Source organism: Bacillus sp. RCC_6_1 (assembly GCF_041360755.1).
GTDB classification, from domain to species: Bacteria; Bacillota; Bacilli; order Bacillales; family Bacillaceae_G; genus Bacillus_A; species Bacillus_A cereus.
Genome location: NZ_JBFUPV010000001.1, coordinates 1,052,352 through 1,108,684, shown reverse-complemented (window position 1 = coordinate 1,108,684; position 56,333 = coordinate 1,052,352). Strand labels below are relative to the sequence as shown.

Sequence of the window (56,333 nt, the reverse complement as noted above, 5' to 3'; positions counted from 1 at the left end):
AGGGGCGGTAGAACAGTTAGAGTCTTCAAACGTCAGCTACATGAAGAGGATGTACTGAAAGCATCTGTCGTTATGACGATGGGGATTTTGTTATGTGCTACTGCGCTATTCATTTTATCTATTACGGAAAATGTACCGCTTATGAGCTTAATTGTTGAAGTTTGTTCTGCTTTCGGAACGACGGGACTATCAACAGGTGTCACGCCTGATTTAACAACTGTTGGGAAACTTGTACTTATTGTGCTTATGTTTATCGGACGCGTTGGTATTTTAACATTTATTTTAGCTAGTGGTGGAAGGGAACAACCACCTCGCTATAAATACCCGAAAGAGCGGATTATTATTGGATAGTATGAAACCATTCTACCTACGTTAGGTAGAATGGTTTTTTAGTCGTTAATTCCAAATTGTGGATGCATGAAAGCTTCATCTTTATTATCCGCTTCGTTTTTTAGCAACTCTTGATTTTCTTCTGAAATCCACCCAATATCATTTGTAGGATGGATCCACTCATCGCCAGCCATAATGGCAGGATCTACTTCATCACTCCAATTGTTAAGCGGACTGTTCTCGGAATTATATTTACTGTCTCCAATTACAACATTATATTGATTCACAAAAGGTTGTTGCATCGTTTTTCCTGTTCCTTTAAAAGATGGAAAATTCATTTGATGCGGGAGCGTTTCGTCTAAAATGGGTGATTGAATCTTTTCTTTTTTCTTCAAAATTATCGCTCCTTTTTATAATGATTTCTTCATATGTAGTATTTCCATCTAACGCCTCTTATGTACTTGTTAACACTTGCCAGTAATAATTATTTTAAGTTGTTTCAAACTAGAGTAGAAAGTGATTTCTTGAGAGCAGGTGAATGTATTGGTAAAAAGAAAAGTGAAACAAAATGCGGCAATCAATAATAATAAAACTCCGAAAGAAAGCTTACCAGATGCAGAATTTGCATTAGAGTATGAAGGAGAAAATAGCGCAAAGTATGCGAATCGTAATTCAAAAAAAGGGAAACAAAAATGAGGCGTTTTTTACAAACGCCTCATTTTTTTGTGGGATTATAAAGGTTTTTTTAATTATTTGTAAATTTAGTGTTTTCTATGAGCAGAAAAATGCGAAAAAACATAGAAGTAGCAACGTATTACACAAAAACAAACAACAAACAAAAGATTAATGTTGGTTTAATACTGCTTTTACACTAGTTGTTTATATTTGAGTTGTACATAAGATTTGTAAAAGGAGAGAGAAACAGTGAAAAAAACAATCTTTAAAGCTGTAGCGACTGGAATGGTATTTTCGTTATTAATGGGGTGTGGTGCAAAGAAGGAAGAAAGTGCTGGAGCGAAAGTGAAAGATGACAAATTATCTGGATCATTAACTGTTTACACAGCAATTGAAGAAGAGCTTGTACCAATTTATCTTGATTCCTTTAAAAAGAAATATCCTGATGTGAAATTGAACATTGTACGTGATTCAACAGGAGTTATTACTGCGAAATTGCTAGCTGAAGGGAAAAATACACAAGCAGATGTTGTATGGGGAACTGCGGCATCAAGTCTATTAGCTTTAGATAAAAAAGATATGTTAAAAGGATACTCTCCAAAAGGAGCAGATCGTGTTCTTCCACAATTTAAAGATGATAAGCAACCTGAAAAATGGGTAGGAAATACTGCATTTATGACGGGGATTGCTGTAAATAAAGAAGAGTTAAAGAAGAAAAATTTACCGATGCCAGAATCATATGAAGATTTAACGAAACCAGAGTATAAAGGAACACTTGTTATGCCACATCCAGCATCATCTGGAACAGGATTTTTAACAGTTTCTGCATGGCTACAAATCATGGGTGAAGATAAAGGCTGGGATTACATGAAGAAACTTCATGATAATATGGCAAGTTATACGCATTCAGGATCAAAACCAGCGAAATTAGCAGGAGCGGGTGAATATCCAGTTGGCGTATCAATGGTTTATAGTGCTTTGAAAGAGAAACAAAAAGGTGCACCAGTTGAAGTTGTATTGCCGAAAGAAGGATTAGGTTGGGAAGTAGAAGCGAACGCACTTATTAAAAAAGATAATGCAAAAAATGAAAAATTAGCGCAAGCATTTTTAGATTGGGCGATTACTGATGATGTAATGAAGTTATACTTCGAGAAAAATGGATTTGCGACAATTAAAAATGATTATAAACTTCCAGATGGATTCCCTAAAGATGTAACAGAAAAGTTATACAAAAAGAATGACTTTAAGTGGGCAGCAGAAAATCGTGACAAAATTTTAGAAAAATGGGAAAAAGAGTTTGGACAAAAAGCAGAACCGAAAAAGTAAGTGAGTGGGAGAGAGAAAAAATGAGCGAATATTTATCAATTCAACACATTCAAAAACAGTTTGATGCATTTACAGCGTTAAAAGATATTTCTTTTACTGTGAACAAAAATGAGTTTGTATGTTTATTAGGCCCAAGTGGTTGTGGGAAAACGACATTGCTTCGAATTTTAGCAGGTCTAGAAGAGGCAACAACAGGTAGTATAGCTGTGAATGGAAAAGATATTACAGCATTACCTCCTGGAAAGAGAAACTTCGGAATGGTGTTTCAATCGTATGCATTATTTCCGAATTTAACAGCACTTGAAAATATTGAATACGGCTTAAAGACAAAAAAATATGGAAAAGCAGAAGTAAAAGAGAAAGCGCTAGAGGCGTTAAAACTTGTAGATTTACTGAATGTAAAAGATAAATATCCTGCTCAAATGTCTGGTGGACAACAGCAGCGAGTGGCACTTGCACGTGCGCTCGCTCTGTCTCCAGATATTTTGTTACTTGATGAGCCGTTATCTGCTTTAGATGCGAAAGTACGTGAAAAGTTACGTAGAGAAATGCGTGATTTGCAAGAGAAAGTAGGAGTAACAACTATTATGGTCACGCATGATCAAGAAGAGGCATTAACGATGGCTGATAAAATTGTTGTAATGAATCATGCGGAAATTATGCAGATTGGAACACCAGAGGAGATTTATCAAAGACCAGCCAATCCGTTTGTGGCAGATTTTATTGGTTCTATTAATTTCTTTTCGAAAAATAACGAAGAGCATGCAATTCGTCCTGAACATGTAACAATTGTACAAAAGGACGGTATTAAAACAGTTGTGGAAAGTATGGAGTTTCGTGGATCTGTATATCGGACGGAAGTGCGAGTCGTAGAAGAAAACACACACCTTTATAATGAGAAAATTGTAGTGGATATATTAGCATCAGAAGTAGAAGTAGCTGATATTAGAAAAGGAAAGCCGATTCAAATCTCTTTCTCAGAAAATCATATGTTGTCATATGGAAAGAAGGTCATTGTATAGATGGAGATGTTAGAAAACTACAAGGTAGAAAGTGCGAAAAAAAAGATTAAGAGAAGTATAGGGAAAGAGGAATGGATCCAAAGGCTTGTAATTATCGGTATGATTCTTTCCTTCCTTGTCATACTTGTATTACCACTATTACAACTATTTACACAAGCTTTTTATAATAAAGATGGAGTTTTCATTGGTTTAGCGAATTTTAGTAAATATTTTACAACACCAACTTTAGTTCAGTCTTTACAAAATACGGTATGGATTTCGGGCGCAACAACAATTATTTCAGTTTCAATTGCATTCGTTTACGCATATGCAATTGCCCGTACGAATGTTTTTGGAAAGCGTGTATTTCAGTATGTAGCGTTATTACCATTGTTTGCACCAACGATGATGCACGGTATAGCACTTACATATTTATTTGGTAATCAAGGGCTAGTAACGAAAGGAATGTTTGGGTTATTTGAAGGTATACAAATCCCTTTATATGGACCAGTAGGAATTGTAATAGCTGAAGTTATGTATACATTTCCGCAAGCTTTTCTCATATTACTAATTGCCTTTCAAGGATCCGATTATCGTTTATATGAAGCTTCTAATATGCTAGGGGCGAGTAAAACAAAACAATTTTTCACGGTTACTTTACCTAGTGTAAAGTACGGATTAATTAGTGCAATGTTTGTTGTGTTTACACTTAGTTTCACTGATTTTGGGGCACCAAAAATTGTTGGTGGACAATATAATGTGCTTGCTACTGACGTATACAAACAAGTAATTGGACAGCAAAATATGTCGATGGGTGCAACAGTTGGAATGATTTTATTAATCCCAGCTATATTCGCATTTGCAGTTGATCGTATTACGCAAAGAAAGCAGGCGAATTTCTTATCTTCAAAAGCAGTACCATACAGAATAATAGCTAATAAGAAAAGAGATGTCATCTCATTCATATACTGTAGTGTGATTACATTTATGATCATTCTGTTATTTGTGGCAGTTGGTATTGCTGCAAGTGTGAAAGTATGGCCATATAATATGAGTTTTACATTTGAGCATTTTAATTTTTCGAGTTTAACAGGAGATGGACTTGAAGCATTTAAAAATAGCGTAATTGTTTCAGCAGTTACAGCAGTTATTGGGGCGATTTTAACATTTGTATTTGCATATGCAATTGAGAAAATAGACCAGCTACAATTCTTCCGAAAAACAGGTTACTTTTTCTCTATCGTTCCTTTAGCCATACCAGGTTTAGTACTCGGATTAGGATATGTCTTTTTCTTTAGTCAACCAACGATTCAAATTTTGGGACTATCAGTAACGAACCCGTTTCATTCTTTATACGGAACAATCGCTGTGTTAGTACTAGTAAATATCATTCATTTTTATTCTGTAACATTTGTCACGGCAACGACTGCTTTAAAGAAATTAGATCGAGAGTTTGAGCTTGTTTCGCAGTCGATGGGTATTCCGTTTTATAAAACATTCTTTAGAGTAACGGTACCAATGTGTTTACCAGCAATTTTAGAAATGGTAATGTACTACTTCGTAAATTCAATGGTAACTGTATCGGCAGTTGTATTCCTATATGCAGCTGATTTTAAACTAGCTGCCGTATCAATCGTAAATATGGATGATGCAGGAAATGTGGCGCCAGCAGCTGCAATGAGTGTGCTTATTGTTGTTACAAATATTGTAGTAAGAGTTGTATATGAATGGGGAACGAAAGCACTTCGTAACCGAACTTCACAATGGCAAAAAAGATAAGTAAGAAAGGTGATGGACAGAATGAAAATTGAAGCAGTTATTTTTGATTGGGCAGGGACAACAGTTGATTACGGATGTTTTGCACCACTAGAAGTATTCATGGAGATTTTTCATAAACGGGGTGTAGCAATTACAGCAGAAGAAGCTCGTAAGCCAATGGGGTTATTAAAAATAGATCATGTAAGGGCACTTACTGAGATGCCTCGTATTGCGAGTGAGTGGAATCGTGTTTTCCGACAATTACCAACAGAAGCAGACATTCAGGAGATGTATGAAGAATTTGAAGAGATTCTCTTCGCTATTTTACCGCGCTATGCTTCGCCGATTAATGGAGTAAAAGAAGTGATTGCTTCTTTACGTGAAAGAGGAATTAAAATTGGTTCAACGACTGGTTATACGAGAGAAATGATGGATATTGTAGCAAAGGAAGCAGCGTTACAAGGATATAAACCTGATTTTCTTGTTACGCCAGATGATGTTCCAGCAGGCCGTCCATATCCATGGATGTGCTATAAAAATGCAATGGAACTTGGTGTGTATCCGATGAACCATATGATAAAAGTTGGGGACACAGTATCAGATATGAAAGAAGGTAGAAATGCTGGAATGTGGACAGTTGGTGTAATTCTTGGCAGTAGCGAGCTCGGTTTAACGGAAGAAGAAGTGGAGAAGATGGATTCGGTAGAACTTCGTGAAAAAATAGAAGTAGTTCGCAATCGTTTCGTTGAAAATGGGGCGCACTTTACGATAGAAACGATGCAGGAACTCGAAAGCGTAATGGAACATATCGAGAAACAAGAACTTATTATTTCATAAAAGGGGAATAGGATCATGACTGAAAATCACTACTTATTATTAACACCAGGACCATTAACGACAACAAAATCAGTAAAAGAAGTTATGCTATACGATTGGTGTACGTGGGATGATGAATATAATACGATGGTGCAAGAAGTAAGAGCTAAACTTGTATCGTTAGCGACGAAGGAAGAAGAGAAATATACAACAGTGTTAATGCAAGGAAGCGGTACGTTTTCAGTTGAAGCAGTAATTGGTTCTGTTATTCCGGCAAATGGGAAAATTCTCGTTTGTACAAATGGTGCGTACGGTAAGCGCATTGTGCAAATGGCAGAGATGTTACAGATTGATGTAGTGGTCAGTCAAACAGAAGAGTGGGAACCTACTAATATTGTAGAAGTAGAGAAGTTATTGCAAGAAGATAAAGAGATTACGCATATTGCAGTTGTTCATTGCGAAACGACGACAGGCATTATAAATCCAATTGTAGATGTATGTAAATTAGGAAAACAGTATGGAAAGGTTACAATTGTTGATGCGATGAGTAGTTTCGGCGGGATTGAAATAGACATTGCTGATTTACAAATTGATTTTTTAATTAGTAGTGCGAATAAGTGTATTCAAGGGGTTCCTGGATTCGGATTTGTAATCGCAAAACGTGATGAATTATTGAAGTGTAAAGGGCAAGGACGCTCTTTATCTCTTGATTTATATGATCAATGGGAAACGATGGAAAAACAAAATGGGAAATGGCGTTTTACTTCACCTACACATGTTGTACATGCTTTTTATCAAGCACTACTTGAACTAGAAAAAGAGGGAGGAGTAAGAGCGCGTTACAATCGATATTACAACAATCAAAAACTACTAGTAAATAGAATGGGAGAAATCGGATTTAAGCCACTAGTAGATGAGGAATACCAATCTCCTATTATTACATCTTTCATTTATCCAAAAGAGGGATTCGAGTTTCAACAGTTATATAACGAATTAAAGCGTTATGGATTTGTTATTTACCCTGGGAAAATTTCGAAAGTAGATACGTTCCGCATTGGAAATATCGGTGATGTACATGAACAAGATATTAATCGCTTAGTTGATAGTATTGCTAAAGGAGCTGTTATTGGGTGAAAGTGTTTTGCTTAGGTGGAGCAGGTAAAATTTGTCGCGAAGCTATTTTGGATTTAGTTCAATTTTCATCTTTTGAGACAATTACAGTAGCTGATTTTAACGAGGTAGAGGGCCGTAAAGTAGTAGAATGGCTCAACGACCCTCGTGTTGATTTTGTAAAAGTAGATGTAACGGATCACGAGGATACGGTTGCAAAAATGATTGGTTATGACATTGTAATGGACGGTACGACGATAAAGTTAAACAGATTGTCGACCCGCTGTATTGCAGAAGCAGGATGTCACGGTGTGAACTTAAATGGATTTGGTGAAGAAAATGAATCGCATGCTATATTTGTTGAAAATGAAAAGATATGTTTACCTGGATTTGGCATGACGCCGGGTGTAACGCAAATGATGGCAATGCATGCAGCAAATCAATTGGATACTGTAGAGTCTGTCCGTGTAAGTCACGGTTCGTATCGTCCGATTGCTTTTTCTGCATCAATTACAGAGACAACGACATATGAATATGATCCATATTTACCATCGCGTACAGTGTATGAAGATGGTGAATTTAAGCAAGTACCTCCGTTTGCGCGTCCGAGAGAAATAGAATTGCCAGAGCCTTATGGTAAGGCAACGCAGTATATCATTCCGCATTCTGAAACGATTACGCTAGCAAAGGCATTAGAAAATAAAGGTGTCAAACTGATAGAGACGAGAGGAACTTGGCCACAGCAAAATATGCAACTTGTACGTGCTTTATATGATTACGGCATATTGCGTAATGATCAGATTGAAATAAACGGGAAAGAAATAGGCATTATGGATTGTATTTCACAGTATTTATTGCAATCGAAAGAAGGGCAAGAAACAGAGCTTTATGGTTATGCACTTCATGTAGAAGTAATAGGTATGAAAAATAATGAGAAGCAAAGACATGTGTTATATCATACACATCCGTTATCTGATGGTTCTGTTGTAGGATGGGAAAAATTAAGAGCGTATACGAGAAACGTCGGTATTCCATTTGGGATTGCTGCAGAGTTAATTGCAAATGGAAATGTAAATAGGGTGGGTGTTGTTACGCCTGAAGAAGCCTTTGAAAATCCACAATTGATTTTTGATGAGCTAGCAAAGCGCGGTATTCATATTCATGAAGAAGTTTCTACTTATAAAGAAAATTATAGCTTTGTATAAGTAAGGACGTTTATAAGGGAGATATAAATGAGGTGAAGCTATGTCTGTAGTAGGAGAAGAAAGAAAGCGAACCATTCTTGAAAAGGTAGAATTTAAAGGGAAAGTAAAGGTTTCAGAATTAGCGAGAGAATTTGCTGTATCAACAGAAACGATTCGTCGATATTTAGAAGAATTAGATCGTGAAAAGAAGCTGAAAAAAGTGTATGGTGGAGCTGTTCAACTTCCAGGCGCTGGAGTAGAGGCACCAATGTTAGAAAGAGAAATGCTACATATAGAAGAGAAGAAAAGAATTGGTTATAAAGCAGCGACATTTGTAGAAGACGGTGATGTCATTGCAATTGATGATGGAAGTACACCGCTTCAAATGGTTCCATACCTTGTTCATCGTAAAAACTTAACGATTGTAACAAGTTCATTTCCAGTCGCAACACAATTAATTTCTTCTATTAATAAAAAGATGTTTCACGGTGAAGTTTTGTTTATAGGTGGAAAAGTATCTCCAAAGCATTCGCGTGTATCAGGGTCTATTTCTCAGCAAGTCATACAGCAATTTCATTTTCATAAAGCGTTCGTTTCGATTGATGGGTTATTACCTAGTTTTGGAGTTTCCAGCTTTGAATTAGAGAAAGCGAAATTGTCAGAGGCGATGATGAAATTAGCTGAGAAAACATATATTTTATGTGATCATACGAAGGTAGGCGTGAAAGGGAATTATCGTATAGCAGCAATTTCGCGTATTCAACACGTAATTTGTGATAAAAAAATGCCATATAGCTTTGAAGAAGAACTTAAGAAGCATAATATACAGTGGACAGTTTGTTAAATACAGTGAAAGCACATAAACTCCCGCCTAAGTTTTAGGAGGGAGTTTTATTATCTGTAAATCGTAAAATAAAAGATTTGCAGTTATGCAAAAAGTGGACACATTTTCTCACCTCTTTCATATAATTTACCAATACAAAAAAAGTTGGTCGAAGGAAAGAAGGGAGAACATGTCAGAACGAATATATAATAAACTTGTATTGTACGCGAATATTTTGCAAAAAATCGGTGTCATCAATGAGAAGGAAAAAAGTGAAATTCTTCATACGATAGGTAAAAAAGCCCTTTGAATAAAGGGCTTTTTTATTTTTTATCTTTAAAAATATAAATTTAATGTAATATTCTCATTGACAATGATAATGATATTCATTATCATTTATTTGTGGATAATTGATAATACTTATCAATTGTAAAGATTATATATGATAGGGGATATTATTTTGAAAAAAAATTACATGAAGGCGCTAGTAGTAGCGACAACATTAGCAATTCCATTTGCTACGTACTCTACTCCAGCATTAGCGGCATTAAAAGTTGAAGCAAATCAATCGGTAGCAGCAGCGAGTGATCGCACGTATGATACTGAGATTAAAATATATAAGGACCAAAAAGATGAGCCATCTATGGTTTCTCAATATATAAAAGATCCTAAAGTAACGATTGCAGCTGGCAAAAAAATTGTCACTGTAACAATGCAAGATAGTGATTATTTTCAATATCTTAGAATAGAAGATAGAAACCAGCCTGGTGTATTTCATGATGTGAAGGTTTTGTCAGAAGATAAGAGGAAGAATGGAACGAAAGTAGTTCAATTTGAAATTGGTGAGTTTGAGAAGAAGCACAATATGCAAATGCATATACTTATTCCAGCTATTGGATATGATCACAAATATCAAGTTCAATTTGAAATTAAAGATCCAACTGTAGGTAACAAAGAAACAGAGAAACCAGATGATAACTCTAATTCAGGCAATACGGAAACGGATAATCCAGTTGATAATCAAAATATGATAACAGATAACAAATTAAGAGAACTTGTGAATAAAAAAGTATTTAATAGAAAAGATTTAAATACACCAATTACGAAAGAAGAGTTATTACAAGTAAAGGATTTGTTTTTAAATACGAATGAGATACTTGATTATAGTGCATTAAAATATATGCCAAATTTAAAATCTTTAACAGTTGCGAATGCGAAGATAAAAGATCCGTCGTTCTTTGCGAACTTAAAGCAATTAAGTCATTTAGCTTTGCGTGGTAATGAATTTTCAGATGTAACGCCACTTGTTAAGATGGATAATTTAGAATCTCTTGATTTAAGTAATAATAAAATTACAAACGTTGCACCACTAACTGAAATGAAAAATGTAAAAAGTTTATTTCTATCAGGCAACCAAATAGAAGATGTAACAGCATTAGCGAAAATGGAACAACTAGATTACTTGAATTTAGCAAATAATAAAATTACGAACGTTGCTCCATTAAGCGCTTTGAAAAATGTAACATACTTAACTTTAGCAGGTAATCAAATTGAAGATATTAAAGCGTTATATTCATTACCTTTAACAGACTTAGTATTAACACGTAATAAAGTTAAAGATTTATCCGGCATTGAGCAAATGAAGCAATTAGAAGAATTGTGGATCGGGAAAAATGAAATAAAAGATGTTACTCCTCTAAGTAAGATGACACAGTTAAAACAATTACACTTACCTAACAATGAGTTAAAGGATATTACGCCATTATCAAGTTTAGTAAACTTACAAAAGCTTGATTTAGAAGCGAATTATATTTCAGACTTATCACCAGTTAGTAATTTGAAAAAATTAGTATTTCTAAGTTTTGTTGCAAATGAAATCCGTGATGTCCGACCAGTTATAGAACTAAGTAAGACGGCTTATATTAATGTCCAAAATCAAAAAGTATTTTTAGAGGAAACAGAAGTAAATAAAGAAGTAAAAGTACCTATATATGAAAAAGATGGTGAGGTTTCTACGAAAATCCGTCTGAAGAGCGATAACGGTACGTATAGTAATGGTGTAGTGAAATGGAGTACACCAGGTGAGAAAATATATGAATTTGGTGTGAAAGATCCATTCGCGGATACAGGAATTTTCTTTACAGGGTCTGTTATTCAAAATGTAGTAGAAAGTAAAGACGGTAATACGTCTAAAGAAGATGAGAAAACAGAAGTGGTAGAATTTAAAGATGTACCAAAGGGACATTGGTCAGAAGAAGCAATTAATTACTTAGCGAAAGAAAAATTATTTATAGGCTATGGAAATGGTGAATTTGGATTTGGTGATAACATTACTCGTGGACAAGTAGCTCTTCTAATACAAAGGTATTTAAAATTAGAAAATAATCTAGTACCAAAAACGGCATTTACAGATACGAAAGGAAATATGTATGAAACGGCTATTGATGCAGTGGTTCAAGCTGGAATTATGACAGGCTATGGAAATGGTATGTTCCGTCCAGATGGAGTATTAACTCGATATGAAATGTCAGTAGTAATACAAAGAGTATTTCAGTTAAAAGAAAATGAAAATAGTGCAGAGAATTTTAAAGATATACCAAATGACCATTGGGCGAAAGGATATGTGAAAGCTTTAGTGGATAATAAAATATCAAAAGGCGATGGGGAAGGGAATTTTTTAGGAGATAATTTCGTAACACGTGAACAATATGCACAGTTTTTATATAATGCAATAAAGAAATAAAGTGAAACTTTAATCAGTGGGGGTTTTGTTCATTCCCCACTGATTATTAGCCCTCACTAATCGGGCTGCCCGTTAATGCGGAATAAAAAATGAGGAAAATACGCTATTCTTTAATTAAAGAGTAGCGTATTTTTATGTACAAAATGAAATAGGAAATAGATAGGAGTATAGACATATGAATAGCCTATTTTAAAGAAGAACCACGAAACTATATTGACAAAAAAGCGTTCTCATGTGATAATTCAATTAATTTTTAGAATAATCAAAAAATATTCCTTTTACATAGAAAGGATTCGAACCTTATATGAATATTATGCCGGGGGTGACGAAATGTTATTTTTTCTGAAGAAATGGAATGAATTAAAAGATGTGAAATCTGAATTGGCACTTCGTGATTGGTTTTATGGTACCAAAATTAGCTTATCGCTATGTACGTCAAAAGAGCCGTTAACATTCTTAGTAAATGTTGAAGGAAGAGATAAAGGGCTATTTTCGGAAGAAGATTTTATTGTCGTAAATTGCATGTGCGAGTCAGTATTTGAAAATGAAGAAAAACCAGCTGCAGAGTCATTTATGCATGCGGATATTTATAAAAAAAGTAGTGCAGGATGTATTTTACAAGTGCAGACTGTAGATAGTCATTTAATATCAGAGTTATATGGGGAAGAAGGAGAAGTAACGTTCGATAAACGCAGTGTGGAGCGTGTTTTCGGAAAAGAAGGTATAACAGAAATGACAATTCCAATTGTAGAAGATGAAAAAAAATTCGCTGATTTATTAGAAAGGAATGTTCCGAATTTCATTGAAGGTGGAGGAGTAGTTCTTGTTCATAATTACGGCATGATTGTGTGGGGAAAAACGCCAGAAGAGGCGAAAAAATGGCTAGAGGGTATAGAATATTTAATGAACTATCATGTAAAGTTATTAATGATTAAGGGGGCAAGGAGCTCTGTTATATAAAAATGGATGTGATATAGCTACAAGTTAATAAATAAATGAAAGCGTTTTAAAAATAATTTCACTCATAAAATATAGGTCTCCTTATTATATATAGATTACATGTTGACATGTAAGGAGGAACATATTTTGCGAGTTAAATATCATTTTCTGCCAAAGCAGCAAGTAACATTTTGCAAGATAAATGATTCTGGTGAAGAGGCACTGCAAATGATGAACGAAACGGGATTTCGAGCCATCCCGGTATTAGCAGAAGATGAGAAGAAATTCACGGGGATTATTTATAAAGTAGATTTATTAGAAAAAAAATGCAATAGCGGATTAGAGCATGTAAGTGCAGGGGATATGCTCGACGATTCCAATGCATTTATTTTTGAAAAGGATTCCTTCTTCAGAGCCTTTTATGTAATTCGTCGGCTTCCGTTTTTAGCCGTGCTAAATGATTATAATGAATTTGTCGGTATGTTAACGCATTCGAATATATTTGATGTTATTGAAGATTCATTTGGTATGCGAACAGGTGGTTATATATTAACAATTGCAACACAAGATTGTAAGGGAACGATTAAAGAGCTTGGGACATTGTTAAAAGCATATAATATCGGTGGCCTATTTACGCTAGATAACGGTGATCAATATATCCGCCGCGTTATTGTAAATATATCAGATGAGTTAGATGAAACAAAATTAAAGCAATTAATCGGAAAAATAGAGAAAAAAGGATTCAGAGTGAGTCACGTAGATTATATTTAAGTTAAAAAGAAAAGTACCTATCTGTTATATATAGATAGGTACTTTTTTGTCCCACTATTTGTGGGTAGTAAAATCCACGCCTCAAAATTTGGTGAAAGCAAAGAAGTTAGGTGGGCGGGTGTTACCTGTAAAAGCCCAATTGCTGAGGGCTGATTATATGTGAGTAATGAACTTTATTTTGAAACAGGAGGCGGGGATAATGCTAGATCAGATAAGAAAATAAAGTCTGCATGCTCACGAATTTTAGGGATAGAAGTTTCAATAACGCGTGATGTAATTTCACCTGGGGGGCCCACATGCCCGATAGCTACCATAATAGGTTTTTCTTGAATTTTTTTGATGAGTAATTGGGCTTGTTTTGAAATATGTCCTGCTGTATACACATCATCAAAAAATAGTTGGTTTTCAATAATAGGAACTCCTAATTCTTTTCCGATTTTTGGGACGACACTATTAGGATTCGTTTTACTATCTAAGTAAAATAAACCGTGTTTTTTACAAGCAGCAAGTATAAGGCGAACAATTCTTTCATCCGCTGTTACTTTTGACCCCATATGATTGTTCATTCCAATTGCATGCGGTACTTCTTGAATGGCTTGTTCAAGTCGGTTGTTTATTTCTTCATCGCTTAAATCAGTTGTAATTGCTTTCGGCCCAAGCCATTCTTTTTTACCTTTTATAGGTTCCATTGGCATATGTATAATAACTTCATGGCCTTTCTTATGGGCAGCTATTGCGTCTTCTTTTGTGGAAGGAAGAAAAGGCATAACAGCAACAGTGAGTGGAATGGGAAGTGATAACATTTGATTAGTCCCCTTCATATTATTACCGAAATCATCAATGACAATAGCAACTTTATTCGTATGAGCATTTGCTTGAATAGGAAATAAGAAAGACGGTAAAAACAAAACAATGATGAATAATGCAATCGTATATTTTCGCATATAAATATTTCCTTTCTATTGTTATCCTGCTATTTGTGGGTAGTAAGACTCCCACCTCAACATTGGGCTGGATAGGTGGGAGATTCACTGCCTACCCGATTGGTGAATGCTAATTATCAGTGGGGGCTGAACAAAAAAACACTGATTAAAGTTTCACTTTATCAATCATCATTATGTTTTGCTTTTTTATATAAATTAAACAAAAAATGTCGAAGAAAAGTAGGTGGAAAATTAAGAATCCCCGGTTTACGTAGAATTTATAAAAAAAGAAGATGAAAAAAATGTCTATTATTGCGAATGTATTTACAAAGATAGAATAATTTGTAATAATTCTCAAAGTGAGGGTAAAGATTTGTAAATTACAGGGAGAAAATGTTAAATTTTCTGATTCTTCAAATTTGCATATGATTAAGTAGTTAAAAAAAGTCAATGGAGAAGTGAAGTTAAGAGCATGGAAGTATAATAAGGGGGATATGGATGTTTACTGTAAAAAGGAAGTACACATTAGAAAAGCTTTCACGTGATATTCATATGAAACGTGAAGAAATGATTCAACTAGGATTAACAAGTGGGCTAAATAGTAGGGAGACAATTCAAGTTAGTCAAGAATTGGACAAGCTTATTTTACAATATCAATGTTATAAAGAAAAACAAACACCGAAATGGTTTTCAATTATAAAAATACCTATTTTCCAAATCGGGTATGAAGGAAAATCAAATAATTTTTGGCGAATGCTTGTGGCTGGTTTTATGAAATAAGTATAATTACCCTTATAGGATAAGGATAATTATACTATGTGTAACGGAATTTCGATATGAACTGTCGTTCCTTCATTTTCTGTACTGTCGATAAAAATATGCCCATTATACATCTCTACAATTCGTTTACATATGACAAGTCCAAGACCTGTTCCAGTATCTTTATTAGTAAAGAACGGATGAAAGAGGTGTTTTTGAATATGTTGCGGAATCCCTTTTCCAGTATCTGTAATATGCAGTTGTGCGTGTGTTTCATTGTTTTTTACTACAATGGTTAGTGTATCATTAGAAGTCATGGCCTCAATTGCATTTTTGGTAATGTTTAAAACCACTTGTTTCATATGGTCTTTCGAACAACGGATATGAACAGGATGGTCTGGCAAATGTAAATGGAATACAATGTTATGTAAATTCGCCTCAGATTGAATAATTAATGCTACCTCATTTAGAATTGTTCTTACATCATATGTTTGTTCGATGATGGCGGTTGGCTTTCCTAGAATAAGAAATTCACTTACAATTTCATTGATTCGCTCTATTTCTTGTTCAATTACGGAAAAGTAGAACTGATCTTGTTCATCTTTATATTTCTCTTTTAATAGAGCGACGAGTCCTTTAATTCCAGTAAGAGGATTACGGATTTCGTGTGCTGTACTCGCTGCAAAAGTTCCAACTAATTCAATTTTCTGTAGTTCATTTTGTTGTCTTTCAAGTTTTGTTTGACGTTTTAACAACATATATTGAGCAAGCAAAAATAAAATAGACATTAAAAATAAAGTAGCTATACACTCTATTGCAACCCACTGGTATAAGGTTTTTTGATGAATGGGTAATGGAGAAACAGAGACCTTCCAATTTAATCTTTGGAGTGGGGTAGTAAGCATATTAGAATGCGTATCACTTGTGTCGTTATTATCATCGGTTAGAAAAACTACATCATGTTTATCAGTTACCTCAAAATGGTATTGTGGTTTAATGGCATTTAAAGAAGAGGAAATGTAATCAAAGCGTAAACTAGCTAATAATAATCCTGAGAGCTCCTTCTGTTTATTAAATATGGGGGCAGCAATCATAATAGCTTTATGTCCAAGAACGCGATCAGTAATGACTGATGATACAGTGGTTTTTTTAGTTTGGAGCGCGTCTTGAATATATTTACGGTCTGAAACATCTATAGGCTTTGATTCATCTTCAGATGCGATTGTAATGACTCCTTCTGGTGTAGCGTAATATAGACCAGAAAAGCGTGCATCGTTTCCATCTGTATCATGTACAATTTGTTTAATGCCATTTATATTACCAGTCTCGGTGCCTACAACTTTTGCAAGCATGTCTAAAGCAGAAATTGCTTCACCAAGATGATGATCCAAATAATCTCTATATAAAAAGAGAACTGTATGAGCAGATAATTTGTTTTCCTGTTTCATTTTATATGTATGATACGAATAAAATGTAGCACCAATCCCTATTGTCGGTAGGATAACAAGCAATATATATATAATTATGCTTTGGAATTTGACTTTCAAATGTGGTACTCCTTCTTTTTTTATTATCATTATATATAAACTATGTTAAAATTGTCATGTTTTTATTCAAGAATGATTTTTAATATATTAGGGGAGAGGAAATGGATGAGTGAATGCTCATTCGGAATTCACATGAAGTATGAAGTGGTATTTTCTTTTTATTGCTGAGAATTTAAGTGAAGGGTTGAAAGTTGTATGACATCAAATAATGAACGAGAAGATATTTCTCAATCTTTAAAAGTATTTATTGCATTATCTCGTGTACATCGTTCTGTTATGGATACTACAAATAAATCTATACAAAGTAACGGGTTAAATCCAACTGAATTTGCTGTATTAGAACTGCTATATCATAAAGGCGGTCAACCACTCCAGCAAATTGGTGAGCGCATTTTAATAGCTAGTGGCAGCATTACATATGTTGTAGATAAGTTGGAGAAAAAGGGATTAGTAAAGAGAATCCCATGTCCGAATGACAGACGTGTTATTTACGCGCAATTAACTGAGTCTGGCGAGAACTTTATTGCTTCTATTTTTCCGGGGCATGAGAAAGTTATACATCAGTCTTTTGAAATGTTAACGAAAGATGAAAAAGATGAATTACTTGATTTATTAAAAAAAATTGGGAAGTATGAAAAATAATATGTTCCAAAGGAGCTTTGGATAAATAAATCCAAGGCTTTTTTATTTGTAATGAACTCATGGCAGTCACTGCCGAAATTTGTTGAAAATTAAGAGGGGATTCGAGAATACGTATTGAATTATAATAAAGGTATGTAATGGAGAGGAGGCTCGTTCATGTCATTTAAAGACTATGAATATAAACGCCCAAATATTGAAGAGTTAAAAGAGAAATTTACTGTTGCTTTAGAGAAGTTTGATAACGCAAAAACTGTAGAAGAACAAAAACAAGTCATTCATTCAATTAATGAGATTCGCAACGATTTTGGTACAATGGGAAACCTTTGTTACATTCGCCATTCTGTTGATACGACGGATACTTTTTATAAGGAGGAGCAGGATTTCTTTGATGAATTCTCTCCAGTTGTACAAGGATATGGTACAAAATATTATAAGGCACTCATTAATTCTCCATTTCGTGAAGAATTAGAGGCGTATTATGGAAAACAATTATTTGCTCTAGCAGAATGTGATTTAAAAACATATTCAGATGAAGTCGTGAAAGATTTACAATTAGAAAATAAATTATCATCGCAATATACACAGTTATTAGCATCTGCAAAAATTGACTTTGCTGGAGAAGAAAGAACGTTATCGCAACTGATTCCGTTTATGCAAGGAAAAGAAAGAAGCGAACGTAAAGCAGCAAGTGAAGCATACTACGGATTTTTAGCTGGAAATGAGGAAGAACTAGATCGTATTTATGATGAGCTTGTTAAAGTGAGAACGAAAATCGCAAAATCTTTAGGTTTCAAAAACTTTGTTGAACTTGGATATGCAAGAATGTACCGTACAGATTATAATGCGGAGATGGTGGCTAATTACCGTCAGCAAGTGCTAGATTATATCGTTCCCGTTACAACGGAATTAAGAAAGCGACAACAAGCACGTATCGGTGTAGAGAAGTTAGCTTATTACGACGAAAACTTTGAGTTTGCTACAGGTAACCCAACTCCAAAAGGAGATGCGGATTGGATTGTTGATCATGGAAAGACAATGTATAAAGAGTTATCGGTTGAAACAGATGAATTTTTCAATTTCATGCTAGATAATGATTTATTAGATTTAGTTGCGAAAAAAGGAAAAGCTGGTGGCGGATATTGTACATATATTGAGAATTATAAAGCGCCATTTATTTTCTCAAACTTCAATGGAACATCTGGTGACATTGATGTATTAACACATGAAGCAGGTCATGCTTTCCAAGTATATGAAAGTCGTAAATTTGAAATTCCAGAATATAATTGGCCAACATATGAGGCATGTGAAATCCACTCTATGAGTATGGAATTCTTTACATGGCCATGGATGAAGCTATTCTTTGAAGAAGATGCAGATAAATATTACTTCTCTCACTTAAGTTCAGCACTTCTGTTTTTACCTTATGGTGTATCTGTTGATGAATATCAACATTATGTATATGAAAATCCTGAAGCATCACCTGAAGAGCGTAAGACAGCATGGCGTAACATAGAGAAGAAATATTTACCACATCGTGATTATGAGGATAATGATTATTTAGAGCGCGGTGGTTTTTGGCAACGTCAAGGGCATATTTATAGCTCACCGTTCTATTATATTGATTACACGCTTGCTCAAATTTGTGCGCTACAATTTTGGAAACGTGCAAGAGATAATAGACAAGAGGCTTGGGAAGATTATGTGAATCTGTGCCAACAAGGTGGAAGTAAATCGTTCTTAGAATTAGTAGAAGTTGCAAATTTAACATCACCATTTGCTGAAGGCTGTGTGAAAAGTGTTATTACAGAAATTGAAGCATGGTTACATGCGATTGACGACACAAAATTGTAAAAAACATGCGCTTTTTTTCACATGTTTAACATCGACATAATGGGAAAATGATGAGATAATAAAAGAAAATTCAGAATACTAAAGAGGTGTTTCTAATAAGGAGCACCTCTTTTCACAAACAAAAGGGGGGAACAAGTATGCTTCAATCTAATATGGATGTAAGTTTAGAAAGTTTAGTAAACTCATTACAGTCTACTCGAAGCACGCTATTATCAGAAATTGAAATGTTAAATGACACAGAAGTGAATGTAAAGCCACGCCGTGATAAATGGAGCATTATTCAAATTTTACACCACTTGCATTTAGTTGAACAATCTGTCACGTCTGCCCTTGTATATGCTTTACAAAAAAAGGAAAGAAACATGACTCCATTTAAAGACCTCCAACTTACGCTTGATCGCACACATAAACGAGAAGCTCCTCAGCAAATGCAACCAACAGAAACTTTAATGAAAAAACAGCAAGGAATTCAATTGCTAGAACATTCACGCCAAGAACTATTACACGCGCTTCATAGTGTTATAGATGAAAAAGATTTATTTGAAAATGGATTAAAGCATCCTGTTTTTAATGATCTGAATTTGTATCAATGGGTTCAATTTCTTGATTTGCATGAACAAAGACATCTTACGCAGTTAAAAGAGGCGAAACATGCAATTTTGCAACGCTAAAGTGGAAGAAGTGGGAAACCACTTCTTTTTTGATACGTGCATAGTTTTCTTTCTTATTTTGGAATACTACATGGAGAAAGAAAAGAAGGAGTTGAAAAAACATGTCTAAGAAGAAGCGAGAAGAAGAGCGCGCCTGGAAAGCACGTAAAGAAAATCAACAACCGCACGGAAAAGTGAAAGCTTTTGCTGAATTAGTTGAAGGAACAGAAAAAACGTGATGAGTATTTCATCACGTTTTTTGTATGAGTGGAAAAGTTAATAAAAAGGTTGTACCGATTCCTTTTTCACTTATAATATCAATTTTTCCATTCATAGCTTGAACAACACTGAATACGACCATCATTCCAAGTCCAGTACCTTTTTCTTTCGTTGAATAAAAAGGAGAGCCAAGACGTTTTACTTGTTCTGAATCCATACCGACTCCTGTATCTTTTATATATAACTGAATATGCTTATGATCAGGAACTAATGTGAAATAAAGATCACCGCCTTTTGGCATAGCCTCAATGCAATTTTTTAAAATATTTAATAAACATTGATTTAGTTTTTGCTTTTCACCAGCGATAAAAAAAGAAGTGCTTTGCTTTATATAATGAGTACGTACATTTGTTAAATTAGTAAGCGGTGTAATTAACGACAATGCATGTAGTAATTCTTCTTCTAACTGTAATGTTTGTTCTTTTTCAATGCTTGGTTTAGCAAAGGTTAAATAATCTGTAAGAACATGATTTGCTTGTTCGATGCCGTTAATGGCAATGTCGATATACAATTTTCGTTCCTGCTCAGTACAGGTATCTGATTGTAACAGTTGTAAAAAACCTTTCGTTGAAGTTAATGGATTGCGAATTTCATGAGAGATAGACGCTGCCATTTCACCAATTAAATGAAACTTTTCAGCATTTATAAGTTCGTTTTGGAGACGAACTTGAGTTTGTAATATGTGCAGTAAATATAAAATTAGAATCGTACCAAGCATTGAACATAACTCATACACAATAATATGCAGTATATAATCAGTCTTATTTGTAACCTTTGAAAGGAAGAAGGGTATCCAACTAAATCCGTATGTGAGACTGTAGATAATAGCAAGTGTTATTTTTATACGATTAGAAGTTTGATTAAAAAATTTATATGTTAATAGTAAAACAATAAATAGAAGAACAGAACCGATAAGAGATGGGAAAACACCTACCCCACCTAATAATAAGCGATATATGTTTAATACAACTAAGATAGAACCACCAGCAATAGGCCCTCCCGTTAATGTACCGACAATTAATACAATATGGCGCATATCAAATTGAAAACCATTATTTGTTTTTGCTGCAAATGTAATACAGAGTACGGTAGCAAGGCAACAGAGTACAATGAATATAGCTGAATTTAATTTAGGAGAGCGTTTCCCTTTTTGATTCCAAAATAAATGATATACGAGCATTGTAATCAGGATGAATAATATATTTAAAAAGAGATAAATAATAAAGGATTTCAGTGGGATGCCTCCTCTCTTCTTAGATTAAATTAATCATACTATAAAATGAAAGAAATGAAATAATAAATAGCGGAAAAATCAGAAATTTTTACGCTAGTATACAATATGTTACAATAAGCTGTGTCAATGAAAGAAGAAATTCCGTGCATCGCGCGGGAGAGGTTCGCGAACTCCCTCTATAAAAAACTATGGAAACAACAATATCCTTAGGTATTGTTTTGTTTTTTTATTGTGACAGTTCAAGAACGTTCTTTCTTCTTATTTATAGTAGAGAAGGAGAATGAGTGAAATGAAAAAAGAAAAAGCAGTTGTTGTTTTTAGTGGAGGACAAGATAGTACGACATGTTTATTTTGGGCAATAGAGCAGTTTGCAGAGGTAGAAGCTGTAACGTTTAATTACAATCAACGTCATAAGCTAGAAATTGATTGTGCAGCGGAAATTGCAAAAGAACTAGGAATAAAGCATACGGTACTAGATATGAGTCTATTAAATCAACTTGCTCCAAATGCGTTAACCAGAACGGATATGGAGATTACACATGAAGAAGGTGAATTGCCATCGACATTTGTAGATGGACGAAATTTACTCTTCTTATCATTTGCTGCTGTATTAGCAAAACAAGTTGGAGCACGTCATATTGTAACGGGTGTATGTGAAACTGATTTCAGTGGTTATCCAGACTGCCGTGACGTGTTTGTGAAATCGTTAAATGTTACTTTAAATTTATCTATGGATTACCCGTTTGTCATTCACACGCCACTTATGTGGATTGATAAGGCTGAAACATGGAAATTATCAGATGAACTTGGAGCATTTGAGTTTGTTCGAGAAAAAACATTAACATGTTATAACGGAATCATTGGTGATGGTTGCGGTGAATGTCCAGCATGTCAACTTCGTAAAGCAGGATTAGATACGTACCTACAAGAACGCGAAGGAGCGAATAACTAATGGATAACTTTTTTGGATTTCGCATCGTAGAGAATTTGCAAAAAATGGACAAGGATATTCAGCGTAAACAACTCAAATACCATAATAAAAGAGTAATGGTCAGCAAGGAATTTACATTTGATGCAGCACACCATTTACACTGTTATGAAGGGAAATGTAAAAACTTACACGGTCACACATATAAAGTTGTATTTGGAATTAGTGGATATGTAAATGAAATAGGTCTTGCAATTGATTTTGGAGATATAAAAGAAATTTGGAAAAATGAAATCGAAATTTATCTAGATCATCGTTATTTAAACGAAACGTTACCTGCAATGAATACGACTGCTGAAAATATGGTCGTTTGGATTTATGAAAAGATGGCAGAAGCACTAACAAAAGAGAATCGAGTGAACGAATATAAAGGAGCTCGCGTTGAATTTGTTCGTCTATTTGAGACGCCGACTAGTTATGCGGAAGTAAGACGGGAGTGGATGCTTGATGAGTAAAATCCCTGTCTTAGAAATATTCGGTCCGACTATTCAAGGTGAAGGAATGGTTGTAGGGCAAAAAACAATGTTTATTCGTACAGCTGGTTGTGATTATAGCTGTGCTTGGTGTGATTCTGCTTTTACGTGGGATGGATCAGCTAAAGATCAAATTAGACAGATGACACCAGAAGATATTTGGGATGAGCTTGTTGCAATTGGAGGAGAAAATTTTTCTCATGTTACGATTTCAGGTGGAAATCCGGCATTGCTGAAAAATATTGAGTTTCTTCTTTCTATATTAAAAGAAAATGGAATGCGAACGGCAATTGAAACGCAAGGGAGTAAATGGCAAGATTGGTTACTTCAAATTGATGAGGTAACAATTTCTCCAAAACCACCAAGTTCAACGATGAAAACAGATTTTCATAAGTTAGATGCTATTATTCAGAAACTAGCAGGAAAAGATATTAGTTTAAAAGTAGTAGTATTCGATGATCATGATTTTGAATATGCAGTTAAGATGCACGAACGTTATCCAAAGGTACCATTTTTCTTACAAGTAGGAAACGATGATACAAAAACAGTGGATGATGCGATGCTTATAAAAAATTTATTAGATAAGTATGAATGGCTGATTGATAAAGCTGTAAATTGTAAAGAGATGAATGATGCAAAAGTATTGCCTCAGCTTCATGCGTTAGTATGGGGAAATAAGCGCGGCGTATAACGAGAAGGGATGTTTAAAATGACAGGAAGATTAGATGAAGATTTAAAAGATGTAACATTACTAGGGAATCAAAATACAAAATATTTATTTGAATATAGCCCAGAAATATTAGAGGTATTTGATAATAATCATCCAAACCGTGATTATTTTGTAAAATTCAATTGTCCTGAATTTACAAGTTTATGCCCGAAAACAGGACAACCAGATTTTGCAACAATTTATATTAGCTATATTCCAGAGCAAAAAATGGTAGAGAGTAAATCTTTAAAGTTGTATTTATTTAGTTTCCGCAATCATGGTGATTTCCACGAAGATTGCATGAACGTTATTATGAACGATTTAATTAAATTAATGGATCCGCGTTATATTGAGGTATGGGGGAAATTCACACCACGTGGTGGCATTTCAATTGATCCATACTGCAACTACGGGCGCCCAGGTACGAAGTATGAACAAATGGCTGACTACCGCATGATGAACCACGATCTATATCCGGAAACAATTGATAATCGTTAATAGAAAGAAAGGGCCTGTATAGTATACAGGCCCTTTCTTTCTATTATATTATGCATTTTGATTAATGACAGTATAGTTTTTATGACTTACAACTGTAAGAGGTTCCATATCTAGTTCTCTAAAATTCTTCATAATTGTTATATCAACAATAACAGAGTTTTGATTTACTTTTTGAACACGGCCTTGCATTCCACCTTTAAATTCGATGATATCTCCAGTTTCTGCGATCTGCATAAGCAACTCTCCTTGTTACAGTTTTCCCAAAAAAAGAATAAATTTGGGTTTTTTTATTTCCTCCTATTTTGAACCATATTTCCTACTTTGTAAATGTTTCCAAAGTAAAAATTCGAAAAATATTCACTTTTTGTAAGAAAATATGTAGAAAATCCATGTTTTTTAGAAAAAATAGCAAAAATGCGAGAATCTTTATATCGAGGTATAATGAAAAAGTAGAATAACCTGCTGAAGTGGGAGAAATTAGAGGCGGTAAAATGATGTTTGAATTTGTGGGGAGTGTTATAGCTTTAATTTTATTTTTATTTTCTTATATGCATTTAAAAAAGATTCGTCAATATGATACGAGTACATATTTTGATGGGATGGATGGTATCCATGCTTCGATAACACATGATAGTGGTGGGGAGATGTAAAGGTATATAACTTTATTTTCTTGCGTGGTATGATGTTTAGAACTAGTGCATAATAGAGTTCATAAGTGATGAATGGAGAGTGAAAAGAATGAAGATTTCTTTTATTCGTCATGGTTGTTTAAGTCGTATAAGAGAACCGATGACAATTAATTCATTTCACGAATGGATGAAACAGTATGATTCCGAGTCAATGATACAAAAAGCTAAAATGCCGATAGAAACAATAGAGGCAATTAAAGCAGCGAAATTTGTCTTAACAAGTGATCAAAGGCGTGCTGTACAATCAGCAGCTGAATTGACGGATTCTTTATCTTTTATGCAAAATTCTCTTTTTAGAGAAGCTGAAGTTCCTTCATGCTTTTTTGCTCCGAAGTGGTTGAAATGCACAATTAAGGTATGGATGTTCATTGGACGAACATTATGGATACTTGGCTACCATAAAGATGTTGAGTCTTATAAGGAAGTAAGAGAGAGGGTAAGGCAAGCGGCTTACCTGTTACATCGTTATGCTCTCGTACATGGAAGTATAGCTCTTGTAGGTCATAATTATGTGAATGTAATGATTGGTGCCGAACTGAGAGCGATGGTCTGGTCTGGTTCTCCTATTTTGCACAGAGAGCCATGGGGATGTACAACATATACGTTTCACGAGGCGATGGATGGAAATATATTAAATACAAATTTAACATAAAAGCACACGATTTATATAAATCGTGTGCTTTCTTTTTAAGATATAGAAATTTTGACGTTTAATGGTTTTACGAGATGAGCATAAGGTTCCCCTACTAGCATAACAATTTCATCTTTTTTATAACCTAACTTTTCGTATAGTGAATAGGCGCGTTTGTTTTCTAAATTAACAAGTAAAGCGATTTTTTTATGCCCTTTTTCAGTTGCATAGATTTCGGCAGCTTCAATTAATTTAGAACCTATACCTTTTCCGCCGTGTGCACTTGAAACTGATAATGTATCAATGTAATACTCATCAAGCTCAGCTTCTTTTTCTAACGTAATTGATTCATCTTTATGTAATGCTCTTAAGTGATGTACAATTGGTGCGTCAAGCTGTGTTGCTTCACTACCGTGATAAGCGACAATAATTCCAACTGCACTCTCGTCTTGTTCATAGACAAAACAGTTTTCGTAGCTCAGACGGTTATTTTCTTTTGAGAACCATGTCTCAAGTCCTAGTAATACTTCTGCTTCAACTGTGCTACCTGTGATTTTTTCAGCAATTTCATGCAGAGCATTATACAATAAAGGAGCTATTGCCATTGCATCTGTCTTTTTTGCTTTCCGAATCATAGTATCCCTCCTAGTTCTATTTGTATATTGTAGCATAGTGGTATGGAACTTTGCATAATTGAATGCCGAAATGTTTGATATAGAGAAGTAGCTATGTTAGTATATGATATTTAGTGGACATATAGTAAAACAATATTGTTTGCGAAATAACGAAAATAAAATCATGGCATAACAACGAGATAAAGTGAAACGTTAATCAGTAAGATTTTTTGTTCATTCTACGACTGATTAGTAGTCAACACCAATCGGACTACCTGCAAATAGCGGGATAAATTTACAGTTGTTGACCTATAGAATATAAGATAAAATAAAATATTGCAGAGAGGTGAAATACATGGATAAAGAATTAGCAAATACAATTTTAGATCAGCTAAAAAATGGTGAAATAAAGGAGTATGTTGTTACGAAAGATGTATTTTATACGTTCAGAGAAGTTGTTGTAAATAGAGAAGACTTTAAGCATTTCATTGGTAACGCACAGCGAGGCGGGCAAGTGATTTATACATATTCAGAAACGCCACGTTCATAAAGGAGAATTTTGATCAGCAGGGCATCTCTCACTGATTAGTAGCCTTCACCAAACGGACGTTTAATGCGGGATAAATAAAAGATAAAGGAGAGGGGAATTATGGGCGATTTTAAACAAGGCATTTTACCACATTGGGATTATATGTGGAAAGATAGAGCCGGCAATCGATTTATGGGAATGGTTATGTATCCAGAGAAACGAAAATGTTCAGCAAAAATGCTTCAGAAAATAAAAAGAGCATATGAAGAAGCAATAGAAATTAAAGTAACTGTACAAGTTCAACATACATATCAGTACGTAGAAGGACTGATTGTATACTTTGATGAAGAGGCTCCTGTATGTACAATGCTTGATAAAGATGAAAATCCACATCATATATTTGTAAAAGATATTTTGCGCATTGAGTACTCTGAATAAACTTTTCATAAATAAATTGAAGTTCCATAATAATAATCTTTTTCTATAATAGTTATCTTTTAGTATGTAACGAAAAACGAAAGTATATGTATAATATATTTAATAAGGTAAATTTGATAAATGTAATCGTTTTTTAGAGCAGATTATAGTTTCATATCTGTTCTTTTTTGCGTGATGCTGGAGAAATATATTTCTTCAGCATCTACCGTTTTATGACAAAATATATTGTTAACTTTTTTAAAAATAAGGTTAAATTCGTTGACAACTTTTTTGAAAAGCACTTTATTGACATGAGTTTTAGAATGTTGTTTCATAGTCATTGTATTGAAAAAAAACGGCTATCATGTCGAAAAGTAAAAGTTAAAAAAAGAAAGAATTTATACATATATCTTGTGTCTTATTTTGAAACGTAATACAATATATAGAGAAATCAAGAACAACATATAGAGAATATAGATTTGAGAGGGAGGGTCGGAAATGTTAGTTGCATATGATTCTATGACAGGAAACGTGAAGCGTTTCATTCACAAATTAAATATGCCGGCCGTTCAAATTGATGAAGATCTAGTAATAGATGAAGACTTTATTCTTATTACGTATACAACAGGTTTTGGAAATGTACCAGAACGTGTTTTAGACTTTTTAGAGCGCAATAATGAAAAATTAAAAGGCGTATCTGCAAGCGGCAATCGTAACTGGGGAGACATGTTCGGTGCAAGTGCTGACAAGATTTCTACTAAATATGAAGTGCCAATTGTATCAAAATTTGAGTTATCTGGAACAAATAACGATGTAGAATATTTTAAGGAAAGGGTGCGGGAGATTGCGACACATTGAACTGAATAATGAAATCACGCAAATGCAGGACGGTTTTTATCAGCTTCATAAAGATAAAGAGGCATTAGAAGTCTTTATGGAAGAAGCTAGAGAGAATACCGTTCCTTTTAATAGCGTGGCAGAGCGAATGGAGTATATGAAAGAACATGATTACTATTACAACGTTCTGGACGAGTATAGCTTGGAGGAAGTAGAGGAAGTATATAACATCGCTTATGGTGAAAACTTCGAGTTCCAATCTTATATGGCAGCATCTAAGTTCTACAAAGATTATGCGTTAAAAACGAATGATCAAAAACAATACTTAGAAAGCTATGAAGATCGTGTAGCAATTGTTTCATTATACTTAGGACGCGGTGATGTTTCGAAAGCAAGACAATTCGCAAGCATGATTGTAAAACAAAACTACCAACCAGCGACACCAACCTTTTTAAATGCGGGAAGAAGCAGAAGAGGAGAAATGGTGTCTTGTTTCTTGTTAGAGATGGATGATAGCTTAAATTCAATTGGCTTTAACATTAATACTGCGATGCAATTATCAAAAATCGGCGGGGGAGTAGCTTTAAACTTATCTAAGCTACGCGCACGTGGTGAGCAAATTAAAGGTATCGACAACGCTGCAAGTGGCGTAGTACCTGTTATGAAATTGCTTGAAGATTCGTTTTCATATGCGAATCAGCTTGGCCAACGAAAAGGTGCCGGTGCAGTATATTTAAACATTTTCCATTGGGATATTATTGAATTCCTTGATACAAAAAAAATAAATGCCGATGAGAAGAGCCGTATTCAGTCTCTATCAATCGGAATTATCGTTCCAAGTAAGTTCTTTGAGCTTGCTGAGAAAAACGAACCTTTCCATGTTTTCGCGCCTTATACGGTTTATAAAGAATATGGCAAGCATTTAGATGATATTGACATTGATGAAATGTACGATGAATTAATGAGCAATCCGAAAGTGAAGAAGAAGCCACTAGATATTAGTGCACGTGATATGCTTATTAAAATCGCTATGATTCAGCTTGAGTCTGGTTACCCATACTTAATGTTTAAATCAAATGCAAATAATCAACATCCATTGAAGGATATTGGAACTGTGAAGATGTCGAACTTATGTACAGAAATCTTCCAGCTTCAAGAAACTTCAGAAATAAATGATTACGGTACAGATGACATTATCCGTCGTGATATTAACTGTAACTTAGGATCGTTAAATATCGTAAACGTAATGGAAAATAAAGAAATTCGTGAAGCAGTTCATGCGGGAATGGAAGCTTTAACAGCTGTTTCTGATATGACGATTATTCCGAATGCACCAACTGTGAAAAAAGCAAATGACGAGCTTCATTCAGTTGGACTTGGAGCAATGAACTTACACGGATATTTAGCAAAAAATAAAATCGCTTATGAAAGTGCAGAAGCGAAAGAATTCGCTCGTACATTCTTTATGATGTTAAATTACTATTCTATTGAGAAAAGTATGGAAATCGCTACAGAAAAAGGCGAGACATTTAAAGACTTCGATAAATCTGATTATGCGAATGGCACATACTTCGAAAAGTATGAAACGACAGATTACAGTCCTGTAACTGAAAAAGTTCAGCAACTATTTGAAGGAATTCATATTCCGACAAAAGAAGATTGGACAAGTTTAAAAGAGCAAGTGCAGAAGAATGGTTTATACAACTCATATCGTCTTGCCATTGCTCCAACACAATCAATCAGTTACGTTCAAAATGCAACTTCAAGCGTAATGCCGATCGTAAGTCAAATCGAATCAAGAACATATGCGAATGCGACAACATATTATCCAATGCCGTATTTATCAAAAGATACGTTCTGGTACTATAAATCTTCTTACGATATGAATCAGTTTAAATTAATTGATTTAATCGCAGAAATTCAAGAACATATTGACCAAGGAATTAGTACAATTCTTTACGTTAATAGTGATATTTCAACACGTGAATTAGCACGTTACTACATCTATGCACATAAAAAAGGCTTAAAGAGTCTGTATTATACGAGAACACGTAAATTAAGCGTGGAAGAGTGTGTGGCTTGTACCGTTTAATGGCATATTGCCATACTAAATGAATAACCCAATAGTATGAGCAGGGTTATGAACCCTGCTCATACTTGGTTTGTTCTACTAAACGGTTAGCTTTTCATTGTTAGATGGAAATTTAACCGTTCAGTAGAACAATAATAGATATAGGGGTGATTCAATGCGCGCTGTTAACTGGAATAAAAAGGAAGATGATTTCAGTTTAATGTTTTGGAAGCAAAACATCGCTCAGTTTTGGACAGAAGAAGAAATCGCGGTTTCGTCTGACAAAAATACTTGGGTGCAATTATCGAAAGAAGAGCAAATTGCTTATAAGCGTGTATTAGGTGGTTTAACACTTTTAGATACGAAACAAGGTGGCGAAGGAATGCCACTTGTACTTGTTCATCTTGAAAATTTACAAGCGAAAAGTGTATTAGCTTTCATGGGAGCTATGGAAGAAGTACATGCGAAAAGTTATAGTCACATTTTCACAACACTAGCTACAGAAGAAGAAATTGATGATATTTTTGACTGGGTAGACAATCATCCGTTACTTGAGAAAAAAGCTGGTATTATTACTAGTTACTATCGTCGTTTATTAAAGCCTGAAGTAACGAAAAAAGAGTTATACATGGCAATGGTAGCAAGTGTGTTCTTAGAAAGTTACTTATTCTATAGTGGATTTTTCTATCCACTTTACTTAGCTGGTCAAGGTAAACTGACGGCAAGTGGTGAAATTATTAACCTTATTATCCGTTAACTTATGGCGGCTTTTGGTAGAGATACCAATTGAAAAACCCTTTTAATTGCTGGGACCCCCTATTGTAAATTTATCTGTATTATTATTGATGAATATATGCATTCAGGTTATTCTCTAACTATCAATAGATGGAAAGGAGAATAGCTGATAGGGCAATCAGCAGCGAAGCCTTTATCTAGCGATAACATGTACGGAATTTACTATTTAAAAATCAATGGGAAGTATTATATTGGTAAAGATGTGAACGTTTCAAATTTAAAACGAATTAGGGAACATATGTGGATGTTAAAGAGTGGTACACATTATAATAGGTATTTACAAGCAGTATACTGTAAATATGAATCCACTTTAGAATATGGAATTCTAGAGGAAATAGAATGTTCATTGGAAGAATTGAGTGAGATTGAGCAACAGTATATTTGGCTGTATGATTCTTATAATAATGGCTATAACTTGACGTTAGGCGGAGAAGGATTGGGTGGAATTAAATTCACTGAAGAACAATTAGAGAAGAAAAGGCAACGTGTTATAGGTGAAAAAAATCCACAATCAAAAATTACAGATGCACAATTTTTTGAGATTGTAGAACTACTAAAGTGCGGAAAGACAAATCCAGAAATTGCTGATATGTATAATCTTCATCCTAATTATGTATCTTTAATTCGACATAAGAAACGTTATAAATATCTTTGGGGAAAAGTGCAAAATTATATGCCGGTTAAATCTGAACACCAACTGAAAACAAGGGGACGTGTGACTCTTGAAATGTTTTTGGACATCGTTCAGATGCTACAAGCCGGTGAATCTAATGCATCCATTGAAAGAAAACATGGGTTATCGAGCGGCACAGGAAGCCGTATCAGACATCGAAAACTGTATAAACAGTGGTGGGTGCGATACGTAGATAAAGGAACGTTCAACGACTATCCCAATGGCGGTGAAATTCCGCAAGAGGAGTAGGGCCAAGCGGTGGGTGAGAATCCCTTAAATCGAAATGGAGGGCTACCTGAGAAGGTAGATGATATAGTCTCTTCTTACAGGAAACTGTAAGCTGTATAAACGGCATAGGAGTAGCGAACTTATGTGAAGGTAAAGGATGAGTCAATTCACGGCGTATTCGTCGGTATTTTAGCACAACAAATCTTCGCAGAACTTTCTGCAGAAGAGCAACAAGAAGTGCAAAAAGAAACACAAGAGTTATTAATGGAACTATATGAAATTGAAATGGCCTATACAGAAGAAATTTACACTTCTATCGGTCTTGTAGAAGATGTAAATCGTTTCGTTCGTTACAATGCGAATAAAGGGCTTATGAACTTAGGACTTGAGCCGAAGTTTGAAGAAGAAGAAATTAACCCAATCGTTTTAAATGGTTTACGTACAGATACGAAAAACCATGATTTCTTCTCTGTAAAAGGAAATGGTTACGTAAAAGCAACGAACGTTGAAAAGTTAGCTGACGATGACTTCGTGTTTAACTTTTAATATAGGATTATAAAGAAAAGCTGTCTTATTGATTGATAAGACAGCTTTTCTTTATAATTTTGTTTACATAACACTATTATTTTTGTATAGCGATTTATATTTGGGAAGTTCTATTCGGTTAACGGATAGAACTTTTTTGTAATTAAATGGGTATTTACAAACCTTTTGTATCAGTGTATTATTTAACTAGTACACCGATACAAAAGGAGGGAAGAAATGAAAATAGAGTTTTCTCCAAATACACCAATTTACATTCAGGTAATGGAATACATAAAAAAAGAAATCGTAACAGGACATTTATTGCCTGGTGATAAAATTCCCTCTGTCCGTGAATTAGCGAGTGAATTACAAGTTAATCCAAATACGATTCAGCGTACATTTCAAGAGCTAGAACGGGATGGAGTTGTTGTAACACGTAGAGGAATGGGACGGTATGTAACGAATGAAGGGGAGAAAATTATGGAGCTGCGAAAAGAGATGGCGAAAGAATTACTTCATTCTTTTATAGATGGAATGGACAATTTAGGTTTTTCAGAAGAAGAAATTCTTACAATTCTTCGTTCTTCATTACATGATAAGAGGGAGGAGAGCCAATGACAGAGCTATTGAAAATAGAAAACTTATGGAAGAGATACGGATTAAAAGCAGTGATCCGTGAATTAAACATAGAGATTACGGAAGGGAAAATCGTTGGGCTTGTTGGAGATAACGGGAGCGGGAAAACGACGTTATTGAAAATGATTGCAGGCTTGCAACACCCTTCTGAAGGTAGTATTACAATAGACGGTAAAAAGGTAGGATTACAGACGAAAGAAATCGTTTCATTTATGTCCGATAAGCCAGTCTTTGATGATTGGATGACTGTAAAAGATGCTTTATTTTTTTACCGAGATTTTTATAAAGACTTCGATATTCAAAAAGCGGTAGATACGATTGCAGAATTTAAAATACCGTTAGAAGAAAAAATTACAGCATTGTCAAAAGGTATGGTTGAGAAGCTGCAGATTATTTTAACGTTTTCTCGAAAAGTGAAGCTATACGTACTGGATGAGCCGTTGGGCGGGATTGATCTTGTTTCTAGAGAACATGTACTTGAGCTAATACTTAAATTTTATCGTGAAGATTGTACGCTACTTATATCGACTCATTTAATAAGAGAAATCGAAAATATATTCGATGAAGTAATCTTTTTGAAAGATGGAGAAATAATATTGCATGAAAATGTGGAAGAACTACGATTTCAAAAGGGTAAAGCAGTACATGAGCTGTTTAAGGAGGCCTATGAGAAATGAGTCAGCTTTTTCGTTATCTGTATAATTGTAATAAGAGAAAGATAGCCATTATTTACTTTGGTTTTATTACAGTTTCATTCATTCTTTTATTTAATATGAAAGGAGTTTCAGGAGTTAGAATTTCAGGTAGGCAAGATATAATTATTATTATATTCTTTATCGTACTAGGTATAAATGGATTTGCAATTCTTTTAACAGGTATATCGTCTTTTCGGAAAATGTTAAAAAACTCTATGCTACGTTATACTTCTATTTCAGCAAAAAAGTATATATGTGCAAATATTTTATTCTGTGTACTACTCTTTATGATTTTACTAGGAATAGGAATCATTTTTCTATACTATTTTTCTTTAAATATTTACAATGGAAAAACTAATTTAGGTATTCAGCAAGCAATACACAGTTTATATAATTATGGAATATTACATCATATATTATCTATTTTCTTATGGGGACTAGATTTTCTTAATATGCTAGTTTCTATTTATTTTATTATAGTAATTGTAAAACTATTCAATGTGAAATCATCGATGAATAAAGTTGCTTGTTTAGTTTTATTCGTCATTTTTACCGCATTTAATGGAGGAATAACGTATATTTTTCAGCAAATAGAAAAGTATGTGTTTGCTATAAATAATATTGGATTTATAGATCAAAATGGTTTTTTAAATACATCATTTTATTCTGGTACAGAGGTTACAATTTTAAATCTATTTTTTAATTGTTTATTAACAATTATATTACTAGTAGTTACAGGTCACATTATCGATAAAAAACTAGAAGTCTAAAGGAGGAATCAGCATTGGGAAACGTAGTAGTAAAGTTAGAGAATGTTCGAAAAAGGATTGGTGGAACGGAAATTATTCGTGGTTTATCATTTGAGGTTCGTGAAGGAGAAGTATACGGATTCCTTGGACCGAATGGTAGCGGTAAGACGACGACGATCCGTATGATGACAGGTCTTATTTCAATGACAGAGGGCGATATTACAATTTGTGGACATAGTATTCGCTCGGAGCGTGAAAAGGCACTAGAGCAAATTGGAGCGATTGTAGAAAATCCTGAACTATATGATTATATGACAGGAATGCAAAACTTAAAGCATTTTGCGAATATGGCCATTACACCAATTAGTAAAGAGCGGATTGCTGAGATTGTAAAGCTTGTTGAATTAGAGCATGCGATTCATAAAAAGGTGAAAACATATTCACTTGGTATGAAACAACGTTTAGGAATTGCACAGGCATTACTTCATCAGCCGAAAATCTTAATTTTAGATGAGCCGACAAATGGACTAGATCCAGCTGGTATTCGCCAAATTCGTGATTATTTACAACGTTTAGCGAAAGAAGAGAATATTGCTGTAATCGTATCAAGTCACTTATTGAGTGAAATTGAATTAATGTGTGATCGCGTCGTTATTATTAAACAAGGTGAGTTTGTACAAGAGTACAACTTACATGAAAAAGTGAAACATGATGAGGCAGTCGTTGTAGCGTTTGAAGTAGATGAAGTTCAGAAAGCAAATGAAATCATTAAAGGTAAAGCAAAAGGGAATGTAATTGTAGCATCTGTAACAAAAGACAACATTCCGCAACTTGTAAAAAAACTTGTTCATGCTGATGTGCTTGTATATGGCGTTACTGTTCAAAATAAAACGTTAGAGGATGAGTTCTTAGCGATTACTGGGGGAGTGAAAGCGTAATGTTTAAATTAATTCAAAATGAATTTTTAAAGTTGCATGCGAAAAAAGGTATGTATATTTTAATTGGTGTCATTGCGGCACTCGAAATTTTAGGTACTTTAGCAATGTTGAAGTGGGGAAAAGGTGATGAGTTTAAGGGGTCATATTTAGATTATGCAAACTCAGAGATTGGCTTAATTGTTTTATTTACAACGATTTTTGGGATTACACTTGCTGCCCGTACTCTTACTGATGAGTTCCAAAAAGGTACAATTAAACAATTGTTAATCCGTCCAAGAAAAAGACTTGCAGTTTTATTTTCTAAATATATTACAGTGTTATTAGCAATGTTATTTATCGTATTAGCTGGTATGCTAATTGCAATGATTATTGGCGGTATTGTAATGGATGGTAGTAAAACAGAATTAACGTTAGGAATCGTAATGAAGTCAACTTTATATCAACTACTTTCACCGTTCTTTTTTGCAACACTTGCATTTTTCCTAGCAAATGTCTTTAGAAAATCTGTATTACCAATAATTATTACGATGTTTCTATTATTCTTACAAGGTACAATTAACATGGTATTAATGATGTTTGCAAAAGGTGTAGCGAAGTTTGTAGTATTTAGCCATTTGGATTTAAGAGCTTACGATAGCAATAAATTAATTAGTGGCGGAGTAGAACCAACATTTACAGAATTTACATTTACAACTTCATTATTACTTGTAGCTGCATACTTTGTTGTGTTACTTGTAGCATCAAGTGCATTATTCCAAAAACGTGACGTATTATAATAAAAGAAATCCCCGCTTGTAAAAACGGGGATTTTTATTACATAAAATTCACTTAGATTGCAACTTGAAGAACAGCGATATGGTATTTTAAGGGATATGCTGTTTGAAATGATTTGAGAAAAATAGGAAGAATTTCAACTATATTCATATTATAATTTAATTATCCTGCTATTTATAGGGAAAGGATTGCCTATAAAGTACTGATTAAAGTTTTATTGTATTTTTACTATCTTTGGGGGTGTTCTATATGCACTATGCATTTTCACGTATAAGGCTACGTAGCTTTTTTGGATGGATGATTATAGGGGTGCTCCTTATAATGATCCCATTAGGTCTAGCAAATGTTTCTGAGAATACGATGGAGGTTATTTCACAAATAACTGTATTTTTTGTATTTCCGTTACTTTGGCTATACGTAAAAACAAATAAAAATAATATTGTATTTAACAGTTTTTTTAATAAGCCAGGACGTTTACCTTGGGGATTAATTATATTAGCAACGATAATGGGGATGATTTTTTCAGTTGGCATATCTCAGATTCAATTTTACATATTAGCACATACGTTACCGAATTTCTTAGTTACTATGCTAGAAGACGGAAATGTTATTAATACGAGTAACGTATATATGACGATATTTACTTTCATTTCAGCATGTGTGTTAGCACCTATTATGGAAGAGGTTATTTTTAGGGGATTTTTCTTACAGCGAATGGCTTATAAATGGGGAATTAAAAAAGCTGTAATTATATCTTCAATTATTTTTGGCTTAGGACATTTTGATGTTATTGGTGCGTTCATGTTTGGTGTCGTTATGTGTCTTTTATACATAAAGACAAAAAATATATGGACGAATATAGCTGTGCACGCTCTAAATAATTTGATTGCAACAAGTATGCAATTTTTCGGTGGAGAAGAAAGTGGTACAATCTCAATTACTGAATTACAAGCGCAAAGTAATTTATGGATTGGTATCGGTCTTACAGTTGTTGGATTACTTTGGTTAATTCCTTATGTTTGGAAACAATGGCGTACAGTAAAAGAAGTTGGCGTGCCACGAGTACGTTTTATAAATGAGCAAAAAGTAGTGAGTTCATCACAAGAAAATGAAGTGTATAGTCAAGTGATCGTAACCGATAGATTGATGGCCATAGAGTTACCAGATGAGGCTGTAAATAAGCTTCGGTTAGAAGAAAATGATTATGTAACAGTATCTGTAGAAGAAGATAAAATCGTTATAAAGAAAGCACATAATAGATAATTAAAAAGTAGCTCCTTAAGAGCTACTTTTTAATTTGTAATAATTTCCACGCGGAAATTATTACCGTTCTTTACATATTTAATATCTGTAACAGTACGGACCGTCTTTAAAATCTCCACTTTTTCACCAATTCGCGGGATGGTCGGAACGTTGTCCCAAATACCAAGCAAGTCATCTAATTGTGCCGTTTTTTCATAAAACCAGATTTTCAATGTAAAGCCCCTTTCTCGAACTTTATGTATTTTAATACATAATATATTATTTTTATTCTTATTGTAAGGGGTTTTTTGATATTTTATGAATAAAAATAAATTAATCTTCTGGGAAGATATGTTCAATATCAGGAGTAAGAGATACTTCTGATAATACGATATGAGAAACGGTCGTTGCATATGAAGAAACATCATTGATAAATTCTTCAAGTTCAACGAGTGAAGGAACAGAAATTTTTACAATGTAACATAAGCTTCCTGTTACTCGGTAACAAAAACTTGCAGATGGATAAGACTGAATAAACTGTTGCATACGTGTTGTATCACCATTTTTTAAAGTGATTTCTAAAATACAATCTAAAACGAGTCCTGCTTTTTTATAATCAATATCGATTGTGTATTTTTGAATAACACCTTCGCTTTCGAGCTTACGAACACGTTCTGAAGTAGATGGAGCAGATAAGTTTACTCGTTTCGCCAATTCACGCATAGAAAGGCGACTATCATTATATAATTCATTTAAAATTTTTCGATCAACACGGTCTAGTTGCATTTGTAAATATACCTCCAGTAAAATAATGATTTTTGTAAAGGAAAAATATAAATTAAGATTCATATGAAATGTAAAGTGAACGTTATTTATTTTACAATAAAACAGAAGGAAATAGGAGGGGAAATAATGGAGAGAATTTCATTATCAAATGTAGGAGATACAAAGTTTCAAAAGTTATTAGGGCATAATTCGGATATATTACATTCGTGGATTACGTTAGAAGATACACTGTACAATAAAGGAACTCTTTCAGCAGAGTTGAAGGAGCAAGTGAGAAGAACATTAGCGTATGGGAATGAATGTCCGTACTGTATGGCAAAGGGAAGACCTGATGATGTGCAAAGGGCAGAGGAGATTGGTGTAGCTGTTACTTTTGCGCATACATTTGTTCATGACCGAAAAGCAATAGATGATACTATGTTTCACGTATTAAAACAATATTGGACAGAAAAAGAAATTGTAGAGCTTTGCGCCTATGTTTGCTTTATTACTGCGTCACAACAACTTGGTTTTCTATTTCAATTACAGCCAAATTAAGGGGGAAATGATGACAAATCAAATAGCACTTATCATAATCGATGTACAAAAGGCATTTCAATTACCAGATTGGGGCGAGAGAAATAATATTTTTGCTGAAGAAAACATGAGAATTTTGTTAGAAGAATGGAGAAAAAGGAAACGACCAGTTTTTCATATTCAACATGTAAATAAAGAAAATGCGCAGTCAATGTTTTATGAGAGAGCGGAAACGGTAAACTTTAAAGAAGAAGTGCAACCACTACTTGGTGAAGTGGTTATTCAGAAATTCGTTAACAGCGCGTTCATTGGGACAAATTTAGAAGAACAATTAAGAAAGAACAAATGTAATGCAGTAGTGATTGTAGGATTAACGACAAATCACTGTGTGGAAACTACGACACGAATGGCAGGGAATTTAGGATTTACAACATATTTAGTGAGTGATGCAACGGCTACTTTTAACCGTAAAGGTTTAGATGGTAAGGAGTATAGTGCAGAAGATATTCACAATATGACACTTGTAAATTTACATGAAGAGTTTGCTACGATTGTGACGACAAAAGAAGTATTAAAATTATTTTAAGAAAATAATTGCAAATTATGTAGAAAAAAATAAGAATATTTCGTATAATCTAAGTACAATCATTTTGAAAATAGGGGTGGCATCATATGGAGCAAATTTCAGTAAAGAAATTAGAAGAGGTACTTGTTGTAGCAGGGGATGATAAACAGAAGCAAAAGGAATTTTATGAATTGCTCTTATCTACTGAGTTTTATGTTGCTGGTTCACTAGAAGCAGAGGACAGGGCAACAGAGGGAATACTTCGTTTGCGTCATTTCCAAGGAGAAGGTAGATGGATCGTTCCGTTCTTTACACAAATGGAATTTGTAAAAGATGTGTTGCCAGAAGGAACGCCCCTTATTACGATACGTGGGAAAGAGTTATTTGGTAGCATTGAGAAAGATGCTACAGCTGTATTAAATGTTGGTACTGATATAAGTAAAACATTTATTCCAGAAGAAATTGCAGATATCGCATCTGGACGAATTTTTAATTATTATAAGTAAAAGGAAAAGCGTAATCGCTTTTCCTTTTTAATTTGAATATGGAGTGGCTATACCGGAAGAAATAGAGACTGTTTTATTATTCGTGTTTATTGTCGCTGTAGCTCCAAGTGGAATACCGATGTTTGGACTTATATGTCCAATTGGTAAACCGAATAGGACCGGTATATGATATGGTGCGAAATATTCATATAATATTGCTTGCAATGATTGAGATGGCTTTGAAGGAGTACAGTCGTGACAACTTGTGAAAATAACGCCCCTGCATTCATTAAACTTTCCAGATAAAAGTAGCTGATTTAACATACGGTCAATGCGGTACGGTTCTTCACCAATGTCTTCAAGTAATAAAAGTGTATTGTCCGTATTTATCTCATAGGGCGAGCCAATTATACTTGTCAACACAGCTAAATTTCCTCCAACTAACGTACCTGTAACTGTACTGTGAGAGCTAGATACGATACATTCTGATGCAGATAAAATGGTTGAATACGGATGGAATAGCTGATTGAAAGAGGATAAAGATAGGGAATCAATACCTTTTCCTAGTTCTTCAATCATCGGACCATGAAATGTTATAAGCTTTGCATAACGTGAAACAGCAGTATGTAAAGCTGTAATATCGCTATATCCCCAAAAGATTTTAGGGTTTTGCCGAATGATTTCATATTGAATGTGAGGGAGGAGACGAGCACTTCCGTAACCACCTCGTGCACAGAAAACGGCCTTCACTTCATTATTTGTAAATGCTTTATGTATATCGTCAAGCCGAACTTGATCACTTCCGGCTAAAAATCCATATTTCTCGTAAACGCTCTTCCCGATTATTACGGATAACCCCATCTCTTGTAATACATTCACACCTTGTAATACATTTTCGATTGTAGGTGGACCAGATGGTGCAATGATCATTACTGTATCACCTTGTTTTAATGCATTTGGATAAATCATTAAGCTCAGCCTCCTTCTCTTTCAATATATTCGCTTCATATGAAGTTCAACCCTTGCAAAAGCAGGGGAAAGCTTATCAAATAAAGAAGATATAAAGGAAATAGGAGGGGAAATGATGTTTACAAGTCGAGTAACAGACATATTAAAAATTGAGTATCCCGTTGTTCAAGCCGGTATGGCAGGCGCGATTACGACGCCAGAACTTGTTGCAGCAGTAAGTAATAGCGGAGGATTAGGGACGCTTGGAGCGGGCTATATGAGCCCAGAACAAATTCGTGAAGCGATTTATAGAATAAGAGAACTAACAGATAAGCCTTTCAGTGTTAATTTACTTGTAACGAAAGAGATACAAATAGAAGAAGAGAAGGTAAATGAGGCGAAAGTATTACTAAGTGGAGTAAATAGAGAATTAGGTATAGAAGTAGAAGGGACGTTAAAACTTCCAAAAAGCTATAAGGAACAATTACAAGTGTTATTAGATGAAAAAGTACCAGTCGTTAGCTTTGCATTTCAAACGTTAGAAAAAGAAGAAATAAATGATTTAAAAAGAAGTGGAATAAAAGTTATCGGAACAGCTACCCATGTGAAGGAAGCGAAAGTACTTGCCGAGCTAGGAGTAGATATTATTGTCGGGCAAGGAAGCGAAGCCGGAGGGCATAGAGGAACGTTTATTGGGAAAGAACGAGATGCTATGATCGGTACTTTTGCGTTAATACCTCAGTTAGTAGGGGCTATTCCGCATATCCCAATTGTCGCAGCAGGTGGTGTAATGAACGGACAAGGGCTTGTTGCGGCATTGGCACTAGGAGCAGAAGGTGTTCAAATGGGATCGGCCTTTTTAACAAGTGAAGAGAGTATTACGCACGATGTGTATAAAGAAGCGGTTTTACATAGTACAGATACGAGCACAACTGTAACTCGTGCGTTTTCCGGGAAATATGCACGGGGTATTCGGAATGAATTTATAGAGAGACATGAAGGAAAAGAAGAAGGGCTTCCGATGTATCCAGTGCAAAACGTATTAACTTCTAAAATACGCAAAGAGGCAGCGAAGCAAAATAAGGAAGAATATATGTCGCTTTGGGCAGGACAGGCAGCATCATTAGCTCGAATCGAATCAGCTCAGTATGTAGTGGAGCGAGTTATGAAAGAAGCAGAGAATGCAATCGAACAATTACAAAATATATACAAAAAGACCACTTGAGTAATTCAAGCGGTCTTTTCACTAGTTTGCTTTATAAAATTGTTGGATGGCTTCGTCGATGTAAACCCAGCCTTTCCAACCTAAGTGCATATGATCTTTTAAGAAGTATTTATCGTATTCATGATTTGAGAAGTCGGCAATTGGATAACCAGCTTTTTCAATTTGCTCATGAACTTTCTTATAGTATGCTTCGCGGCGTTCTTTCGGGAAGCCAGCGTAGTCGTACCAAGGACCTTTTACAGGAACAGAAATGAAGAGTGGTTTTGCACCAGATTGTTTTAATAAATCAAGTACAATTTGTAAATCTTCATATTCTGGCGATTGATCATAAGCATCATTTTTTAAGTAGCCTTCACGTTGCTTTAATTTCTTCTTGATTTTGCTATTGAAGTAACCATCTTCGATACCATATTCATTAGATCCAGATTCTGCTGCACCTGTTTGATCTGCATGTTTACGAGCTTCATCCCAGTTCATTTGTTTTAATGAAGGGTCAAGCTTTTCTTTATGCGGTTTAATATTAAACATAGCTGTAAATAAATCTTTACGATCTAAAATGTTACGGTAAATATAAGCGAAAGGTTTAGCAGCAAGTGCTTTTACTTTATACTTCGTATCATCATAAGCGATGCCTTCAAGCGAGATTTTTAATAAAGTTTCTTTTTTTACAATCTCAAAGTTTAATAAACGCTTTGCAATTTGTTTTTTCATTTCAGGTTTTAAATCATTGTTGAAAATGAAGTGGTAACCTTGTTGTTTTGAAAAGTTAGGTGCAAAGTGCGTTTCATCAATACCTTGTGGTACAAACCATTGCGGAGAAAGAACGAATACCATTTTCTTATCTTTCAATTGATCCATTGTAGATGCGAAGTTTAACACATGTACAAGGTCTTGTGTTCCGCCGCGTCCAAGAAGGAATGGCGTAAATCCTTCAGGCTTTACTTTAAAATAATTAGATGGATGGAAAGCATCCATACGTGCGAATTCCGATGAACCGTACATCGGAAGATATTTTGGATCTGCTAACATCTTTTGCTGTAAAATCATACTTTGAATTTTTTCTTCTTTTAAAGAAGTAGCAGCTTGTTCTACTTTTTCATCACTTAAAAGTGGAAGTAGGAAGCGCGTTGGAATAAGTAAGAATACAGCAAAAAGGGCCAATGCTAAAAGCATCGGACCAAATTTTGCTTTGTTCATCGGATTTCTTCCAACTTTTTAATAACCATGTTTGGTGTAGCCCACTCGTCACGGTCAAAATCAGAAATAGAAACTTCAATATCTAAACGCTCTTGGAATTCAACTAATAAAGATACTACAGCGAAAGAATCAAGGATACCTTCTTCAAATAATTGAACATCTAAGTTTTCTTTCACAATATCGTTTTCACATACTTCTTCTAAAATATCTAATACTTGCTCTTTGAATTCTGCCATTTTTAAAATCTCCTTTATATCCGAAATTATTATATGTGCAACTTCTTAATGGAATAAGAAGGGTGCATTAAAAGTATCTGTTAAGGTGTCCAGAGAAGATTAGGAAACCGAAACATACAACGTGGAACGTAATTACAATCGCAAGGACGTGTGTAAATTTATTGTTTGGCCAAAACTTATGCTTTTTGTTTTTTCGTTCGAAAATATCGAATAAAATGAACAGTGCGGCATGATAGAGACCATAAATAACATATTGTGCAACAGCGCTTCCTTGGATATGCCAAATTCCCATAATGAAGAAGTTTAAAAATGCACCGATATACGAAATTGTGTAACGGTTCTTAATTAACTTTTTCTTCGTTGCAAAAAATACGAAACGCATGTAGATGAAGTCACGGAACCAGAATGATAAACTCATGTGCCAGCGGTTCCAGAAGTCTTTAATATTACGACTAAGGAATGGCTTATTAAAGTTTTCTGGCGTTTTAATTCCCATCATATAACTTACACCAATTACAAAAGAGCTATAACCAGCAAAATCAAAGAATAGATATAAGCTATAGCTATACATGTAAATCATATTTGAAAAGATTGTATCGTGTTGAGCGAATGCTGGATCCATACAATATTGCTTTATTAAGTAAGCAATAATAAATTTATACAAGAAACCTTGGAAAATACGATTTAGTCCTGTATATAGTAAATTTTGATATTCTTCAGCGCTAGGTGGCTTTTGAATATCTTTTTGGAATCTACGGTAACGATCGATAGGTCCTGTTGAAATCGCAGGGAAAAATAAAACGAATTCCCAGAAGTTAAAGAAAGAAAGCTCTTTAATTAAACCATCACGAACTTCAAATACCATTTGAACTGCTCTGAATGTTACGTAAGATATACCTAGAAAAACAACAAGTTTTAACTCAGGTAGTAACGATGCAAATGGTGCGATTTTTGCCAAAATAAGAGGCAAAATCGATAAAATAACAGCTATGCAAAATGTGAATGTACTATTATTTTGTTTTCTTAAAATTAAATAGCCTTTAATTAGGGCATATTGCCAAATAATAAATGCGGCTAACATCATTGCTTGCTTTGGTTTATCTGAGAAGATAATAGCAAGCATGACTAATGTTAAAACGGCATTATATTTACGCAACATTTTACCTTTTAATCCAGCTATGATAGTAGGTATTAATAAAATGCCCACTATAGCGAAAAAATAAAATGATCCATATGCGGTCATGCTGTAACCTCACTCAATAATTTTTTGCGATCTACCTTTCCATTTGGTGTCATTGGAATAGAAGATTGATACATGAATTTACGTGGAATCATGTAGTTTGGTAATCGCTCATTGAGTTCTTTTTTGATTGCAGATGTTAATTTGAATTCTTTTTCAAACGAATGCTCCCCAGGAACAACAACCGCTAATAAATAATCGTATTTCTCACCTTTTTTAATTGGAACGATAACTGCTCCTTCTACGTAAGAACACGCACGAAGGTGATGCTCAATTTCTTCTAATTCCATTCGATAACCATGCAACTTAATTTGGAAATCAAGACGACCATTATAGAATAGAAGACCATTTTCAACATAGCCAGCATCGCCTGTTTTATAGGCGCGCTCACCGTCAATCATAGTAAATGCTTTTTCTGTTAATTCAGGGCTTCCTAAATATCCAACGCTTACGCTTGGACCGACAATTACGATTTCACCTTTTTCACCATCAGGTGCAATCGTGCCATCTTCTTTCATAATAAGAAGGCGACAGTCTGATTTACAATAGCCAACTGGAAGTGATTTGTATTGATTAAGCACTTCTTCTGTAACGTGAATACCTGTTACAGCGACAGTAGCTTCTGTTGGACCGTAAGTATTCATAATTGTTGCTTTTGGGAAACGCTCAATTAATTTTCTAGCCACTTCATTTGGTAACACTTCACCGCAGAATAAGAATGTTTTCATGTTCGGTAGCATACTTTCAGAGAAGGATGCTTCCATTAAACACATTTCAGCGAAAGAAGGTGTCGAAGTCCATACTTGAATATCCGATTGCTCTAAAGAAGCAAACAAGTCTTTTGGACGCGCAATCATATCTTTATCGATTGCCCAAAGTGTACCACCTGTTACTAATGATGGGTAAATATCCATTACAGATAAATCGAATGAGAAAGGTGCTTGATTTAAGAATACTTGCCCTGTTTGTAAGTTGAAATCTTCTACAGCCCATTTTGTAAAGCTAACAAGGCAGTTATAAGTAATCTGAACCCCTTTCGGATTACCTGTGCTTCCTGATGTGTAAATAATGTAGAAGTTCTCATCACCTTTTACCGCATGTTCAGGATTTGGAGTGTTCCCTTTATGAGTAAAGAAAATATCTTTTAAGTTGTCTTCACTTACGATGCGAACTGGTAAATCAGTTACAGTTACTGCTGTTGCCGATAAAAGTAATTTCGCACCAGAATTTTCAGCAATACGTTGTACACGATCAGCTGGGATAGATAAATCTACAGGAATGTAAGCATGTCCAGCTTTTACACATCCTAAAAAGTTAACAATCATTTCAGGTTGCATATGGCCATACACCATAATTGGTGAACGATCGTCTGGATACTCAGAAGAAATCCAATGTGCTAACGCATCAGAATCTTCCTTTAATTGTTTGTACGTAATTTTCGCATCTCGCCAAACAAAAGCGGTTTGATCAGGCGTTTCTGCAGCCCACTTTTCAATTTGTTCTAATAACTTCATAACGTTCCCACCCTAGAATTCATTGTAAATAAATGTACTTGTGTTTGTATCATGGAATCCATACAACCAAAGTAATGCAAATAAAATTGCAAGATAATAAACCGTCTTTGCAACCCATTGTGTGAGTGGTCGAGACCATATCTCTTTTAATCTTTCCATGTCTTTCCCTCTCTTAATGAAATAATAGCTCTTTGTAGGTATCATGTCCTACATTATTGTGAAAAAAACAAAATCCCACATTTTAGGTAAAAATAAGTCAAAAGGCTCTTTTTTGATATTAGCACTAAATACTAAAAAAGAAAATCCCTAACTTAGCAATTATATTACATTCAGCATGAATTTGTAATGGGTTTGACATGTAAATAGAAAGTGGATTGTGTGAATACATAAAAGTGGACTATAAGAATACGTAAAAATACAGTATTTGTTTTTATTAATCATTCAAGACGGAGTAAACTTTTAAATTTCTAGTTCTTTTGAAAAGGAGGAAATTATCATGAATAGAGTGTGGAAGAATCTAATTTCGGAAGAAAATATCGTGAAATGGAGAAGGCACTTCCATAAGTATCCGGAATTATCATTTCATGAAAAAGAAACTTCGCAATTTATATATGATACATTATGCTCATTTTCTTCTTTTGAAGTAACGAGACCGACGAAGTATAGTGTACTAGCAATTAAAAGAGGTGTGAAGCAAGGGAAAGTAATTGCGATTCGAGCTGATATAGATGCTTTGCCAATTCAAGAGGAGACAAGTAAATCTTATATATCTGTGAATAAAGGAATGATGCATGCATGTGGGCACGATGCTCACGCAGCTATTTTATTAAGCACAGCAGAGGTGCTATCAAATATAAAGGAAGATTTTGCAGGTGAGATTCGTCTATTCTTTCAGCACGCAGAAGAGGTGTATCCCGGTGGGGGACAAGAAATGGTTGAGGCAGGTGTAATGGACGGTGTTGATTATGTAATAGGTTTACATGTTATGTCTGGATTAGAAAGCGGAAAGATAGGAATTGTGTATGGGCCGATGATGGCGGCACCAGACGTATTTACAGTTGAAATTCAAGGCAAAGGAGGACATGCGGCGCGGCCAGAAGAAACGATAGACCCTATTGCTATCGGAGCACAGATTATTACAAATTTACAACATATCGTATCAAGAAATACGAGTGCTTTTATGCAAAGGGTTATTTCAGTTACACAATTTCATGGGGGAACGGCTGACAATATTATTCCTAGTACAGCAACTTTAATGGGAACCGTTCGTTCATTTAATCAAGCATTGAGGGTGGAAGCAGAAGGGAAAATCGAGAAAATTGTGAAAGGAATTACAGAAGCACATGGAGGATCGTATACATATACGTATCGATATGGATATGATCCGGTTATTAATGATGAATATATTACGAAAATAGTAGAAGAAAGTGCACTACATTTGTTTGGGAATGAGCGTGTTGTGAAGCTTGAACCTTCTATGGGTGGGGAAGATTTTTCAGCATATTTAAGAAAAGCACCCGGTTGTTTCATTAAATTAGGAACAGGTAATGAAAATATATATACTTGTTATCCACATCATCATCCGAAATTTGACGTGGATGAATCAGCATTAATTTGTGGAGTGGAGCTATTTTTAGAGACGACTATAAGATTACTAAAATCATAGAAAAACAAAAAAAGGCAACTGCACTCTATTGCAGTTGCTTTTATTTCTTTCCGTCAGAGAGGGCTGAGAAAGAACTATGCTCATTCATAGTATATGAATAGCTAACGGACAAGCTTGTACATTTTAATCATTTTTTAAAAAATAGTTGTTGACATTGATAATCAATGTCAATTAATCTAAAAGTAGTTGAAATTGATAATTATTATCAATAGGATGGATGCGACATGTTAATGAGAAAAAATTTTCACCTTCTGCGGAGGGGATTAAAAGATAAAAATAAAGATAAAGATGTTGATCAGCATATGGAATGGCAAAGAAATGTAATTCGGTCTGAATATGTAGATGAGAATAAGAGCATTCAAACAGAAAAAGAGATACAAAGTAAAGGGAGAGGTTCAGTTGAGTAAGTTAGTAATGATTTTTGCAAGTATGAGTGGAAATACCGAGGAAATGGCTGACCACATTGCCGGCGTAATTCGTGAAACAGAAAATGAAATTGAAGTTATTGATATTATGGATTCACCAGAAGCTTCTATATTAGAACAGTATGATGGAATTATTTTAGGTGCATACACTTGGGGAGATGGTGATCTTCCTGATGACTTCTTAGATTTTTATGATGCAATGGATTCTATTGATTTAACTGGGAAAAAAGCGGCAGTATTCGGATCGTGTGATTCGGCTTATCCGAAATACGGAGTGGCAGTTGACATTTTAATAGAAAAGCTACAAGAGCGCGGGGCAGCAGTTGTGTTAGAAGGACTAAAAGTAGAATTAACGCCAGAAGATGAAGATGTAGAAAAATGTTTACAGTTTGGAGCTGAATTTGTAAAACACCTTTCTTAATGGCAGAAGGGAGATGAAGAGCAAGTGCATGAGAAAATCTCAATCAAAACGATGACAGATTATCATTTGTATGATTTTATGCGTTGTCCGCATAAATTTTATTTTCGTCATATAAAAAGAAGAGAACCTTCTTCATTTGAATGGCAACAAATAGCACAAATGATTGTCAATCAAATTATTAACGAGTATTACACGCTACCTGCGGGTCAACAAACGAAAATTGTACTTTTAATATTAATAGAAAAGTATTGGAAAAAAGTAAGGATTAATATGTTTGCTTCGAAGACGGAGTACTATATTGTATTAGCTAAGCTAACGGATCACTTATTACAGTTTGTTGAAAAGGATGATAGTCAGACACCACCATTGTTTTTATACGAGAAGTTTCAAACATATATGGAAGAGTTAGGTGTCCACATGTCATTGACATTTGAAGTTGGTGAGTGGAGTGCTGGGTCGTTTGTAATTAAAAAGTATGTCGTCGATGCGGATGAGGAAATGCTTGCTCTTTGTCAGAAGCTAATGACAGTATTCAGTTATAAAGCTTTCGGCGTTCTTCCAGGAAAGATTGAAGTTATTAATTTAATAGAAGGAACTAAGTATGAGTACATTCCAAAACAGGAAGATATTATAACTGGAATGGCTGATTTATCTAGAATGAAAGAAATGTTGCAACAACCTGAGCATTATACAGAGCGTCATTTTCGTTCTGAGTGTATAAGTTGTGCATTTCGTAGTGAATGCCAAGGGGAAGAAGTAAAGAAAGAAGCGGAGCAGAAGAAAAATATCGTACATTAAAGGATGCAACTTTGCATCCTTTTTTGTTGTTGACATGAAAAGCTTTTCATCATTTACCGTATATTTATAGCAGATTTTAATAAAGTGAATCTTTAATCAGTGGGGGTTTTGTCAATCCCCCACTGATTATCAGCCCTCATTAATCGGGCTACCCGCAAATAGCAGGATAAAGGGAGGAATAATCAATGAAAGATGAAACAAAAGTATTTCAATGGTTAAAAGAACAAAATGCTCCTTTTGGAATTCAACTGCAAATTTTACAAGCATTTCAACTGTATAAAGTCATTGTTGAAATGGATAAAAAGTTAATGTTGTATGAGGAGAGAGAGCAGAGGGAGAGAATGTAATCTCATCCCTGCAGTATTATTTTCAGTTGTTCTATACCCGATATGAATTCAAGTTCCTCGTTTCTAAGTTAAGTTATTCCACTTTATGATATCAGAATTTTCTTTCTATATGTTAAAATATAGCTATCATTATGAAGAAGGGCGGGAGCATTACGAAAAAAAGACTGTTAATCAGTTCTCTATGTATCGCTTTTATATTGTTTTGGTCATATAAAGAGGAGGTTTTTGCTACCTTTAAACCGATTGATCAGTACGAGTTAAATAAGGAGTTAAAGAACAAAAGTATAGAAAATTTAACTCATAATGAAATGAAAAAGGTAGGAGAGCATTTTGTGACCGAGCAACTATCAGTGTTTGGGTCTACTAATAAAGAAGATGTGAAACGAAAAGGTGAAGAACTATTTTTAAATAGAGGGTATGAACAATTAATGGGAAATTATTATCCAAATCGTTTTCGAGATTTAGAGTATAAATTTACAAACGAGGAGATACGTGAAGAGACCGATGAGTGTTTTCTTTATCAAGCTGTAGCGTACGTTGCGGGTACTGAAAATGGTAAGAGAAGCGAAATGAAATTGAATTATGAAGTGAAAATTGTAAAGGTTAATAATATATTTATGGTGCTAGAACAAAAGCAGCGCGTACAATAAAGGAAATTCATTGCTCAATAGAACATTTTGGGGTGTGTACTACTTAATGCGGAATAAAAAGGCCCTCAAGGAATAAAGGGCCTTTAAAGATTTTCATTTTGTTGACCAAGTTCTTTTTGAGCAATATATAAATTTCCTTGCTCGACTTGTTTAAGGGTATGAACAGAATCCCCTGCATATCCTTTTTGTGTTTTAACAGTTCTTTTTGAACGATTGGAATCTTGTTTCTTCATAATAATAGGCCACCTTTCATCAAAAATAAACGAAAATGATAAGTATGAGTAATACAGCAGCGAAAATGGTAATGCCCATTAAAAACGAAGTGTTTTTATATTTAGGTGGCTTATGTACATCTTGCCGATATCCAGGTGAAATTTCAGGGGCAAATTCTTCATCGAATGATTGCTTTTTTTCTTTGTCGTCCATATGTACCCACCTTTCTTTTTCATTATATTATACGTTACAAGAAAAAATATGCATAAAGAAAACAGCCGCTTTATTATTAGCGGCTGTTTTGTGTTGTATATTTTCGTTGTACTTGAAAGAGACGGATAAGTAGGAAGGCAGCGCCAAATGCTAGACCGATAATAAGACCGATCCAATAGCCTTTTGCGGCCCATTCTGTATACGTTGCTAATATATAACCTAGTGGTAGACCTATTATCCAATAAGCAATTAAAGTCATAATTAGAGCGACATTTACATCTTTATAACCACGCAGAGCTCCTTGTACAGGGGTTGCAATTGCATCTGAAATTTGAAATAAAATCGCAAAGATAAGAAATTCTTTTGCTAAATGATGAACTTTTGCATCTGTCGTATAAATAGAAGCAATTTGATCATCAAAGAAGTAGAGAAGAATCGAATATAATAAAGCAAAGGCAAGGGCTAATCCAATTCCAATCAGTCCGTATTGTTTTGCATTATCGAAACGTTTTGCACCAACTTCGAATCCGACCGCAATAGTCATTGCCATTGCTAAACTTAGCGGAGTCATATATAACAAGGAAGCAAAGTTCATAGCTGCTTGGTGAGCTGCAATAGTTGTCGTACTAAAATTACTCATCATAAGCGTTACCGCAGCGAAAATACTCGTTTCAAAAAAGATAGCAAATCCGATAGGGACGCCAAGCTTTAAGAATGCTGTCCAACTCGAAAGAGAAGGGCGGTATAATTGTTTGAAAATGTTGAAAGAGGCAAAAGGCTCTTTCGTCTGAATAATAATGACTGTAATAATTAAAATGCACCAATATGTTGCAGTGGAAGCAATTGCCGCTCCAACACCACCAAGTTTTGGGAAACCGAAGTTACCAAAGATTAATAAGTAATTTAATATTACGTTAATTGGTAATGATAGTAATGTAATAATCATCGTTGTTCGAGTTTTTCCTAATGCATCAATAAATCCACGTAAAACCGTGTAAGTGAATAAAGGTATAATTCCTATTGCGATAATACTTAAAAATTGAGCTGCAATACGTTCCACAGGTTCTTCTAAGCGCATGCCGTTTAAAATAGGTGAAACGACGAAGAAACCGATGAGGATAACAACGAAACTAGCACAAATTGCTAAATAAACTGCTTGTATGACAACGTGGGGAACGTCCTCTTTTTTCTTGGATCCAACGAGCTGTGCAACAATGGGAGTCGTGGCCATTAAAATTCCTGTTAACCCAGTACTAACTGGAATCCATATACTTGTTCCAATTGCGACACCTGCTAAATCAGTTGGGCTTGCATGTCCTGACATTGTTGTATCGAAAAAGCTCATCGCAAATAATGACATTTGCGTTACGAAAATCGGAAAAAATAGTAATACAAATTGCTTTAACTTTTGTGAGAATGAAGTAGTTTCTTTCATAAAATCCCCTTTCCGTATAAAAAAACAAACTCTTACTATCATACAATTTAATCAAAGATTAGAAAAGAAATACGCGCCTACAACATATGAAGCCAATAAAAAAAGGATGCACTTTGAAAAGGGATAAGGTATTATGATAAGGTGTGAAAAAATTACATATTATTTGTTATTAAGGAGGCACTACTTGTGGCTGATTGGTTAATTGGTTTAATCATGGGTGCTGTTGAAGGGTTAACAGAGTTTCTACCAGTATCATCAACAGGACATATGATTTTAACAGGACATTTAATTGGATTTGACGATGAGAGAGCAAAAGTTTTTGAAGTTGTAATCCAATTGGGATCGATTTTAGCGGTTGTAGTTGTATTTTGGAAACGATTATGGTCGTTAGTTGGAATTGGGAAAGTAAAAGAAGGGCCATCGTTAAATTTATTACATATTATTATTGGGATGATTCCTGCCGGGGTACTCGGTGTATTATTCCATAGTGCAATTAAAAAGGTTTTATTTGGTCCAGGACCAGTTGTCATTAGTTTAGTAGCTGGTGGTATTTTAATGATTGTTGCTGAGAAGTTTTCAAAACCAAGTACAGCAAGAACGTTAGATGAAATCACATATAAGCAAGCATTTACAATTGGAATGTTCCAATGTTTAGCACTTTGGCCAGGATTTTCTCGTTCTGGTTCTACAATAAGTGGTGGTTTATTAGCTCGCGTGTCGCATACAGCGGCAGCTGAATATACGTTCATTTTAGCAGTACCGATGATGGTAGCTGCAACTGGATTAGATTTAATTAAAAGCTGGGATGTATTAAGCTCGGCAGATGTAACGCTATTTGCAACAGGATTTGTAACTGCATTCGTTGTTGCGATGCTTGCAATTGTCTCATTCTTAAAATTATTAGCTCGTGTAAAACTAACACCGTTCGCTTATTATCGTTTCATTTTAGCTGCGGTATTCTATTTCTTCATTATGTAAAATAAAAACCTGCCGAGCTCGGCAGGTTTTTATTTTACTAATTTTTCTATCATGTTTTCCATTACATGTTCCCAAAGAGAAGTATCATCAGCTAATGTAGCACGGAAATTAGCATACATTTCTTTTTGTTTTTCTTCGAATGTTGGATCTTCTTTTTCAGGTAATGTAGCGCGCATTGAAGTTACTAATTCTTGTACTTTTGGAGCGCGTGGTCCAAAGACGGCTTGTTCATTTCCATCTTTATCAATGAAAATAAAGATTGGAATCGCACGTGCTGTTCCATTTGTTAAATATTGATCCATTAATTCTAAGTTTTCATCGCGAATTAATAAACGCATATCAATATTTGCAACTTCAGAAATTCGTTTCATAACAGGTACGCATAAAAGAGCATCGCCACACCAATCAGCAGTTAATACGATAACACGCCAGCCATCATTTTGACGTTCTTCTAATACAGGAAGTAATTCATTTGGAATTAAAAAATTATTGTAAATGTGTAGTAGCTCGTATTGGTTTACTTGCATTTCATTCACATATGTATCAAAGGACATACCTTTATCAGCCCATTGTTGTAAGTTCATAATTAACACCTCTTTAGTAAGATTTGCTTTCATTGTACCAATTTTTATATAGAAAAGCTTGTATTCTTACTCTTTCTTGTCACTTAATAATTTATTTAATAGAAAAAAGAATAGTACGACACATAATTCAGTTAAGTTGGACATTTGTACGCTTTCTATCCAATCATCAGCAGTATGAATGACGAACCAATCTAGTGTAATTTCAATGAATGAGAAAAGAGTGAGAGAAATCCAATTTGGCATGTTTTGAGTCAATGGATATAGCAGCGCTTTGAAGAAACTGAAAATAAATAATGTAATACCATCTAAGAAAGTGATTAATAAAAAAAGAGAAGTAAAGCAGTACGTGAACTATACGCTATACCTGTAATTTGAAAGATTCCTACATATACAAAAAATATAAATGTAAAAACTATAATGAGAAAAAGAGCAATAATACTAATGATAATTGTTTTATCTTTTAGGCTGAGATTTGAGAACCTATCCTCCTCATGCATTAAAATACCCCTTTTTCTGGAAGTTGACTTCATTTTATCATGAAATACATATTAAAAAACTACGAATTATGGGAAAATAAGGTGACAAAAAGTAAGATTTCATGTAAAATTATTAATAAGGTTTTTATTTAACTAAATGAAATAAAAGGAGCTGTCAATGTTGTCTCAAAATCGAGAGCAATTAATGGAAGAACTATCGACAAATGTGTTTGCTATGTTTCGCACGTTGCGTAATGATATCGGAAAAATATTCGGTGGTTACATACCGTGGAATGAATTCATCGTTCTGAGAATATTAAATCGTACGAATAAAGAAATGGTATCGCGTGTAGCAAATGAATTAAATGTGTCGAATAGTCATATTACAGCTGTTACAGAAAAATTAATTAATAAAGGTTTTGTAACTCGTTCACGTTCTACATCAGATCGCCGAGTTGTGTATTTAGAGATTACAGAACAAGGGAAAGATTTAGTTGCGAAAATGGAAGATGCGAAAAAACAATATTTACAAGAAAGATTCTCTGCACTTTCAGAAGATGAAATGAATGTAATGATTTCAATTTCCAAAAAACTTATTTAAGTGATTATAAATAAGAAAACGCTTACGTGATGAAATAGAAGATCTTCCTTATATATGGGAGGTCTTCTTTCGTGTGTAATAGATGTTAAAAAATAAAATGTGTATGAAAAAACATAGAGCGCCATACTACTAATACAAGGAAGGGAGGGAGAGATATGACCAATCGTAACGGTAGTAAAGGGAGCGGTAATCAAGGATCACCAAAGTCCGGCCAGTTTAATCAGGAATTTAGCACTGAATTTGAAACTGGTAATGATAATAAAGGGAAAGAATATCGTTCTAAAAAAGGGAGTAAATCAAAAAAGGAGTGAATTAATTCACTCCTTTTTTGATTTACGATGCTGCCGATTGATCCGTATTATATTTTTCTTCTGATTTTGCGACAATCATTGCGCAAATTGCATCGCCAGAAATGTTTACAGCTGTTCTAGACATATCTAGAATACGGTCAATACCGATAATTAAAGCGATACCTTCTACTGGTAGATTTACTTGATTTAAAACCATTGTAAGCATTACAAGTCCAACACCAGGTACACCAGCAGTACCGATACTAGCTAGTACAGCAGTTAATACGACCATAGCTAATTGCGGTAATGTAAGTTCAACTCCGTATACTTGAGCGATAAATACAGTGGCTACTCCTTGCATAATGGCAGTACCATCCATATTAATAGTTGCCCCTAGTGGTTGTACAAATGAGCTTATCGCTTTTGGAACGCCAAGCTTATCTTGTGCTGTTTTCATTGCAAATGGAAGCGATGCATTAGAGCTAGATGTACTAAATCCAATTGCCATTACTGGTCCGAAATGTTTAAAGAAACGAACAATATTTTCTTTTGCTAATACCTTTAATAAGCCACCATATACAAAGACCCCGTGAATAATGAGTACTAACATAACGACAATCATATACTTGAACATCGCAGCGACGCCTGCAAGCCCCATTTTACCAACGGATGAAGCGAGCAAACCGAATGTTCCAATTGGGGCTAATTTCATAACGAGATTAACAAGATACATCATTAATTCGTTGCCCTGTTCAAGTAATGAATGGATACCTTGAACTCGTTTTCCTAAAATAGCTATACCGAGTCCAATCAATACGGCAAAGGCAATGATTTGTAACATGTTTCCGTCAGCCATCGCTTTTGCTGGGTTATCTGGTACGATATTTAGCAATGTGTCAACGAAAGATGTTTCAGTTTTTGCACCTTCATACTTAAGACCTTCTGTTTTAAAATTACCGCCAGCTCCTGGTTTTATAATAAGTGCAAATGTAACCGCTATAGAGATGGCAACCGCAGTTGTTACGAGAAAGAATGAAATTGATTTTAAACCGATTCTTCCAAGTTGTTTCGGATCTCCAAGGCCGGCAGCACCAAGTACGATAGAAATGAACACAACAGGAACAACTAGCATTTTAATAAGTCGAATAAACAATTGACCAATTGGGTTGAACACATATTGATTTAGTGGCTCAAAGATAGATGGAGCAGCTAAATTTAGAGTGAGTCCAACAACTAGACCTAGAAATAATGCGATTAAGATTGCTTTTGTTTGTTTCAATAAAATCCCCCCTTTTGTTTTTGTGAAATTTCTTTCTAAAGTAATTATACCGAAAAAATCCCTAATTTAACAATATTTTCTGAATTTTTTGGTTTTTAGGTGTAGATAGACTGATTTTGTGTTTGGAAAATAAAATAGACCATCACATAGGATGGTCTAGGGAAGGGGACAAT

The 56,333-nt window shown here is 34.6% G+C and carries 66 protein-coding genes, 3 pseudogenes and 1 riboswitch (1 of these 70 only partly in view); of the genes and pseudogenes, 49 read left to right on the top strand and 20 right to left on the bottom strand.

Annotation, left to right across the window (positions count from 1 at the left end):
* A protein-coding gene (locus tag AB6801_RS05610) for a TrkH family potassium uptake protein (RefSeq protein ID WP_001204707.1) crosses the window boundary here: on the top strand, positions 1-351 show its end. 999 nt of this gene lie to the left of the window's left edge; only the last 351 of its 1,350 coding nucleotides appear in the window; its start codon lies beyond the left edge, outside the window; its stop codon occupies positions 349-351.
* A 38-nt stretch (positions 352-389) separates the two neighbouring features.
* Here AB6801_RS05610 and AB6801_RS05605 read toward each other — a convergent pair whose 3' ends face one another.
* Complete coding sequence (locus tag AB6801_RS05605) at positions 390-725, bottom strand: DUF3905 domain-containing protein (RefSeq protein WP_000726027.1); 336 nt, start codon at positions 723-725, stop codon at positions 390-392.
* Positions 726-873: 148 nt separating this feature from the next.
* Between AB6801_RS05605 and AB6801_RS05600 the strand changes: the two genes are divergently transcribed.
* The 11 genes from AB6801_RS05600 to cbpA all read left to right on the top strand — a co-directional run bounded on the left by AB6801_RS05600 (position 874) and on the right by cbpA (position 13,476).
* On the top strand, positions 874-1,026 hold the full coding sequence (locus AB6801_RS05600; RefSeq protein ID WP_000240799.1) for a hypothetical protein: 153 nt from the start codon (positions 874-876) through the stop codon (positions 1,024-1,026).
* Positions 1,027-1,254: 228 nt separating this feature from the next.
* The gene (locus AB6801_RS05595; protein ID WP_000750895.1) at positions 1,255-2,331 is read left to right on the top strand and encodes a putative 2-aminoethylphosphonate ABC transporter substrate-binding protein; all 1,077 of its coding nucleotides are present in this window, start codon (positions 1,255-1,257) and stop codon (positions 2,329-2,331) included.
* A gap of 20 nt (positions 2,332-2,351) precedes the next feature.
* On the top strand, positions 2,352-3,353 hold the full coding sequence (locus AB6801_RS05590; RefSeq protein ID WP_000006190.1) for a putative 2-aminoethylphosphonate ABC transporter ATP-binding protein: 1,002 nt from the start codon (positions 2,352-2,354) through the stop codon (positions 3,351-3,353).
* Positions 3,354-5,111, top strand: a complete 1,758-nt coding sequence (locus AB6801_RS05585) for a putative 2-aminoethylphosphonate ABC transporter permease subunit (RefSeq protein ID WP_000425518.1) — start codon at positions 3,354-3,356, stop codon at positions 5,109-5,111.
* A 21-nt stretch (positions 5,112-5,132) separates the two neighbouring features.
* The gene (gene phnX, locus AB6801_RS05580) at positions 5,133-5,927 is read left to right on the top strand and encodes a phosphonoacetaldehyde hydrolase (RefSeq protein ID WP_000687365.1); all 795 of its coding nucleotides are present in this window, start codon (positions 5,133-5,135) and stop codon (positions 5,925-5,927) included.
* Positions 5,928-5,942: 15 nt separating this feature from the next.
* Complete coding sequence (phnW, locus tag AB6801_RS05575) at positions 5,943-7,040, top strand: 2-aminoethylphosphonate--pyruvate transaminase (protein ID WP_000138230.1); 1,098 nt, start codon at positions 5,943-5,945, stop codon at positions 7,038-7,040.
* A complete protein-coding gene (locus tag AB6801_RS05570) occupies positions 7,037-8,221 on the top strand; it encodes a saccharopine dehydrogenase family protein (RefSeq protein WP_000862174.1) in 1,185 nt (394 codons plus the stop codon). Before phnW ends, AB6801_RS05570 begins: the two co-directional genes overlap by 4 nt.
* 40 nt (positions 8,222-8,261) lie before the next feature.
* Positions 8,262-9,044 (top strand): DeoR/GlpR family DNA-binding transcription regulator, encoded by a 783-nt coding sequence (locus AB6801_RS05565; RefSeq protein ID WP_000117667.1) that lies wholly within the window; start codon positions 8,262-8,264, stop codon positions 9,042-9,044.
* Between the two features lie 421 nt (positions 9,045-9,465).
* On the top strand, positions 9,466-11,766 hold the full coding sequence (locus tag AB6801_RS05560; protein ID WP_097998895.1) for an NEAT domain-containing leucine-rich repeat protein: 2,301 nt from the start codon (positions 9,466-9,468) through the stop codon (positions 11,764-11,766).
* Positions 11,767-12,096: 330 nt separating this feature from the next.
* Complete coding sequence (locus AB6801_RS05555) at positions 12,097-12,726, top strand: class II aldolase/adducin family protein (RefSeq protein ID WP_000896005.1); 630 nt, start codon at positions 12,097-12,099, stop codon at positions 12,724-12,726.
* Positions 12,727-12,852: 126 nt separating this feature from the next.
* Complete coding sequence (cbpA, locus tag AB6801_RS05550; RefSeq protein WP_001264207.1) at positions 12,853-13,476, top strand: cyclic di-AMP binding protein CbpA; 624 nt, start codon at positions 12,853-12,855, stop codon at positions 13,474-13,476.
* Between the two features lie 173 nt (positions 13,477-13,649).
* Here the strand turns inward: cbpA and AB6801_RS05545 are convergent, their stop codons facing one another.
* Positions 13,650-14,420 carry a divergent polysaccharide deacetylase family protein gene (locus AB6801_RS05545; protein WP_001234107.1) on the bottom strand — a complete coding sequence of 257 codons (771 nt, stop codon included), beginning with the start codon at positions 14,418-14,420 and terminating at the stop codon, positions 13,650-13,652.
* Positions 14,421-14,897: 477 nt separating this feature from the next.
* Here AB6801_RS05545 and AB6801_RS05540 point away from each other — a divergent pair, with 477 nt between their 5' ends.
* Positions 14,898-15,179 carry an aspartyl-phosphate phosphatase Spo0E family protein gene (locus tag AB6801_RS05540; RefSeq protein ID WP_000495536.1) on the top strand — a complete coding sequence of 94 codons (282 nt, stop codon included), beginning with the start codon at positions 14,898-14,900 and terminating at the stop codon, positions 15,177-15,179.
* A gap of 29 nt (positions 15,180-15,208) precedes the next feature.
* On the opposite strand, the gene AB6801_RS05535 is transcribed toward AB6801_RS05540, so the two are convergent.
* The gene (locus AB6801_RS05535) at positions 15,209-16,705 is read right to left on the bottom strand and encodes a DUF3149 domain-containing protein (protein ID WP_000865053.1); all 1,497 of its coding nucleotides are present in this window, start codon (positions 16,703-16,705) and stop codon (positions 15,209-15,211) included.
* Positions 16,706-16,900: 195 nt separating this feature from the next.
* Between AB6801_RS05535 and AB6801_RS05530 the strand changes: the two genes are divergently transcribed.
* The 4 genes from AB6801_RS05530 (at position 16,901) to AB6801_RS05515 (ending at position 20,087) form a co-directional block, all read left to right on the top strand.
* On the top strand, positions 16,901-17,347 hold the full coding sequence (locus tag AB6801_RS05530) for a MarR family winged helix-turn-helix transcriptional regulator (RefSeq protein WP_000203336.1): 447 nt from the start codon (positions 16,901-16,903) through the stop codon (positions 17,345-17,347).
* A gap of 156 nt (positions 17,348-17,503) precedes the next feature.
* A complete protein-coding gene (locus tag AB6801_RS05525) occupies positions 17,504-19,198 on the top strand; it encodes a M3 family oligoendopeptidase (RefSeq protein ID WP_000008578.1) in 1,695 nt (564 codons plus the stop codon).
* 137 nt (positions 19,199-19,335) lie between these two features.
* Positions 19,336-19,869: a DinB family protein gene (locus AB6801_RS05520; protein WP_000941970.1), complete on the top strand. Its 534-nt coding sequence runs from the start codon at positions 19,336-19,338 to the stop codon at positions 19,867-19,869.
* A 101-nt stretch (positions 19,870-19,970) separates the two neighbouring features.
* A complete protein-coding gene (locus AB6801_RS05515; protein ID WP_000038355.1) occupies positions 19,971-20,087 on the top strand; it encodes a DUF6254 family protein in 117 nt (38 codons plus the stop codon).
* Between the two features lie 11 nt (positions 20,088-20,098).
* On the opposite strand, the gene kinB is transcribed toward AB6801_RS05515, so the two are convergent.
* On the bottom strand, positions 20,099-21,307 hold the full coding sequence (kinB, locus tag AB6801_RS05510) for a sporulation sensor histidine kinase KinB (protein WP_000964152.1): 1,209 nt from the start codon (positions 21,305-21,307) through the stop codon (positions 20,099-20,101).
* Positions 21,308-21,513: 206 nt separating this feature from the next.
* Positions 21,514-21,557, top strand: a riboswitch (PreQ1 riboswitch).
* 93 nt (positions 21,558-21,650) lie between these two features.
* On the opposite strand from kinB, the gene queC reads away from it, so the two are divergent.
* Genes queC through queF form a run of 4 tightly spaced genes read left to right on the top strand, consistent with a single transcriptional unit; the run spans position 21,651 to position 24,029 of the window.
* Positions 21,651-22,313 (top strand): 7-cyano-7-deazaguanine synthase QueC, encoded by a 663-nt coding sequence (gene queC / locus AB6801_RS05505; RefSeq protein ID WP_000711595.1) that lies wholly within the window; start codon positions 21,651-21,653, stop codon positions 22,311-22,313.
* The gene (gene queD, locus AB6801_RS05500) at positions 22,313-22,804 is read left to right on the top strand and encodes a 6-carboxytetrahydropterin synthase QueD (RefSeq protein ID WP_000368414.1); all 492 of its coding nucleotides are present in this window, start codon (positions 22,313-22,315) and stop codon (positions 22,802-22,804) included. Before queC ends, queD begins: the two co-directional genes overlap by 1 nt.
* Positions 22,797-23,513, top strand: a complete 717-nt coding sequence (queE, locus tag AB6801_RS05495) for a 7-carboxy-7-deazaguanine synthase QueE (RefSeq protein ID WP_000036298.1) — start codon at positions 22,797-22,799, stop codon at positions 23,511-23,513. Before queD ends, queE begins: the two co-directional genes overlap by 8 nt.
* A gap of 18 nt (positions 23,514-23,531) precedes the next feature.
* On the top strand, positions 23,532-24,029 hold the full coding sequence (queF, locus tag AB6801_RS05490) for a preQ(1) synthase (protein ID WP_001986050.1): 498 nt from the start codon (positions 23,532-23,534) through the stop codon (positions 24,027-24,029).
* A gap of 48 nt (positions 24,030-24,077) precedes the next feature.
* On the opposite strand, the gene AB6801_RS05485 is transcribed toward queF, so the two are convergent.
* Positions 24,078-24,263, bottom strand: coding sequence for a YkvS family protein (locus AB6801_RS05485; RefSeq protein WP_001165082.1), 186 nt, complete (start codon positions 24,261-24,263; stop codon positions 24,078-24,080).
* A 260-nt stretch (positions 24,264-24,523) separates the two neighbouring features.
* On the opposite strand from AB6801_RS05485, the gene AB6801_RS05480 reads away from it, so the two are divergent.
* Both AB6801_RS05480 and AB6801_RS05475 read left to right on the top strand, forming a co-directional pair.
* Entirely contained in the window at positions 24,524-24,679 is a 156-nt protein-coding gene (locus AB6801_RS05480; RefSeq protein ID WP_000461432.1) for a hypothetical protein, read from the top strand.
* Between the two features lie 88 nt (positions 24,680-24,767).
* Complete coding sequence (locus AB6801_RS05475) at positions 24,768-25,370, top strand: histidine phosphatase family protein (protein ID WP_097998896.1); 603 nt, start codon at positions 24,768-24,770, stop codon at positions 25,368-25,370.
* 35 nt (positions 25,371-25,405) lie between these two features.
* On the opposite strand, the gene AB6801_RS05470 is transcribed toward AB6801_RS05475, so the two are convergent.
* The gene (locus AB6801_RS05470; RefSeq protein WP_000619548.1) at positions 25,406-25,984 is read right to left on the bottom strand and encodes a GNAT family N-acetyltransferase; all 579 of its coding nucleotides are present in this window, start codon (positions 25,982-25,984) and stop codon (positions 25,406-25,408) included.
* Between the two features lie 334 nt (positions 25,985-26,318).
* On the opposite strand from AB6801_RS05470, the gene AB6801_RS05465 reads away from it, so the two are divergent.
* The 13 genes and pseudogenes from AB6801_RS05465 to AB6801_RS05405 all read left to right on the top strand — a co-directional run bounded on the left by AB6801_RS05465 (position 26,319) and on the right by AB6801_RS05405 (position 37,093).
* Positions 26,319-26,513, top strand: a complete 195-nt coding sequence (locus AB6801_RS05465; protein WP_000356684.1) for a hypothetical protein — start codon at positions 26,319-26,321, stop codon at positions 26,511-26,513.
* 99 nt (positions 26,514-26,612) lie between these two features.
* Positions 26,613-26,930 (top strand): hypothetical protein, encoded by a 318-nt coding sequence (locus AB6801_RS05460; protein ID WP_000502197.1) that lies wholly within the window; start codon positions 26,613-26,615, stop codon positions 26,928-26,930.
* Positions 26,931-27,407: 477 nt separating this feature from the next.
* Positions 27,408-27,767, top strand: a complete 360-nt coding sequence (gene nrdI / locus AB6801_RS05455) for a class Ib ribonucleoside-diphosphate reductase assembly flavoprotein NrdI (protein WP_000959447.1) — start codon at positions 27,408-27,410, stop codon at positions 27,765-27,767.
* Positions 27,754-29,838: a class 1b ribonucleoside-diphosphate reductase subunit alpha gene (nrdE, locus tag AB6801_RS05450; protein ID WP_001215839.1), complete on the top strand. Its 2,085-nt coding sequence runs from the start codon at positions 27,754-27,756 to the stop codon at positions 29,836-29,838. Before nrdI ends, nrdE begins: the two co-directional genes overlap by 14 nt.
* 154 nt (positions 29,839-29,992) lie before the next feature.
* A pseudogene (locus AB6801_RS05445) lies at positions 29,993-30,571 on the top strand (ribonucleotide-diphosphate reductase subunit beta); the annotation flags it as partial.
* 189 nt (positions 30,572-30,760) lie between these two features.
* Positions 30,761-31,534, top strand: coding sequence for a GIY-YIG nuclease family protein (locus AB6801_RS05440; protein ID WP_000274263.1), 774 nt, complete (start codon positions 30,761-30,763; stop codon positions 31,532-31,534).
* Positions 31,535-31,663: 129 nt separating this feature from the next.
* A pseudogene (locus AB6801_RS05435) lies at positions 31,664-32,059 on the top strand (ribonucleotide-diphosphate reductase subunit beta); the annotation flags it as partial.
* A 216-nt stretch (positions 32,060-32,275) separates the two neighbouring features.
* Positions 32,276-32,656 (top strand): GntR family transcriptional regulator, encoded by a 381-nt coding sequence (locus tag AB6801_RS05430; protein ID WP_000687512.1) that lies wholly within the window; start codon positions 32,276-32,278, stop codon positions 32,654-32,656.
* Positions 32,653-33,351 (top strand): ABC transporter ATP-binding protein, encoded by a 699-nt coding sequence (locus AB6801_RS05425; RefSeq protein WP_000137748.1) that lies wholly within the window; start codon positions 32,653-32,655, stop codon positions 33,349-33,351. Before AB6801_RS05430 ends, AB6801_RS05425 begins: the two co-directional genes overlap by 4 nt.
* The gene (locus tag AB6801_RS05420; RefSeq protein ID WP_000080438.1) at positions 33,348-34,139 is read left to right on the top strand and encodes a hypothetical protein; all 792 of its coding nucleotides are present in this window, start codon (positions 33,348-33,350) and stop codon (positions 34,137-34,139) included. Before AB6801_RS05425 ends, AB6801_RS05420 begins: the two co-directional genes overlap by 4 nt.
* Before the next feature lie 14 nt (positions 34,140-34,153).
* Positions 34,154-35,056 carry an ABC transporter ATP-binding protein gene (locus AB6801_RS05415; protein WP_000528820.1) on the top strand — a complete coding sequence of 301 codons (903 nt, stop codon included), beginning with the start codon at positions 34,154-34,156 and terminating at the stop codon, positions 35,054-35,056.
* Positions 35,056-35,832 carry an ABC transporter permease gene (locus tag AB6801_RS05410; protein ID WP_097998897.1) on the top strand — a complete coding sequence of 259 codons (777 nt, stop codon included), beginning with the start codon at positions 35,056-35,058 and terminating at the stop codon, positions 35,830-35,832. Before AB6801_RS05415 ends, AB6801_RS05410 begins: the two co-directional genes overlap by 1 nt.
* Before the next feature lie 247 nt (positions 35,833-36,079).
* Positions 36,080-37,093, top strand: a complete 1,014-nt coding sequence (locus AB6801_RS05405) for a CPBP family intramembrane glutamic endopeptidase (RefSeq protein ID WP_097998898.1) — start codon at positions 36,080-36,082, stop codon at positions 37,091-37,093.
* A 29-nt stretch (positions 37,094-37,122) separates the two neighbouring features.
* On the opposite strand, the gene AB6801_RS05400 is transcribed toward AB6801_RS05405, so the two are convergent.
* The gene (locus AB6801_RS05400; protein WP_000707107.1) at positions 37,123-37,305 is read right to left on the bottom strand and encodes a DUF3913 family protein; all 183 of its coding nucleotides are present in this window, start codon (positions 37,303-37,305) and stop codon (positions 37,123-37,125) included.
* 100 nt (positions 37,306-37,405) lie between these two features.
* Complete coding sequence (locus AB6801_RS05395) at positions 37,406-37,858, bottom strand: Lrp/AsnC family transcriptional regulator (RefSeq protein WP_001175505.1); 453 nt, start codon at positions 37,856-37,858, stop codon at positions 37,406-37,408.
* Positions 37,859-37,984: 126 nt separating this feature from the next.
* Between AB6801_RS05395 and AB6801_RS05390 the strand changes: the two genes are divergently transcribed.
* The 3 genes from AB6801_RS05390 (at position 37,985) to AB6801_RS05380 (ending at position 39,445) form a co-directional block, all read left to right on the top strand.
* A complete protein-coding gene (locus tag AB6801_RS05390; protein ID WP_000439747.1) occupies positions 37,985-38,395 on the top strand; it encodes a carboxymuconolactone decarboxylase family protein in 411 nt (136 codons plus the stop codon).
* Between the two features lie 10 nt (positions 38,396-38,405).
* Entirely contained in the window at positions 38,406-38,960 is a 555-nt protein-coding gene (locus AB6801_RS05385) for a cysteine hydrolase family protein (RefSeq protein WP_000184435.1), read from the top strand.
* Positions 38,961-39,046: 86 nt separating this feature from the next.
* A complete protein-coding gene (locus tag AB6801_RS05380; RefSeq protein ID WP_097998899.1) occupies positions 39,047-39,445 on the top strand; it encodes an SseB family protein in 399 nt (132 codons plus the stop codon).
* 27 nt (positions 39,446-39,472) lie between these two features.
* Here AB6801_RS05380 and AB6801_RS05375 read toward each other — a convergent pair whose 3' ends face one another.
* Positions 39,473-40,393, bottom strand: a complete 921-nt coding sequence (locus AB6801_RS05375; RefSeq protein WP_097998900.1) for a S66 peptidase family protein — start codon at positions 40,391-40,393, stop codon at positions 39,473-39,475.
* A gap of 115 nt (positions 40,394-40,508) precedes the next feature.
* On the opposite strand from AB6801_RS05375, the gene AB6801_RS05370 reads away from it, so the two are divergent.
* Complete coding sequence (locus tag AB6801_RS05370; RefSeq protein WP_097998901.1) at positions 40,509-41,597, top strand: NAD(P)H-dependent flavin oxidoreductase; 1,089 nt, start codon at positions 40,509-40,511, stop codon at positions 41,595-41,597.
* A 21-nt stretch (positions 41,598-41,618) separates the two neighbouring features.
* On the opposite strand, the gene dltD is transcribed toward AB6801_RS05370, so the two are convergent.
* From dltD to AB6801_RS05345, 5 genes are all read right to left on the bottom strand, one after another.
* Positions 41,619-42,794 (bottom strand): D-alanyl-lipoteichoic acid biosynthesis protein DltD, encoded by a 1,176-nt coding sequence (gene dltD / locus AB6801_RS05365; RefSeq protein WP_001030266.1) that lies wholly within the window; start codon positions 42,792-42,794, stop codon positions 41,619-41,621.
* Positions 42,791-43,030, bottom strand: a complete 240-nt coding sequence (gene dltC / locus AB6801_RS05360; protein ID WP_000807310.1) for a D-alanine--poly(phosphoribitol) ligase subunit DltC — start codon at positions 43,028-43,030, stop codon at positions 42,791-42,793. The genes dltD and dltC overlap by 4 nt, the downstream gene beginning before the upstream one ends.
* A 67-nt stretch (positions 43,031-43,097) precedes the next feature.
* Positions 43,098-44,273: a D-alanyl-lipoteichoic acid biosynthesis protein DltB gene (gene dltB, locus AB6801_RS05355; RefSeq protein WP_044795438.1), complete on the bottom strand. Its 1,176-nt coding sequence runs from the start codon at positions 44,271-44,273 to the stop codon at positions 43,098-43,100.
* Complete coding sequence (dltA, locus tag AB6801_RS05350; RefSeq protein WP_000770512.1) at positions 44,270-45,784, bottom strand: D-alanine--poly(phosphoribitol) ligase subunit DltA; 1,515 nt, start codon at positions 45,782-45,784, stop codon at positions 44,270-44,272. The genes dltB and dltA overlap by 4 nt, the downstream gene beginning before the upstream one ends.
* Before the next feature lie 12 nt (positions 45,785-45,796).
* Positions 45,797-45,943 carry a teichoic acid D-Ala incorporation-associated protein DltX gene (locus AB6801_RS05345; protein WP_000440293.1) on the bottom strand — a complete coding sequence of 49 codons (147 nt, stop codon included), beginning with the start codon at positions 45,941-45,943 and terminating at the stop codon, positions 45,797-45,799.
* Positions 45,944-46,280: 337 nt separating this feature from the next.
* Here AB6801_RS05345 and amaA point away from each other — a divergent pair, with 337 nt between their 5' ends.
* The 6 genes from amaA (at position 46,281) to AB6801_RS05315 (ending at position 50,091) form a co-directional block, all read left to right on the top strand.
* A complete protein-coding gene (gene amaA, locus AB6801_RS05340; protein ID WP_097998903.1) occupies positions 46,281-47,450 on the top strand; it encodes an N-acyl-aliphatic-L-amino acid amidohydrolase in 1,170 nt (389 codons plus the stop codon).
* Positions 47,451-47,674: 224 nt separating this feature from the next.
* The gene (locus AB6801_RS05335) at positions 47,675-47,857 is read left to right on the top strand and encodes a hypothetical protein (RefSeq protein ID WP_000929022.1); all 183 of its coding nucleotides are present in this window, start codon (positions 47,675-47,677) and stop codon (positions 47,855-47,857) included.
* A complete protein-coding gene (locus AB6801_RS05330; protein ID WP_000041153.1) occupies positions 47,850-48,296 on the top strand; it encodes a flavodoxin in 447 nt (148 codons plus the stop codon). Before AB6801_RS05335 ends, AB6801_RS05330 begins: the two co-directional genes overlap by 8 nt.
* 24 nt (positions 48,297-48,320) lie before the next feature.
* Positions 48,321-49,094 carry a hypothetical protein gene (locus AB6801_RS05325; protein WP_000544577.1) on the top strand — a complete coding sequence of 258 codons (774 nt, stop codon included), beginning with the start codon at positions 48,321-48,323 and terminating at the stop codon, positions 49,092-49,094.
* Positions 49,095-49,279: 185 nt separating this feature from the next.
* The gene (locus AB6801_RS05320; protein ID WP_000651088.1) at positions 49,280-49,441 is read left to right on the top strand and encodes a hypothetical protein; all 162 of its coding nucleotides are present in this window, start codon (positions 49,280-49,282) and stop codon (positions 49,439-49,441) included.
* A 131-nt stretch (positions 49,442-49,572) separates the two neighbouring features.
* Positions 49,573-50,091, top strand: a complete 519-nt coding sequence (locus AB6801_RS05315) for a biotin transporter BioY (RefSeq protein WP_097998904.1) — start codon at positions 49,573-49,575, stop codon at positions 50,089-50,091.
* A gap of 83 nt (positions 50,092-50,174) precedes the next feature.
* On the opposite strand, the gene AB6801_RS05310 is transcribed toward AB6801_RS05315, so the two are convergent.
* From AB6801_RS05310 to AB6801_RS05300, 3 genes are all read right to left on the bottom strand, one after another.
* The gene (locus AB6801_RS05310; RefSeq protein WP_000743742.1) at positions 50,175-50,324 is read right to left on the bottom strand and encodes a hypothetical protein; all 150 of its coding nucleotides are present in this window, start codon (positions 50,322-50,324) and stop codon (positions 50,175-50,177) included.
* Positions 50,325-50,343: 19 nt separating this feature from the next.
* Positions 50,344-50,517: a hypothetical protein gene (locus tag AB6801_RS05305; protein WP_000341062.1), complete on the bottom strand. Its 174-nt coding sequence runs from the start codon at positions 50,515-50,517 to the stop codon at positions 50,344-50,346.
* Between the two features lie 76 nt (positions 50,518-50,593).
* Positions 50,594-51,952 carry an MATE family efflux transporter gene (locus AB6801_RS05300; RefSeq protein WP_000665550.1) on the bottom strand — a complete coding sequence of 453 codons (1,359 nt, stop codon included), beginning with the start codon at positions 51,950-51,952 and terminating at the stop codon, positions 50,594-50,596.
* 186 nt (positions 51,953-52,138) lie between these two features.
* Between AB6801_RS05300 and uppP the strand changes: the two genes are divergently transcribed.
* A complete protein-coding gene (gene uppP / locus AB6801_RS05295) occupies positions 52,139-52,930 on the top strand; it encodes a bacitracin resistance undecaprenyl-diphosphatase (protein WP_016109649.1) in 792 nt (263 codons plus the stop codon).
* A gap of 29 nt (positions 52,931-52,959) precedes the next feature.
* Here uppP and AB6801_RS05290 read toward each other — a convergent pair whose 3' ends face one another.
* A complete protein-coding gene (locus tag AB6801_RS05290; RefSeq protein ID WP_001999429.1) occupies positions 52,960-53,547 on the bottom strand; it encodes a thioredoxin family protein in 588 nt (195 codons plus the stop codon).
* 33 nt (positions 53,548-53,580) lie between these two features.
* Positions 53,581-54,011: pseudogene (locus tag AB6801_RS05285) on the bottom strand (regulatory YrvL family protein).
* A gap of 160 nt (positions 54,012-54,171) precedes the next feature.
* On the opposite strand from AB6801_RS05285, the gene AB6801_RS05280 reads away from it, so the two are divergent.
* Positions 54,172-54,591, top strand: coding sequence for a MarR family winged helix-turn-helix transcriptional regulator (locus AB6801_RS05280; protein WP_000081432.1), 420 nt, complete (start codon positions 54,172-54,174; stop codon positions 54,589-54,591).
* A 155-nt stretch (positions 54,592-54,746) separates the two neighbouring features.
* The gene (locus tag AB6801_RS05275) at positions 54,747-54,902 is read left to right on the top strand and encodes a hypothetical protein (protein ID WP_000184928.1); all 156 of its coding nucleotides are present in this window, start codon (positions 54,747-54,749) and stop codon (positions 54,900-54,902) included.
* Positions 54,903-54,924: 22 nt separating this feature from the next.
* Here AB6801_RS05275 and AB6801_RS05270 read toward each other — a convergent pair whose 3' ends face one another.
* Entirely contained in the window at positions 54,925-56,160 is a 1,236-nt protein-coding gene (locus AB6801_RS05270) for a dicarboxylate/amino acid:cation symporter (protein ID WP_000814808.1), read from the bottom strand.
* Positions 56,161-56,333 lie beyond the last annotated feature (173 nt).

What these genes read in the sequence shown, in the direction of transcription:
- AB6801_RS05590 (WP_000006190.1), top strand. Translation starts at nt 2,352, where the DNA reads ATGAGCGAATATTTATCAATTCAACACATTCAAAAACAGTTTGATGCA.
- AB6801_RS05585 (WP_000425518.1), top strand. Translation starts at nt 3,354, where the DNA reads ATGGAGATGTTAGAAAACTACAAGGTAGAAAGTGCGAAAAAAAAGATT.
- phnX (WP_000687365.1), top strand. Translation starts at nt 5,133, where the DNA reads ATGAAAATTGAAGCAGTTATTTTTGATTGGGCAGGGACAACAGTTGAT.
- phnW (WP_000138230.1), top strand. Translation starts at nt 5,943, where the DNA reads ATGACTGAAAATCACTACTTATTATTAACACCAGGACCATTAACGACA.
- AB6801_RS05565 (WP_000117667.1), top strand. Translation starts at nt 8,262, where the DNA reads ATGTCTGTAGTAGGAGAAGAAAGAAAGCGAACCATTCTTGAAAAGGTA.
- AB6801_RS05560 (WP_097998895.1), top strand. Translation starts at nt 9,466, where the DNA reads ATGATAGGGGATATTATTTTGAAAAAAAATTACATGAAGGCGCTAGTA.
- AB6801_RS05555 (WP_000896005.1), top strand. Translation starts at nt 12,097, where the DNA reads ATGTTATTTTTTCTGAAGAAATGGAATGAATTAAAAGATGTGAAATCT.
- AB6801_RS05545 (WP_001234107.1), bottom strand. Translation starts at nt 14,420, where the DNA reads ATGCGAAAATATACGATTGCATTATTCATCATTGTTTTGTTTTTACCG.
- AB6801_RS05540 (WP_000495536.1), top strand. Translation starts at nt 14,898, where the DNA reads ATGTTTACTGTAAAAAGGAAGTACACATTAGAAAAGCTTTCACGTGAT.
- AB6801_RS05530 (WP_000203336.1), top strand. Translation starts at nt 16,901, where the DNA reads ATGACATCAAATAATGAACGAGAAGATATTTCTCAATCTTTAAAAGTA.
- AB6801_RS05525 (WP_000008578.1), top strand. Translation starts at nt 17,504, where the DNA reads ATGTCATTTAAAGACTATGAATATAAACGCCCAAATATTGAAGAGTTA.
- AB6801_RS05520 (WP_000941970.1), top strand. Translation starts at nt 19,336, where the DNA reads ATGCTTCAATCTAATATGGATGTAAGTTTAGAAAGTTTAGTAAACTCA.
- AB6801_RS05515 (WP_000038355.1), top strand. Translation starts at nt 19,971, where the DNA reads ATGTCTAAGAAGAAGCGAGAAGAAGAGCGCGCCTGGAAAGCACGTAAA.
- kinB (WP_000964152.1), bottom strand. Translation starts at nt 21,307, where the DNA reads ATGCTCGTATATCATTTATTTTGGAATCAAAAAGGGAAACGCTCTCCT.
- queC (WP_000711595.1), top strand. Translation starts at nt 21,651, where the DNA reads ATGAAAAAAGAAAAAGCAGTTGTTGTTTTTAGTGGAGGACAAGATAGT.
- queD (WP_000368414.1), top strand. Translation starts at nt 22,313, where the DNA reads ATGGATAACTTTTTTGGATTTCGCATCGTAGAGAATTTGCAAAAAATG.
- queE (WP_000036298.1), top strand. Translation starts at nt 22,797, where the DNA reads ATGAGTAAAATCCCTGTCTTAGAAATATTCGGTCCGACTATTCAAGGT.
- queF (WP_001986050.1), top strand. Translation starts at nt 23,532, where the DNA reads ATGACAGGAAGATTAGATGAAGATTTAAAAGATGTAACATTACTAGGG.
- AB6801_RS05485 (WP_001165082.1), bottom strand. Translation starts at nt 24,263, where the DNA reads ATGCAGATCGCAGAAACTGGAGATATCATCGAATTTAAAGGTGGAATG.
- AB6801_RS05480 (WP_000461432.1), top strand. Translation starts at nt 24,524, where the DNA reads ATGTTTGAATTTGTGGGGAGTGTTATAGCTTTAATTTTATTTTTATTT.
- AB6801_RS05475 (WP_097998896.1), top strand. Translation starts at nt 24,768, where the DNA reads ATGAAGATTTCTTTTATTCGTCATGGTTGTTTAAGTCGTATAAGAGAA.
- AB6801_RS05470 (WP_000619548.1), bottom strand. Translation starts at nt 25,984, where the DNA reads ATGATTCGGAAAGCAAAAAAGACAGATGCAATGGCAATAGCTCCTTTA.
- AB6801_RS05465 (WP_000356684.1), top strand. Translation starts at nt 26,319, where the DNA reads ATGGATAAAGAATTAGCAAATACAATTTTAGATCAGCTAAAAAATGGT.
- AB6801_RS05460 (WP_000502197.1), top strand. Translation starts at nt 26,613, where the DNA reads ATGGGCGATTTTAAACAAGGCATTTTACCACATTGGGATTATATGTGG.
- nrdI (WP_000959447.1), top strand. Translation starts at nt 27,408, where the DNA reads ATGTTAGTTGCATATGATTCTATGACAGGAAACGTGAAGCGTTTCATT.
- AB6801_RS05440 (WP_000274263.1), top strand. Translation starts at nt 30,761, where the DNA reads ATGTACGGAATTTACTATTTAAAAATCAATGGGAAGTATTATATTGGT.
- AB6801_RS05430 (WP_000687512.1), top strand. Translation starts at nt 32,276, where the DNA reads ATGAAAATAGAGTTTTCTCCAAATACACCAATTTACATTCAGGTAATG.
- AB6801_RS05425 (WP_000137748.1), top strand. Translation starts at nt 32,653, where the DNA reads ATGACAGAGCTATTGAAAATAGAAAACTTATGGAAGAGATACGGATTA.
- AB6801_RS05420 (WP_000080438.1), top strand. Translation starts at nt 33,348, where the DNA reads ATGAGTCAGCTTTTTCGTTATCTGTATAATTGTAATAAGAGAAAGATA.
- AB6801_RS05410 (WP_097998897.1), top strand. Translation starts at nt 35,056, where the DNA reads ATGTTTAAATTAATTCAAAATGAATTTTTAAAGTTGCATGCGAAAAAA.
- AB6801_RS05405 (WP_097998898.1), top strand. Translation starts at nt 36,080, where the DNA reads ATGCACTATGCATTTTCACGTATAAGGCTACGTAGCTTTTTTGGATGG.
- AB6801_RS05395 (WP_001175505.1), bottom strand. Translation starts at nt 37,858, where the DNA reads ATGCAACTAGACCGTGTTGATCGAAAAATTTTAAATGAATTATATAAT.
- AB6801_RS05390 (WP_000439747.1), top strand. Translation starts at nt 37,985, where the DNA reads ATGGAGAGAATTTCATTATCAAATGTAGGAGATACAAAGTTTCAAAAG.
- AB6801_RS05385 (WP_000184435.1), top strand. Translation starts at nt 38,406, where the DNA reads ATGACAAATCAAATAGCACTTATCATAATCGATGTACAAAAGGCATTT.
- AB6801_RS05380 (WP_097998899.1), top strand. Translation starts at nt 39,047, where the DNA reads ATGGAGCAAATTTCAGTAAAGAAATTAGAAGAGGTACTTGTTGTAGCA.
- AB6801_RS05375 (WP_097998900.1), bottom strand. Translation starts at nt 40,393, where the DNA reads ATGATTTATCCAAATGCATTAAAACAAGGTGATACAGTAATGATCATT.
- AB6801_RS05370 (WP_097998901.1), top strand. Translation starts at nt 40,509, where the DNA reads ATGTTTACAAGTCGAGTAACAGACATATTAAAAATTGAGTATCCCGTT.
- dltD (WP_001030266.1), bottom strand. Translation starts at nt 42,794, where the DNA reads ATGAACAAAGCAAAATTTGGTCCGATGCTTTTAGCATTGGCCCTTTTT.
- dltC (WP_000807310.1), bottom strand. Translation starts at nt 43,030, where the DNA reads ATGGCAGAATTCAAAGAGCAAGTATTAGATATTTTAGAAGAAGTATGT.
- dltB (WP_044795438.1), bottom strand. Translation starts at nt 44,273, where the DNA reads ATGACCGCATATGGATCATTTTATTTTTTCGCTATAGTGGGCATTTTA.
- dltA (WP_000770512.1), bottom strand. Translation starts at nt 45,784, where the DNA reads ATGAAGTTATTAGAACAAATTGAAAAGTGGGCTGCAGAAACGCCTGAT.
- AB6801_RS05345 (WP_000440293.1), bottom strand. Translation starts at nt 45,943, where the DNA reads ATGGAAAGATTAAAAGAGATATGGTCTCGACCACTCACACAATGGGTT.
- amaA (WP_097998903.1), top strand. Translation starts at nt 46,281, where the DNA reads ATGAATAGAGTGTGGAAGAATCTAATTTCGGAAGAAAATATCGTGAAA.
- AB6801_RS05335 (WP_000929022.1), top strand. Translation starts at nt 47,675, where the DNA reads ATGTTAATGAGAAAAAATTTTCACCTTCTGCGGAGGGGATTAAAAGAT.
- AB6801_RS05320 (WP_000651088.1), top strand. Translation starts at nt 49,280, where the DNA reads ATGAAAGATGAAACAAAAGTATTTCAATGGTTAAAAGAACAAAATGCT.
- AB6801_RS05315 (WP_097998904.1), top strand. Translation starts at nt 49,573, where the DNA reads ATGAAGAAGGGCGGGAGCATTACGAAAAAAAGACTGTTAATCAGTTCT.
- AB6801_RS05310 (WP_000743742.1), bottom strand. Translation starts at nt 50,324, where the DNA reads ATGAAGAAACAAGATTCCAATCGTTCAAAAAGAACTGTTAAAACACAA.
- AB6801_RS05305 (WP_000341062.1), bottom strand. Translation starts at nt 50,517, where the DNA reads ATGGACGACAAAGAAAAAAAGCAATCATTCGATGAAGAATTTGCCCCT.
- AB6801_RS05300 (WP_000665550.1), bottom strand. Translation starts at nt 51,952, where the DNA reads ATGAAAGAAACTACTTCATTCTCACAAAAGTTAAAGCAATTTGTATTA.
- AB6801_RS05290 (WP_001999429.1), bottom strand. Translation starts at nt 53,547, where the DNA reads ATGAAAGCAAATCTTACTAAAGAGGTGTTAATTATGAACTTACAACAA.
- AB6801_RS05275 (WP_000184928.1), top strand. Translation starts at nt 54,747, where the DNA reads ATGACCAATCGTAACGGTAGTAAAGGGAGCGGTAATCAAGGATCACCA.